The organism is Hymenobacter metallilatus, from assembly GCF_003944705.1.
Lineage (GTDB): Bacteria > Bacteroidota > Bacteroidia > Cytophagales > Hymenobacteraceae > Hymenobacter > Hymenobacter metallilatus.
In genome coordinates this window covers 115344-171880 of the sequence record NZ_RWIS01000002.1, presented here as the reverse complement: position 1 = coordinate 171880, position 56537 = coordinate 115344, and the positions used below count along the sequence as shown (strand labels likewise).

Annotated in this window: 55 protein-coding genes and 1 pseudogene (2 of these 56 cut by a window edge); 11 read left to right on the top strand and 45 right to left on the bottom strand. The window is 57.9% G+C overall.

Annotated features, from left to right (window positions below; genetic code table 11):
- A protein-coding gene (gene bshA, locus EI290_RS04120) for an N-acetyl-alpha-D-glucosaminyl L-malate synthase BshA (protein WP_125427055.1) crosses the window boundary here: on the top strand, window positions 1-321 show its 3' portion. 816 nt of this gene lie to the left of the window's left edge; only the last 321 of its 1137 coding nucleotides appear in the window; the start codon falls outside the window, past its left edge; its stop codon occupies window positions 319-321.
- Window positions 322-418: 97 nt separating this feature from the next.
- Here bshA and EI290_RS04115 read toward each other — a convergent pair whose 3' ends face one another.
- Window positions 419-958, bottom strand: coding sequence for a DUF7935 family protein (locus EI290_RS04115; RefSeq protein WP_125427053.1), 540 nt, complete (start codon window positions 956-958; stop codon window positions 419-421).
- Between the two features lie 205 nt (window positions 959-1163).
- Between EI290_RS04115 and EI290_RS04110 the strand changes: the two genes are divergently transcribed.
- Window positions 1164-1517, top strand: coding sequence for a HesB/IscA family protein (locus tag EI290_RS04110; protein WP_125427051.1), 354 nt, complete (start codon window positions 1164-1166; stop codon window positions 1515-1517).
- A gap of 76 nt (window positions 1518-1593) precedes the next feature.
- On the opposite strand, the gene EI290_RS04105 is transcribed toward EI290_RS04110, so the two are convergent.
- The 3 genes from EI290_RS04105 to EI290_RS04095 all read right to left on the bottom strand — a co-directional run bounded on the left by EI290_RS04105 (window position 1594) and on the right by EI290_RS04095 (window position 3569).
- Window positions 1594-1944: a hypothetical protein gene (locus tag EI290_RS04105; protein ID WP_125427049.1), complete on the bottom strand. Its 351-nt coding sequence runs from the start codon at window positions 1942-1944 to the stop codon at window positions 1594-1596.
- A 51-nt stretch (window positions 1945-1995) separates the two neighbouring features.
- A complete protein-coding gene (locus EI290_RS04100) occupies window positions 1996-2916 on the bottom strand; it encodes an MBL fold metallo-hydrolase (RefSeq protein ID WP_125427047.1) in 921 nt (306 codons plus the stop codon).
- A 197-nt stretch (window positions 2917-3113) separates the two neighbouring features.
- Entirely contained in the window at window positions 3114-3569 is a 456-nt protein-coding gene (locus EI290_RS04095) for a GNAT family N-acetyltransferase (protein WP_125427045.1), read from the bottom strand.
- Between the two features lie 79 nt (window positions 3570-3648).
- Between EI290_RS04095 and EI290_RS04090 the strand changes: the two genes are divergently transcribed.
- A complete protein-coding gene (locus tag EI290_RS04090) occupies window positions 3649-5271 on the top strand; it encodes a glycerol-3-phosphate dehydrogenase/oxidase (protein ID WP_125427043.1) in 1623 nt (540 codons plus the stop codon).
- 66 nt (window positions 5272-5337) lie between these two features.
- Window positions 5338-6834, top strand: coding sequence for a glycerol kinase GlpK (gene glpK / locus EI290_RS04085; RefSeq protein ID WP_125427041.1), 1497 nt, complete (start codon window positions 5338-5340; stop codon window positions 6832-6834).
- Here the strand turns inward: glpK and EI290_RS04080 are convergent.
- The gene (locus tag EI290_RS04080) at window positions 6831-7466 is read right to left on the bottom strand and encodes a hypothetical protein (protein WP_125427039.1); all 636 of its coding nucleotides are present in this window, start codon (window positions 7464-7466) and stop codon (window positions 6831-6833) included. The genes glpK and EI290_RS04080 overlap by 4 nt on opposite strands.
- Window positions 7467-7545: 79 nt before the next feature.
- The gene (locus tag EI290_RS04075; protein ID WP_125427038.1) at window positions 7546-8424 is read right to left on the bottom strand and encodes a ChaN family lipoprotein; all 879 of its coding nucleotides are present in this window, start codon (window positions 8422-8424) and stop codon (window positions 7546-7548) included.
- A gap of 112 nt (window positions 8425-8536) precedes the next feature.
- Between EI290_RS04075 and EI290_RS04070 the strand changes: the two genes are divergently transcribed.
- Together EI290_RS04070 and EI290_RS04065 are read left to right on the top strand one after the other, a co-directional pair.
- Entirely contained in the window at window positions 8537-9109 is a 573-nt protein-coding gene (locus EI290_RS04070; protein WP_125427036.1) for a Crp/Fnr family transcriptional regulator, read from the top strand.
- 86 nt (window positions 9110-9195) lie between these two features.
- Window positions 9196-9969, top strand: a complete 774-nt coding sequence (locus EI290_RS04065) for a sterol desaturase family protein (RefSeq protein WP_125427034.1) — start codon at window positions 9196-9198, stop codon at window positions 9967-9969.
- A gap of 12 nt (window positions 9970-9981) precedes the next feature.
- On the opposite strand, the gene EI290_RS04060 is transcribed toward EI290_RS04065, so the two are convergent.
- The 5 genes from EI290_RS04060 to EI290_RS04040 all read right to left on the bottom strand — a co-directional run bounded on the left by EI290_RS04060 (window position 9982) and on the right by EI290_RS04040 (window position 15251).
- The gene (locus EI290_RS04060; protein ID WP_125427032.1) at window positions 9982-10476 is read right to left on the bottom strand and encodes a hypothetical protein; all 495 of its coding nucleotides are present in this window, start codon (window positions 10474-10476) and stop codon (window positions 9982-9984) included.
- 251 nt (window positions 10477-10727) lie between these two features.
- The gene (locus tag EI290_RS04055; protein WP_125427030.1) at window positions 10728-12056 is read right to left on the bottom strand and encodes an ABC transporter permease; all 1329 of its coding nucleotides are present in this window, start codon (window positions 12054-12056) and stop codon (window positions 10728-10730) included.
- 132 nt (window positions 12057-12188) lie between these two features.
- Entirely contained in the window at window positions 12189-13151 is a 963-nt protein-coding gene (locus EI290_RS04050; protein WP_125427028.1) for an ABC transporter ATP-binding protein, read from the bottom strand.
- Window positions 13152-13440: 289 nt separating this feature from the next.
- A complete protein-coding gene (dnaJ, locus tag EI290_RS04045; RefSeq protein ID WP_125427026.1) occupies window positions 13441-14583 on the bottom strand; it encodes a molecular chaperone DnaJ in 1143 nt (380 codons plus the stop codon).
- 98 nt (window positions 14584-14681) lie between these two features.
- Window positions 14682-15251, bottom strand: a complete 570-nt coding sequence (locus EI290_RS04040) for a nucleotide exchange factor GrpE (protein ID WP_125427024.1) — start codon at window positions 15249-15251, stop codon at window positions 14682-14684.
- A gap of 188 nt (window positions 15252-15439) precedes the next feature.
- Here EI290_RS04040 and EI290_RS04035 point away from each other — a divergent pair, with 188 nt between their 5' ends.
- Window positions 15440-15742, top strand: a complete 303-nt coding sequence (locus EI290_RS04035) for a S1 RNA-binding domain-containing protein (RefSeq protein WP_125427022.1) — start codon at window positions 15440-15442, stop codon at window positions 15740-15742.
- Window positions 15743-15770: 28 nt separating this feature from the next.
- Here the strand turns inward: EI290_RS04035 and obgE are convergent, their stop codons facing one another.
- The 6 genes from obgE to EI290_RS04005 all read right to left on the bottom strand — a co-directional run bounded on the left by obgE (window position 15771) and on the right by EI290_RS04005 (window position 22911).
- On the bottom strand, window positions 15771-16769 hold the full coding sequence (obgE, locus tag EI290_RS04030; protein WP_125427020.1) for a GTPase ObgE: 999 nt from the start codon (window positions 16767-16769) through the stop codon (window positions 15771-15773).
- 224 nt (window positions 16770-16993) lie between these two features.
- Window positions 16994-17617 (bottom strand): adenylate kinase, encoded by a 624-nt coding sequence (locus EI290_RS04025; RefSeq protein ID WP_125427018.1) that lies wholly within the window; start codon window positions 17615-17617, stop codon window positions 16994-16996.
- Window positions 17618-17728: 111 nt separating this feature from the next.
- A complete protein-coding gene (hpt, locus tag EI290_RS04020) occupies window positions 17729-18220 on the bottom strand; it encodes a hypoxanthine phosphoribosyltransferase (RefSeq protein ID WP_317127457.1) in 492 nt (163 codons plus the stop codon).
- A gap of 188 nt (window positions 18221-18408) precedes the next feature.
- Window positions 18409-20646 (bottom strand): sodium-translocating pyrophosphatase, encoded by a 2238-nt coding sequence (locus EI290_RS04015; RefSeq protein ID WP_246008843.1) that lies wholly within the window; start codon window positions 20644-20646, stop codon window positions 18409-18411.
- A gap of 113 nt (window positions 20647-20759) precedes the next feature.
- Window positions 20760-21941: an acyltransferase family protein gene (locus tag EI290_RS04010; protein WP_262706390.1), complete on the bottom strand. Its 1182-nt coding sequence runs from the start codon at window positions 21939-21941 to the stop codon at window positions 20760-20762.
- Between the two features lie 55 nt (window positions 21942-21996).
- Window positions 21997-22911, bottom strand: a complete 915-nt coding sequence (locus EI290_RS04005; protein WP_125427012.1) for a M20/M25/M40 family metallo-hydrolase — start codon at window positions 22909-22911, stop codon at window positions 21997-21999.
- A 111-nt stretch (window positions 22912-23022) separates the two neighbouring features.
- Between EI290_RS04005 and EI290_RS04000 the strand changes: the two genes are divergently transcribed.
- Together EI290_RS04000 and EI290_RS03995 are read left to right on the top strand one after the other, a co-directional pair.
- Complete coding sequence (locus EI290_RS04000; protein WP_125427010.1) at window positions 23023-24285, top strand: YfgM family protein; 1263 nt, start codon at window positions 23023-23025, stop codon at window positions 24283-24285.
- 7 nt (window positions 24286-24292) lie between these two features.
- The gene (locus tag EI290_RS03995; protein WP_125427008.1) at window positions 24293-25675 is read left to right on the top strand and encodes a hypothetical protein; all 1383 of its coding nucleotides are present in this window, start codon (window positions 24293-24295) and stop codon (window positions 25673-25675) included.
- A gap of 80 nt (window positions 25676-25755) precedes the next feature.
- Here the strand turns inward: EI290_RS03995 and EI290_RS03990 are convergent, their stop codons facing one another.
- From EI290_RS03990 to EI290_RS03975, 4 genes are all read right to left on the bottom strand, one after another.
- Window positions 25756-26709, bottom strand: a complete 954-nt coding sequence (locus tag EI290_RS03990) for a GNAT family N-acetyltransferase (RefSeq protein WP_125427006.1) — start codon at window positions 26707-26709, stop codon at window positions 25756-25758.
- The gene (locus EI290_RS03985; RefSeq protein ID WP_125427004.1) at window positions 26696-27553 is read right to left on the bottom strand and encodes a carbohydrate deacetylase; all 858 of its coding nucleotides are present in this window, start codon (window positions 27551-27553) and stop codon (window positions 26696-26698) included. Before EI290_RS03985 ends, EI290_RS03990 begins: the two co-directional genes overlap by 14 nt.
- A 56-nt stretch (window positions 27554-27609) precedes the next feature.
- A complete protein-coding gene (locus EI290_RS03980; protein ID WP_125427002.1) occupies window positions 27610-28002 on the bottom strand; it encodes a MaoC family dehydratase in 393 nt (130 codons plus the stop codon).
- 79 nt (window positions 28003-28081) lie between these two features.
- Window positions 28082-29218, bottom strand: coding sequence for a glycosyltransferase family 4 protein (locus EI290_RS03975; RefSeq protein WP_125427000.1), 1137 nt, complete (start codon window positions 29216-29218; stop codon window positions 28082-28084).
- 183 nt (window positions 29219-29401) lie between these two features.
- On the opposite strand from EI290_RS03975, the gene EI290_RS03970 reads away from it, so the two are divergent.
- A complete protein-coding gene (locus tag EI290_RS03970; protein WP_125426998.1) occupies window positions 29402-30340 on the top strand; it encodes a glycosyltransferase family 2 protein in 939 nt (312 codons plus the stop codon).
- Window positions 30337-31512 (top strand): dTDP-4-amino-4,6-dideoxygalactose transaminase, encoded by a 1176-nt coding sequence (rffA, locus tag EI290_RS03965; protein ID WP_125426996.1) that lies wholly within the window; start codon window positions 30337-30339, stop codon window positions 31510-31512. The genes EI290_RS03970 and rffA overlap by 4 nt, the downstream gene beginning before the upstream one ends.
- On the opposite strand, the gene EI290_RS03960 is transcribed toward rffA, so the two are convergent.
- From EI290_RS03960 to EI290_RS03845, 24 genes and pseudogenes are all read right to left on the bottom strand, one after another.
- Window positions 31505-32641, bottom strand: a complete 1137-nt coding sequence (locus EI290_RS03960) for a glycosyltransferase family 4 protein (protein WP_125426994.1) — start codon at window positions 32639-32641, stop codon at window positions 31505-31507. The two genes, rffA and EI290_RS03960, sit on opposite strands and share 8 nt — an antisense overlap.
- The gene (locus EI290_RS03955) at window positions 32641-33906 is read right to left on the bottom strand and encodes a glycosyltransferase (RefSeq protein WP_125426992.1); all 1266 of its coding nucleotides are present in this window, start codon (window positions 33904-33906) and stop codon (window positions 32641-32643) included. The genes EI290_RS03960 and EI290_RS03955 overlap by 1 nt, the downstream gene beginning before the upstream one ends.
- Window positions 33903-35117: a glycosyltransferase family 4 protein gene (locus EI290_RS03950; RefSeq protein ID WP_125426990.1), complete on the bottom strand. Its 1215-nt coding sequence runs from the start codon at window positions 35115-35117 to the stop codon at window positions 33903-33905. Before EI290_RS03950 ends, EI290_RS03955 begins: the two co-directional genes overlap by 4 nt.
- Window positions 35118-35121: 4 nt before the next feature.
- Window positions 35122-36291: a glycosyltransferase family 61 protein gene (locus EI290_RS03945; RefSeq protein WP_125426988.1), complete on the bottom strand. Its 1170-nt coding sequence runs from the start codon at window positions 36289-36291 to the stop codon at window positions 35122-35124.
- Window positions 36292-36329: 38 nt separating this feature from the next.
- Entirely contained in the window at window positions 36330-37877 is a 1548-nt protein-coding gene (locus EI290_RS03940; protein WP_125426986.1) for a lipopolysaccharide biosynthesis protein, read from the bottom strand.
- Window positions 37878-37916: 39 nt separating this feature from the next.
- The gene (locus EI290_RS03935) at window positions 37917-38846 is read right to left on the bottom strand and encodes a glycosyltransferase (RefSeq protein ID WP_125426984.1); all 930 of its coding nucleotides are present in this window, start codon (window positions 38844-38846) and stop codon (window positions 37917-37919) included.
- Entirely contained in the window at window positions 38843-39442 is a 600-nt protein-coding gene (locus EI290_RS03930; RefSeq protein ID WP_125426982.1) for an acyltransferase, read from the bottom strand. The genes EI290_RS03935 and EI290_RS03930 overlap by 4 nt, the downstream gene beginning before the upstream one ends.
- Window positions 39429-39842, bottom strand: coding sequence for a sugar 3,4-ketoisomerase (locus tag EI290_RS03925; RefSeq protein ID WP_125426980.1), 414 nt, complete (start codon window positions 39840-39842; stop codon window positions 39429-39431). Before EI290_RS03925 ends, EI290_RS03930 begins: the two co-directional genes overlap by 14 nt.
- Before the next feature lie 7 nt (window positions 39843-39849).
- Window positions 39850-40953 (bottom strand): DegT/DnrJ/EryC1/StrS family aminotransferase, encoded by a 1104-nt coding sequence (locus EI290_RS03920; RefSeq protein WP_125426979.1) that lies wholly within the window; start codon window positions 40951-40953, stop codon window positions 39850-39852.
- Window positions 40954-40999: 46 nt separating this feature from the next.
- Window positions 41000-42211, bottom strand: a complete 1212-nt coding sequence (locus tag EI290_RS03915; protein WP_125426978.1) for a glycosyltransferase family 4 protein — start codon at window positions 42209-42211, stop codon at window positions 41000-41002.
- Window positions 42211-43206, bottom strand: a complete 996-nt coding sequence (locus tag EI290_RS03910) for an NAD-dependent epimerase/dehydratase family protein (RefSeq protein WP_125426976.1) — start codon at window positions 43204-43206, stop codon at window positions 42211-42213. Before EI290_RS03910 ends, EI290_RS03915 begins: the two co-directional genes overlap by 1 nt.
- A 59-nt stretch (window positions 43207-43265) precedes the next feature.
- Entirely contained in the window at window positions 43266-44255 is a 990-nt protein-coding gene (locus tag EI290_RS03905) for a glycosyltransferase family 2 protein (protein ID WP_125426974.1), read from the bottom strand.
- A 14-nt stretch (window positions 44256-44269) separates the two neighbouring features.
- Window positions 44270-45436: a glycosyltransferase family 4 protein gene (locus tag EI290_RS03900; protein WP_125426972.1), complete on the bottom strand. Its 1167-nt coding sequence runs from the start codon at window positions 45434-45436 to the stop codon at window positions 44270-44272.
- An 18-nt stretch (window positions 45437-45454) separates the two neighbouring features.
- The gene (locus EI290_RS03895) at window positions 45455-46243 is read right to left on the bottom strand and encodes a glycosyltransferase family 2 protein (protein WP_125426970.1); all 789 of its coding nucleotides are present in this window, start codon (window positions 46241-46243) and stop codon (window positions 45455-45457) included.
- 29 nt (window positions 46244-46272) lie between these two features.
- Window positions 46273-47427, bottom strand: a complete 1155-nt coding sequence (locus EI290_RS03890; RefSeq protein ID WP_125426968.1) for a glycosyltransferase family 4 protein — start codon at window positions 47425-47427, stop codon at window positions 46273-46275.
- Entirely contained in the window at window positions 47400-48308 is a 909-nt protein-coding gene (locus EI290_RS03885) for an NAD-dependent epimerase/dehydratase family protein (protein WP_125426966.1), read from the bottom strand. The genes EI290_RS03890 and EI290_RS03885 overlap by 28 nt, the downstream gene beginning before the upstream one ends.
- Window positions 48305-49168, bottom strand: a complete 864-nt coding sequence (locus tag EI290_RS03880; protein ID WP_125426964.1) for a class I SAM-dependent methyltransferase — start codon at window positions 49166-49168, stop codon at window positions 48305-48307. Before EI290_RS03880 ends, EI290_RS03885 begins: the two co-directional genes overlap by 4 nt.
- Window positions 49165-49320, bottom strand: a pseudogene (locus EI290_RS22965) (acyltransferase); the annotation flags it as partial. The pseudogene EI290_RS22965 and the gene EI290_RS03880, both read right to left, overlap by 4 nt.
- Window positions 49321-49778: 458 nt before the next feature.
- The gene (locus EI290_RS03870; protein ID WP_125426960.1) at window positions 49779-51035 is read right to left on the bottom strand and encodes an ABC transporter ATP-binding protein; all 1257 of its coding nucleotides are present in this window, start codon (window positions 51033-51035) and stop codon (window positions 49779-49781) included.
- 21 nt (window positions 51036-51056) lie between these two features.
- On the bottom strand, window positions 51057-51965 hold the full coding sequence (locus tag EI290_RS03865; RefSeq protein WP_246008842.1) for an ABC transporter permease: 909 nt from the start codon (window positions 51963-51965) through the stop codon (window positions 51057-51059).
- A 130-nt stretch (window positions 51966-52095) separates the two neighbouring features.
- Window positions 52096-53019, bottom strand: coding sequence for a GDP-L-fucose synthase family protein (locus EI290_RS03860; RefSeq protein ID WP_125426958.1), 924 nt, complete (start codon window positions 53017-53019; stop codon window positions 52096-52098).
- 80 nt (window positions 53020-53099) lie between these two features.
- Complete coding sequence (gene gmd, locus EI290_RS03855; RefSeq protein ID WP_125426956.1) at window positions 53100-54215, bottom strand: GDP-mannose 4,6-dehydratase; 1116 nt, start codon at window positions 54213-54215, stop codon at window positions 53100-53102.
- A gap of 84 nt (window positions 54216-54299) precedes the next feature.
- Window positions 54300-55250: a glycosyltransferase family 2 protein gene (locus tag EI290_RS03850; protein ID WP_185816836.1), complete on the bottom strand. Its 951-nt coding sequence runs from the start codon at window positions 55248-55250 to the stop codon at window positions 54300-54302.
- A gap of 97 nt (window positions 55251-55347) precedes the next feature.
- On the bottom strand, window positions 55348-56537 hold the 3' portion of the coding sequence (locus EI290_RS03845; RefSeq protein ID WP_125426952.1) for a hypothetical protein. It continues 358 nt past the right edge of the window; only the last 1190 of its 1548 coding nucleotides appear in the window; its start codon lies off the right edge, out of view; its stop codon occupies window positions 55348-55350.

The following is a 56537-nucleotide window of genomic DNA, read 5'->3' as shown; positions in this document are numbered from 1 at the left end:
GACCTGTTCCTGATGCCTTCCGAAAAGGAAAGCTTTGGCCTGGCAGCCCTGGAAGCCATGGCCTGCGAGGTACCCGTTATCAGCACCAACGCCGGCGGTATTCCCGAGCTGAATGAGCACGGCCTTACCGGCATGGTCAGCGAGATTGGCGACGTGCCTGACATGGTAAAAAACGCCCTCTACGTACTGGAGGCAGATAACCTGCCCCGCTTTAAAGCCGCCGCCCGCGCCCACGCCGAAACCTTCGCCGTGGAAATCATCGTGCCCCGCTACGAGGCCTGCTACCAGCGCGCCATCGATGCAGCCCTGGTGACGGTGTAAGGAAAGTCAAGGAGCGAAAAAGCCGGTCATCCTGAGCATGTGGTTTGAGGTGCCACATGCTCAGGATGACCGGCTTCTTGTTGTCCGACCCTTCTTTTTAAAACATGGCTACCGCCTCGCGCTTCACGGCCAGCAAAGCGGCTTCTACGGGGTCAGGCTGGTTGTCCTGCATCAGGGTTTCGAGGATGCGGCGGGCCAGCTCAGGGCCCCGGGCCTCCTGGGGGTTGGGCAGGCTGCGAAACTGGGTGCTGATGAGGTTCACAACGGATTCCTGAGCCTGTTTTACGGCGGCCCAGGTGTCGGGCTGCATGTAGAGCTGCTGGCTTAGGTTGTGCTCCACTTCGGCCCGAATTTCCTGCAGGAGCAGGCGGTGGTAGTCGGCGGCGGGCAGGCCGGCGCTACTCACGCGCACCAGCAGGTTGTGGGGGCTGATGCGTTCCAGTAGCAGCGTGACGCGCTCCAGGGCCTGCAGGCGTAGTGGCAGCGTGGTTTTACTGGCTTCCAGACGCATCTCGATGAGGCGGCGCTGCTGCTCCCGCTCCAGGAACTGCTGAAACAGGTAGTAAATAGCTCCCGCCACAATCAGGGCGGGCAGAATAATTTTGAGCAGATCGAAAACGTACGCTGTTGAATCCATGCGGGGGCAAATAACAGAAAAAGGCCGGGCAGCGCTGCCTGGCCCGAGCAAAGATAATCTGTGAACCGGAGGGCTCAAGCCATTGTTATACGACCAAACGCGGCAAACGACCGACGTAGTGTAGCTGCCCCAAGGCCAGTCGGCATTCGGAACTACTACTTGCTTCGTATCTTTGTCGCCTTACTTCTCTAAAGACGAACTCACTATGGCAACGGCCGTCTCCACGAAACTTGCTCCCATCAACCTCACTCCCCGCGCGCTGGAAGAGGTTCGGAATATTCTGATCGAGAAAAATGTGCCTGGCGAGTACGGCCTGCGCGTGGGCGTACAGGGGGGCGGCTGTTCCGGCATGAGCTATCTGCTGGGCTTCGATAAACCCAAGGACCAGGACGAAACCTTCGACCTGGATGGCGTAACGCTCATCATGGATAAAAAGCACGCCATGTATGTACTGGGCATGGAGGTTGACTTCCAGGATGGCCTCAACGCCCGGGGCTTTGTGTTCAACAACCCCCAGGCCAAGAGCACCTGCGGCTGCGGCTCCTCGTTCTCGGCGTAAGCAGCGAAATTTTCACGATAGACAAAAAGCCCCTGACCTTGCGGTTAGGGGCTTTTTTCGTTTTTCAACTGGTTTCTCAGGCTGGCCCGTTGAGCAGGACTACCACGGCAGCGGCATCCTCTACTTCAATGATTAACTGATCGTATTCGTCGTGTTGCAGGTCGATGATGACGGCCCGCTCGGCGCAGTGCACATCCCAGAAAATGCGCTTGTCCTCGTGAAGAAACGTGCCGGCGGCCAGCAGCCCCGGAATGTGGGTACCGGGCATACGCCAGCCTTTCCACCAGCCTTTCAGCACTTCGGGGTCCTGCCGGGCACCGGTAATATGATTTCTGGGAATCTGTAGCTGGCTTTTGAAGGCCCAGAGCTTGTGTAGCCCCTTGACCTGAAAATGCACGTCGTCACCCTGAATAGATACGTCGACCATAGAAAAGGAAAGTGCAGATCGGAAGATGAGTTACCGGCAAGAACACGCTTTTTAGAACTCCAGCCGTTGCCCCTGCTCCGGGAAAATCAGCCGGAGTTGCAGGGTGTTGGCTTCGGTCAGCTCCTGGCGGATGGCTTCCTCACTGCCGGGCGTGGGTTTGCGGTGAGTGACGACGACGGGCAGCCCGCGCATGGCCTCCGGGCCCGCAAGCTGGGCCAGTACACCCAACTCCTGCAGCAGCAAGGCCGGCGTAAGGTGGCCGAACAATTGCGCGGGGGGTTGAGAATTGGCGTAGGATGCTTCAATGAACACGGCCTTGAGCTGCCGGGCTTTTACCAGCGGCGCCACTGCCTGCCACAGCCGACGGAGGTTATCGGTTTGTTCCACGGCGTCGGCCCCGGTATCACCGAGGTAGAGCAGGTAGCTGCTGCCGCTGCGCACCAGAAACGCGGCGCTTTGGGTAGGCCGGCCGTGGCTGAGCACGAAGCTCCGCACGTGCAGCGGCGTGTTTTCCAGCAGTACCTCCCGGCCCGGCGGCAGTTCCCGCAGCTGGTACTTGCCCAAAGCCGGCGGGTTGCCGCCCGGCCCAAAGTTGGGCCAGGCCCGCCAGTTGAAATAGTCGTTCTGGATGGTGGCAAGGCAGCCCGGCAGGCCGTAGATGCTTTTCGGAGCATCGTCGGGGGCGTTCAGCAGCAGGCCGGCTACGTGGTCGAGGTGGGCGTGCGACACCAGGTAGCCTTTAATACGGGTGCGGATGGTTTCGGCGGCCGGGCCGGGCAACGCCTTCCGGGCCACAGCCCGCACCACGCCGCTGTACACGGTGCCGGCATCAAGGCACACGTACTCCGCCGAGCCGGCCGGGGCCACCAGATACGCCGAGAGGTTGCCCTCGGCCAGCCCACCTTTCACCCCGAGTGGAATGACGGTGAAAGAGGGCTGGGCAGCCGCTGAACACACTACCAGCCAACACATCAGCAAGAGGAGCAGCCAGCGTTGGCTACGGTGTACTACTTTATCTGACAACATACCTCCATTTTTATAGCGTGCCCGCTGACCCGGAGCGGGCACAGAAACCGTAGATCCGGCCCGTAGCGCGGGCAGTAGCCTGCAGCAGGGGTTGCCGCTGCGCTGACCAGCTGGTACGCTGTAGCTCCGGGCTGCTGCCCCCGCTACTCGGTGCCCAAAACCGTCAGGCGTTTCCATACCTCCTTGGTCATTTCAAAGCGCACTTCCCCGCTGCTGGTACGGCCCGTATCCTGCCAGCCCTGGCGGCGGTAGAACTCCTCGGCCCGTGTGCCGGGGCTGGTGCTGAGCCAGATGGGGTGGCTGGTGTGGGCGAAGTACCAGCTCAGCAGCAGATGATGCAAGGCCTTGCCGATTCCCCGCTGGTCGAAGTCGGGATGCACAAACAGCGCCCAGATGTTGTGGGCCTGCACATCGGCAATGGCAAAACCAACCACCCGGCCTGCATCTTCGGCCAGCCAGCCCTTACCGCGCCGCGTGAGATAATCCCGGTAATCGGCTTCCGTGACGAGGGTGCGGTTGCGCAGCACATTTTCGCGCACGGCGAAGCGCACTTCCGTCAGCGCGGGAATATCGGCCGGATGGGCGGGGCGGTAGAGCATGGGACGGTGGAAGTTGAGCCGGAAATTATCCATTTCCGGCCGAATCCGTTGAGAGCAGAAGTTTTCTATTCGTCTTTCGATGCAGCCTCTGCCCAGCCCCCTGCCCTTCCAACGTGCTACCCTGCTCCGGCAGCTTGATACTACCCCGGTCTGGGACCTGCTGGTGATTGGGGGCGGGGCTACCGGGCTGGGCGTGGCGCTGGATGGGCTGAGCCGGGGCTACAAAACACTACTGCTGGAGCGCACCGATTTTGCCAAGGGCACCAGCAGCCGCAGCACCAAACTGGTGCACGGCGGGGTGCGCTACCTGGCTCAGGGCGATGTTGGACTGGTGCGGGAAGCCTTGTACGAGCGGGGGCTGCTGCTGAAAAACGCCCCTCACCTCTGCAAAAACCAGTCATTTATTATCCCGAATTATGAGTGGTGGGGCGGAGCGTTCTATACCATTGGTCTAAAGCTCTACGACCTGCTGGCCGGCAAATTGAGTCTGGGCGCCGCAACGCACATTAGCCGGCAGCAAACCCTGCGGCGCCTTTCTAACATTCGGCCCCAGGGGTTACGGGGCGGGGTGGTATACCAGGATGGACAGTTTGACGACGCCCGCCTGGCCGTGAACCTGGCCCAGACGGGGATAGAGCTGGGAGGAACGTTACTTAACCACGTTGCCGTAACTGGTATGCTGAAGGACGAAAATGGCCAGGTGGTTGGCGTACGCGCCCTCGATGAAGAAACGGGCCAAACGTATGAGCTGCGCAGCAAGGTAGTCGTAAATGCCACGGGTGTTTTCGTGGATGAGATATTGCAGCTGGACCAACCCGGCAGGCCTAAGCTGGTGCGGCCCAGCCAGGGCGTGCATCTGGTACTTGAAGTGTCGTTTTTACCCGGCGACGATGCCCTCATGCTTCCGAAGACCGACGACGGCCGCGTGCTGTTTGCCGTACCATGGCACAACCGTGTGCTGGTGGGCACTACTGATACGCCCCTGGACGAATACGACGAGGAACCGCAGGCTTTGGAGGCGGAAATTGACTTTATCCTGCGCACAGCCGGCCGTTATCTGGCCCATCCACCCCAACGCGCCGATGTGCTGAGCGTTTTTGCCGGCCTCCGGCCTCTGGCGGCCCCACAGAACGGCTCGGCCGCCACCAAGGAAATTTCGCGCAGCCATAAATTGCTGGTATCGGCGGGCGGCCTGCTTACCATCACGGGCGGCAAATGGACTACCTACCGCCGCATGGGCCAGGACACCGTGGATAAGGCTATTGCGCTGGGCAGGCTCCCCAAGGCGGCCAGCCAAACCGCTACGCTGCGGATTCACGGCGCGCAGCCAACTACTGACTACAGCAACCACCTTTACGTGTATGGCTCCGACCAGCCCGCCCTGTTGGAGCTTGTTGTACAGCGGCCGGAGCTGGGCCGGAAGCTGGACCCGCAGCTGCCCTTTCTGGCCGCCGAAGTAGTATGGGCCGCCCGCTTCGAAATGGCCCGCACCGTGGAAGACGTGCTGGCCCGCCGCGTACGGATGTTGTTTCTGGATGCCAAAGCCGCCATCGGGGCTGCCCCGCAAGTAGCCGCACTACTGGCCCAGGAGCTAGGCCACGACCCGGCCTGGCAGCAACAGCAGGTGGCTGCATTTACGGCCCTGGCTCAGCGCTACCAGCCCCTCCAGCCGACTCCAACAGCTGACATACTAACCAGATAGCCGGGTTTGCTCACGTTCAAGCCGGCCTTGGCACCTTTGTTCCCGCTTGGTTCTTTGCTCGTTTCCATGCCCCAGTACATTCTCGCCCTCGACCAAGGTACCACCAGCTCCCGCGCTATTCTCTTCGACCGGAAAGGGCGTATTGTGGCGCAAGCACAGAAGGAGTTTACGCAGTTTTTCCCGAAGCCCGGCTGGGTAGAGCATGATCCGCAGGAAATCTGGTCGACGCAGGCGGGCGTGGCGGCGGAGGCCACCGTGAAGGCCGGACAAAATGGCCGGAGCATTGCGGCCCTTGGTATTACCAACCAGCGCGAAACCGTGGTGGTGTGGAACCGCAAAACCGGCAAGCCCGTGTACAATGCCATTGTGTGGCAGGACCGCCGCACAGCTGCATTCTGCGACCAGCTACGGACCGAGGGCCGGGAGGAAGGCATCCGGGAGAAAACCGGCCTGTTGCTGGATGCCTATTTTTCGGCCAGCAAGGTGCGCTGGATTCTCGACAATGTACGGGGTGCCCGTCGGAAAGCAGAGGCCGGCCAGTTGGCTTTCGGTACCATAGACAGCTGGCTTATCTGGAACTTCACCCAGGGAGAGCTGCACATTACGGACGTTTCCAATGCCTCGCGCACTATGCTCTTCAACATACATACCCTGCAATGGGATGATGAACTATTGGCCCTGTTTGACATTCCGCGCAGTATGCTACCGGAAGTGCGGTCCTCGAGCGAGGTATACGGCCATACCAAAACCACCGTGTTTGCCTCCAAAATTCCTCTCGCCGGTATTGCCGGCGACCAGCAAGCGGCTTTATTCGGGCAGCACTGCTCCGAGCCCGGCATGGTAAAGAGCACCTATGGTACCGGCTGCTTTCTGCTCATGAACACCGGAACTACTCCTGTACCCTCCCGCAACAAATTGCTTACCACCGTGGCCTGGCAACTAAATGGGCAGGTACACTACGCGCTGGAAGGTAGCATCTTTATGGCCGGCGCGGTAGTGCAATGGGTGCGCGACAACCTGGGCATTATCAAAACTGCGGCGGAAATAGAGGCGCTGGCCCGGCAGGTAAGTGGAACCGGTGGGGTCTATTTTGTACCGGCCTTTGCCGGGTTGGGCGCCCCGCACTGGGACCCTTACGCCCGGGGCACTCTGCTTGGAATGAGCCGGGCTACCACCGCGGCGCATATTGCCCGGGCTAGCCTGGAAGCCATTGCCTTCCAGACGATGGATGTGCTTGAGGCCATGAAAACCGACTCTGGCCTGCCCATTGCGGAGCTGCGGGTAGATGGGGGCGCCTCAGCCAATAACTTACTCATGCAATTTCAGGCCGATATACTGCATACCACGGTTATCCGCCCACGCATTCTGGAAAGCACTGCCCTAGGGGCAGCTTACCTAGCGGGCCTGGCCGTGGGCTACTGGGCAAGCCCGGATGACATTCAATCCACCGGACAGCTGGGCAAGGTTTTCAAGCCCAAAGCCGGGCTAACAGCTACTACTGAAGGCATTGACGGCTGGCACCGGGCAGTGCGGGCCGTACGGGCCTGGTCGCAGGATGGCTAATGCAGCTCGTGCGGGTAGCCGATTGCCTGCAGGTCGGCGGCTAGTTGAGCCCAGTCTTCCAGCTCATTGTTAAGCGCCAGGGCACGCGCCTTGGTAAGAAGCTCGTGGTGGTAGAGAGTGGCTACGGCTTCTGCTTCCAGCGGCTCCCGCTCGGTTTCGTCGAGGTAGTACTCATTCGCCCAGTCGGCGTAAGTGGCCGGGTTCTGATCGAAAATAGCTAGCAGCTCCTCCGAGCCGTCGTCCTCATGTTCTACCACGCCGGTTTGCCAGCCGTAGGCCGGCGTGTACCACACGCAAAACGTGGTACCAATGGAGGCAACCGGTTCGCCAAAGATGAATTCCTCGAAAGCATCGGGCAGGCCCCGCGTCACCTGGGCCTTATCGGGTTGGTCGTATTCGTGCAGAAAGCCGTTGATAACGCAGCCTTCGGGTCGGAACAGCACCAGCATCTGGTCTCCTTCCCCATCACTCATTTCGAACACAGCCTCTCCTTCATCCCACTGCGGGTTGTAGGTGTAGTAGCGGTATTCGGGCTCGGGCGAATTGATGGCATCCAGAGCCGCCAGCGAAATGCAGAGGCGCTGCAATGTGGCCGCGTCGGGCAGGGCAGTAGGGGTGTGGGTGGAAATCATACAGGGAAATGGATGTCAGCTGGCACTTGTTACGCACATTACGCCAGAAGGTGCCTTCGGCATGACACGCCCGTTGGGTTTAATAGGTTTTAGTCATATCCTCAGGCACCACTACCACAAAGTCGGCTTTCTGCTGGTGCTCCAGCTCCAGCTTGTCGAGGCCGGCCTGCGAGACAGTACTGATGGTAAGCACTTTCAGCTTCGGGTTGTACTGGCGCAGGTAGGCCAGGATGCCGTCGTGGTTATCGGAGTGGTAGGCGCCGTTAAGGTGAAGCAGCAGGTGGCCTTCGGGCCGGGCCTGCTGGAGAAAGTAGGCCATGGTGGCATCTTTGAGAGCCTGAGCCCGGATGATGTTCTGCACGCCGGCCCCGTGGGCCGCATCGGTACCGAACATCTTGGCCATGGTCTGGTAACCGGGCAAGTTGAAATCTACCAGCAGCGGCAACGGAGGCAGCCAGAGCTTTTCGGGGGCAGGCAGCGCATCGAGCACCGGCAGGCCGCCTTTCGCCACCTGGGAAGCGTAGCGGCGTGGCACGTTGGTGCCCACCACCCGGAACTTCTGCTGCCGCGCCAGTTGCAGCAGGGGCTTGTAGTCGGTGGCATAGTTAGGCCAGGGGCGGCTGTCGGCCTCAAAGGCCTTATCGTCCAGTTCGCCGGTGGTATACTGGTCCACGAGGGGCTGCACGTCGCGCTCAAACATTTCCAGGCCCAATACCAGCTGGCCCTGGCGCAGGCGCAGCAGGTCCTTGGCAAGCTGCAGCTCCAGCCAGTGCGCAATTGGGTCGTTGTGCTGCTCGCCAAAAAATACCACATCGGCAGCAGCCAGCTCCTTCAGCATCTGGCCGTAGGCGGTGGGCTTGCCAGCCGCCCTGAACAAGCGGTAAGCCGGCCGGTCCTGGGCAGGCAGGGGCCGCCCGGCGAGCAGCAGCAGGCTAAAAAGAAACAGAAAACGGAACATACAGAGAAAGTTGACGGCCCCGAAGGTTGGGACCACAAGTTGGTAAACCCGCCGTACTTTCCGTTAGTTTTCTGTCCGGCTACGCCGCCGGGCGTGGCCTTCTCCATCTACAATGCACACCCAGCTTCTCCGCATCATACAGCAAAAATTCCCGCTCGATGCTCCGGCCGTCGCCTTATGCCAGCAGTATTTCGAGCCAATTGTGCGCGGCAAAAACGAGGTACTGGAGGCCGCTGGCAAAGTACCCGGGTACTTATACTTCCTCAACCGCGGGTACACCCGGCTATTCTCTACCGATGAGAACGGCAGGACTTCTACCTCCTACATTGGCGTACCGGGCACCTTTTTCACTTCGTTCCTGAGCTTTGTGCAGCAGCAACCCGCCCCCGATACGGCCGTGTGCGCTACCGACTGTGAGCTGCTGCGCATCACCGGGCCGCATTTGCGGGCCCTGATTCAGGCAAGCGAGGCCTTTAAGCAATTCAGTCTGTTGATTTTTGAGCAGGCTATGGCCCTCACCGCGGCCCGGGCTCACGACCTGGCCACCCGCAGTGCCGAGCAGCGCTACCAGAAGCTGCTCAGCGAGCAGCCCGGTATTCTGCAGCACTTGGCCATGCAGGATATTGCCTCTTACCTGGGTATGCAGCCCGAAAGCCTGAGCCGCATCCGTCGGCAAATGTCCTGAGCAGCCACTTTACTAACAATTGTCAAGTAGCGCCGGCCGGTGGCGGGCCCACCTTTGCAGCAGATCTTTTTTTCTCATCTGCTGCTATGGATGCGCTACATACCATTCTTCGCGAATTGCCCTTAGGCTTTTTACAGGGCCTGTTGCTCAACGGCTCCGTTATTACGCTGGCCTACTTCATTTTTTGGAAGAAGTTCAAGGTGCGCTTTGCTGCCTGGCGGATCCAGCAGCGGCAGCGGGCCGATGGCCGGCAGATTCGCTCTGAGCTACGCCATGCCCTGGGCACACTGCTAGTGGGCGCGCTGTTTGCCAGCGTGGTGCTCTACCTGAGTAGCCTGGGTTATACCCGCATCTACACGCGCTTCGAGGAGCATCCGGTATGGAGCGTAGCCGGTTTTTTTGTGCTGCTGCTGCTCGATGATACCTGGTTTTACTGGATGCACCGCCTCTTGCACCGCCCCTGGCTTTACCGCTGGGTACACCGGGTGCACCACCAGAGCGTTGATGTAAACCCCTTCTCCTCGCTGTCCTTTCACTGGCTGGAGCCCGTGCTGCTGTCGGCCTGGATAGTGCCGGCCGCCTGCATTATCCCCATTTATGCGCCGGTGCTGGGGCTGGTGCAGCTCTGGGGCCTGCTCGACAACGTGAAGGCCCACCTCGGCTATGAGCTGTACCCGGCGGGCTTCAACCGGGGCTGGCTGCGCTTCTTTACCTCCAGCACCCACCACAACATGCATCACCGTAAAGTACGGGGCAACTACGGCGTGCACCTGCGCATCTGGGACCGGCTGCTGGGCACCGAGTTCGAGGACTATGAGGCCGAGTTCGACCGGATTCAGCAACAACGCCGGCAACACTAAGCCACGGGGCGGCTAGTCGTCCCAGTCGTCGCCACTGGCTCCGGGACCCATCAAAATCAGCCAGAAGGGCGTACACACGCTGGGCTGGGGGGCCGTACCGCCCAGGGTTTTGGTTTCATATACTTTGTCGTTCACCAGAATATCCAGGCGCAGGTAGCTGCCGGGGCCGGGTTTGGGCGTGGTGGTGCAACTAACTTTATTCATGCTGATAGTGGCTGCCAGGTCATCGTACAAGCTGTAGTTGCCGAGTTGGTAAGTGGTATCCACGGCTACCGGGTAAGTGTAGCGCACGGTGGGCTCGGTTGTAGGGTTGGTATTGGTGTTGCGGGTGGTAGTGTACTCCATTCCGGCCCCGAGGCCCTGCAGCTTTTCGCCCTTCACCCGCAGGGCCACCTTAAACTGCACGGTGTCATTGAGCTTTTCTACCTCATCCTGGCAGGCAGAGGTGGTCAGTAGTAAGCCAGCGGCTCCCAGCCACGCGGCACAATATTTCACTTGGGCTAACATGCTATAATGAGGAGAAAGGGTAGCGGCCGGCACTTCGGCCGGCGTTAGCCCCCAAGATACGTAACAGCCCGGCACCAAGCGGCTACCCGAGCCAGGACTGGTCATTCCAACCTGGGTGGAACCGTTGTCTGTTTTCACCCAGGTTTCTTGCCCTGCTCAGAATGACAGGGACCATACCCGGGCTAACACGAAGCTGCCCCAGCACCTTTCGGGGCCGGGGCAGCGGAAGCGCAATCTGAGGGGAACAAAACTTAGCCTTTGTAAAACAGCCACTTCGACAGCTCGCCGTAGGTCACTTTTTTGCCGTACATAAGAATACCCACGCGGTAGATGCGGGCAGCCAGCCAGATGGTGCCCACGAAGCCCGCAATCAGTAGCAGCATGGAGAGGCCCAGCTGCCACATGGGCACGCCCCCAAACGGCAGGCGCATCATCATGGCAATGGGCGAGGTAAACGGAATCATCGACATCCAGAACGCCACCTGCCCGTTGGGATTGGTCGTGAGCGTGGCCTGAGCCACCACGAAGGTGAGCACCAGCGGCATCGTCACTGGCATCATGAACTGCTGGGTATCGGTTTCGCTGTCCACGGCTGAACCAATGGCTCCGAACAAGGCTCCATAAAACAGGTAGCCGCCCAGGAAATAGAACAGGAAGCAGCCAGCAATCAGGGCTACATTGATGTCGGCGTTTCTCAGAGCCTGCACCATGGCGTTGCCCTCTTTCTTTGTGTCCTTCTTCATGACTGCCGTGGTGCCGGTAGCCTTATTCACCTGCTCCACCCGACTCTGGGCAATTTTCTCAGGACTGATTGAGCCCGTAACGGCCGTCGTGATGCCCAACGACAGCAGCACCCACAGCGCCAGCTGCGTAAAGCCCACGCCGGCAATGCCCAGCACCTTTCCCATCATTAGCTCAAAAGGCTTCACGGAGGAAATAACCACTTCCACAATGCGGTTGGTCTTTTCTTCCATCACCCCGCGCATAATCTGGATGCCGTAGATGAAGATGAACATGTAAATCAGGAAGCCGCAAACGTAGGCTACGCCGGTGCTCACGCCGGTGCTGGAACTCCGCTCCCCGTCGTCGCTGAGGCTGATGGTTTGCAAGTCTACGTCGGCCTTCATATTGTCGAGCACGGCCCGGTCAAGGCCGGCTTTGCTGAGCCGCTGGGTTTCTACGGCGTTTTCCACGGCCCGCTCAATATCGCGCTGCAACGACATGCCCAGGCCTTTGCGCGAAAACACCTGAAACCCCTCGGGGTTGGCCAGATCCAGCTTGGGCACATAGAGCAAGGCATCGTATTTGGCTTTTTTAAACTCCGCTTTCGCGGTGGCCAGATCCGCCGACACCCGCGTGAAGCTAATATCATCCTTGGCTTCGGGCAGTTTCTGGGCAAACAGCCCGCCGGCATCGGCTACGGCCACCACCTTACCGTTATCCGACATAGTAGCAATGAGCACGGGCACGGCAAAGATGGCCGCCGTAATCAACGGCCCCAGCAATGACATGATGATAAAGCTCTTTTTGCGCACCCGCGTCAGGTATTCACGCTGCGCAATCAGCCAGGTTTTCGACATGGGAAAGAAGGAGTTAGATGCTGGGAGTTAAGAAGAGAGTGAGGATGTGCAGCCGGTTCAGTCAGCTGTCATCCTGAGCATTCCATGAATTAAGCGGAATGCTCAGGATAACAGGGCTCAAAAGCGGGCCTATTAGCCTTTCACGGCCATTTCTTCCTCGGTGGGCACGTAGTCGGGGTGGGTTTCGCGCACCCGCCGGATAAAGATGTCGTTGATGCTCGGAATCATCTCCCGGAATGCATGTACCTCCACATTACCCGGCCCGATAAGGTAGCGCAGCAAATCGTTGGGCGTAGTACCAGCATGGAGCTTGATAATATCGTAGAAGTGCCCATTTTCCCGCTCCTGATGCTTCACCACCTCAAAATCGGGGTGCACAACCATCGGGCGGCCCTTACCTTCTACTTCGTAGGTTTGGGTACGGTAGGCGTCGCGCACCTGGCGCACGGGGCCATCTAGTACTTTGCGGCTGCGGTTAATGAGGGCAATATGGTCGCACATTTCCTCCACTGATTCCATGCGGTGCGTGGAAAAAATGATGCTGGCGCCCCGGTCGCGCATGGCCAGAATTTCGTCCTTGAGCAGGTTGGCATTGATGGGGTCGAAGCCGGAGAAAGGCTCATCCAGAATCACCAGCTCAGGCTCGTGCACCACGGTGGCAATAAACTGGATTTTCTGCTGCATACCCTTGCTCAAATCCTCGATATTCTTGTCCGCCCACGACTTAATATCGAAGCGTTCCAGCCAGTTCTTGATTTTCTGGCGGGCTTCATCCTTGTGAATACCCTTGAGCTGGGCCAGATACATCAGCTGCTCCCCCACTTTCATTTTCTTGTACAGGCCCCGCTCTTCGGGCAGGTAGCCAATACGGCCAATATGAGTTGGGTTCAGTGGCTCACCCCGAAACAATACCTGTCCCGCATCGGCCCCGGTAATCTGGGTGATAATGCGAATAAGGGACGTTTTGCCGGCTCCATTGGGGCCTAGCAGCCCGAAGATGGAACCATCGGGTACCGAGAGGCTTACGCCGTCGAGGGCCGTATGCGCGGCGTACTGCTTGCGCACGTCGCGGACTTCGAGGATAGGTGGTTTCACAGCAGAAAGGCAGAATGGTTGTTGCTGTAATATTACAGGAACCCCATAAAGGCCACACCGAAATTCCAACCAACCGGCATTTGCGGGGCCTGAACTGTCGGAAAGCCCACCTGAACGGGCATTACATCATGCGGGCAAACTGCTGCCACCACCCATTGGGCCCAGTGCTGAGCATTGCAACCTGCCTCCAGCTGATAAGGCATTTCACCAAAAACGCCCGCTCTCCTGATCAGGAAAGCGGGCGTTTTCGGCACCGGAACGAATCCGTGCAGTCCGTCAATAACCGTGACTACTGGAAGTACTCCTTCACTTTCTCGAAGAAGCCCTTCTCGTTTTTGCCAGGATTGGGCGTGAAGTTGCGGGCGTCGCGGAGCTTTTCCAGCAGCTCCCGCTCCTCATTGGTTACGTTTTTGGGTGTCCACACGCTCAGGTGAATCAACTGGTCGCCGCGGCCGTAGCCGTTGAGGTCTTTAATGCCCTTGCCGCGCAGACGCAGGATTTTGCCCGGTTGGGTACCTGGGTCCACCTTTATTTTCACTTTACCCTCAATGGTGGGCACCTCAATGCTGGCTCCCAGCGCAGCATCCACGAACGAGATGTACTGCTCGAACATAATGTTGTTGCCGTCGCGTTTGAGCAGCTCGTGGGGTTCTTCCTCAATCTGGATGAGCAAGTCGCCGGCAATACCGCCCCGCTCGGGGTAGTTGCCTTTACCGTTCATACTCAACTGCATACCCTCGGCCACACCGGCCGGAATGTTGATGGGAATAACCTCCTCGTGTAGCTGCCGGCCTTCGCCATGGCAGGTGTCGCACTTGCTGGTTACCACCTTGCCTTCGCCTTCGCAGGTGGGGCAGGTGCTGGCGCTTACCATCTGGCCAAGCATGGTTTGTACTACGCGCTTCACCTGGCCCTGCCCTTGGCAGGTGCCACAGGTTTTGAGGTCGGTGCCGTTTTTGGCACCGGTGCCCGCGCAGGTGTTACAGGCCACGTAGCGCTTCACCTTAATCTTCTTCTCAACTCCGTTTGCAACCTCTTCCAGATCCAGCTTCAGCTTGATGCGCAGGTTAGAGCCCTTCCGCACCCGCCGACCCTGCCCGCGGCCACCGCCCCCGAAGAAGCTCTCAAAGCCGCCCCCGCCGCCACCAAAGATGTCGCCGAAGTGGCTGAAGATGTCCTCCATGCTGGGACCCTGTCCGCCGCCGCCCACGCCCTGGTGGCCAAACCGGTCGTAGCGGGCCCGCTTGTCCTGGTCGCTGAGCACCTCGTAGGCTTCGGCGGCTTCCTTAAACTTGTCCTCCGCCGATGGGTCATCGGGGTTTTTGTCGGGGTGGTACTTAATAGCCAGCTTCCGGTACGCCGACTTAAGCTCGTCGCCGGAGGCTGTTTTGGCTACGCCCAACACCTCGTAGTAATCTCGCTTCGTTGCCATGGTTCTCAGTACAGAGTATTATGTAGTGAGTATTGAGACAAATACTGCGCAGCCTGACACGCTTACGTGTCTTACTACCCAGTACCCACTACTCAATACTAATTGCCCAGCACCACCTTGGCGTGGCGGATTACTTTGTCGCCGAGGTAATAGCCTTTTTCAACCTCATCCACAACCTTGCCTTTCAACTCTTCCGTAGGAGCCGGAATCTGGGTAATGGCCTCGTGCAGCTCGGGGTCGAAGGCACCACCTTTGGTTTCCATGGTAGTAAGGCCCTTCTGCGTGAGGGTTTTGTTGAGCTTGTTGTAGATAATATCCACACTCTCGCGCACGGCAGTGGCGTCGTCCGTGTCTTTGGTATGATGACGGGCCCGGTCAAAGTCGTCGAGCACCGGCAGCAACGACACCATTAGCTCCTGGTTGGCGGTTTTAAACAAATCGGCGCGTTCCTTAGTGGTGCGACGCTTGTAGTTTTCAAACTCGGCGGCCAGACGCAGGTATTTATCCTTCAGGTCGGCTAGTTCATTGTCGGTCCTGGAAGCCTCGGCTTTGGGCTCACCTTCCACGGGAGCAGCTTCGCCGGGGCCAGCTGTTTCTTCGGTCATTTCGCCGGCCACCTGGTCGGCAGACAGGTTGTCGTCCTGCGGCAGTTGTTGTTCGTCAGCCATTTTCGAAAAATATCGTCGGAAAGGGTTTTTCACTTAGTTTGCCATTGGGCCACCTCAAGGGCGCAAGGAGCGCGCCAAAGCCCACGCGGCTGTCAGTTTGACACGGAAACTGTTGGGCTGTGGGGTTTAGTTCAGCCGTGTTGACGGGCTGATGGCAGCCTAGTTGGTGATTCAGTAATTTGACTTAGATGAAGCACACATTTACCCAGGCCCAGTGGAATAGTCTTGTGCAACAATTCCCTTTTGGTACCCGTGTACATGGCACAATTGTGCATGTGGCGCAGTTCGGGGTTTTCGTGCAGCTTGATGAATTTCCTGATGTAGATGCGTTACTGGAGGTAATACAGATGCCGCGTGTTGAGCTACAGCCATTCCAGCGCATCATTTATCCGGATGATTACCCAGCAATAGGCACCCGTAATGAGGCATTTATTTTAGGGTGGCCCGAAAAACTAGGTCAGATTAGGCTGACTCAGCTGGCCTGCAACTGATTTTGTGCCAGAGGTTTATGAATTTGCACTACTCCTGCGTGTGCAGTGCCTCCCAAATCATATCCTTTAGCTTCTGGATATTCTTATTAGTGAGGCTGGAAATGAACACCGTGGGCAGGTCCGTGGGCAGCGACGCCCGGATTTCGGCTTCCAGCTCCTCGTCCAGCAAATCGGATTTGGTAATGGCCAGCAGACGACGTTTTTCCAGCAGTTCGGGGTTGAATTGTTCCAGCTCGCTGAGCAGCACCTCGTACTCGGCATTGATATCGGGCGAGTCGCAGCTGATCATAAACAGCAGAATAGAGTTCCGCTCGATGTGGCGCAGGAAGCGGTGACCCAACCCTTTACCTTCGGCCGCCCCCTCGATGATGCCCGGAATATCGGCCATTACAAACGACTTGTAGTCGCGGTAGGCCACTACCCCCAGATTGGGCGTGAGGGTGGTAAAGGCATAGTCGGCAATTTTGGGCTTGGCGGCCGATACTACCGAGAGTAAGGTGCTTTTGCCGGCATTGGGGAAGCCCACCAGGCCCACGTCGGCTAGTAGCTTGAGCTCCAGAATCACCCATTCATCAATGCCCGGCTCGCCGGGCTGAGCGTATTGGGGGGCCTGATTGGTAGCCGATTTAAAATGGTCGTTGCCAAGGCCCCCCCGGCCGCCGGGCGTCAAAATCAGGCGCTGTCCGTCCTCGGTGATTTCCAGCTTTTTCTCGCCGGTTTCGGCGTCGCGGGCCACCGTTCCCAGCGGCACCTGAATGATGATGTCTTCGCCTTGTTTGCCGGAGCGCAGGTTTTCGCCGCCGTTTTCGCCGGCCTGGGCAATCAGGTGCTTCTGGTACTGGAGGTGCAGCAGCGTCCAGAGCTGGGAGCTACCCTCCAGAATAATATGGCCACCCCGGCCCCCGTCGCCACCATCGGGGCCACCGTTGGGCAGCCCCTTGGCCCGGAAAAAGTGGTGCGAGCCCGCCCCGCCCTTACCCGAGCGACAGTTGATTTTGACGTAGTCGATGAAATTGTTGGAAGCCACTTTTGGAAATGGAATTAAGAATTAAGAATTAAGAATTGTTACGCTCTTAATTTCTTGATTCTATGGGTGTACGTAAAACAACTGTCATCCTGAGCGCAGCGAAGGACCTTATGCCGGTTGAACGATAATCGTGGTAACGACTCGCCCAGACGTGATAAGATCCTTTGCTGCGCTCAGGATGACAGATGGTTCTGCCACTACCCAGGCGGGTAGCGGCCGCAAAGTTACGCTTTTACTTCGTCGGTTGCTTGACGGCTGCCTTCGGTAGTGGCGGGCTGGTGCTCATCGAGGATGGCACAAATCTGCCCGAAGATATCCTCAATGGCGCCAATACCGTTCAGAGCATGAAATTTCTGCTGGTTGGCGTAGTAACCGGCCACCTGAGCCGTTTCGGTGTTGTACACCGTCACGCGCTTCCGGATTTTAGATTCGTCCTGGTCGTCGGGGCGGCCGGAGGTTTTGCCCCGTTCCAGCAGGCGTTTTACCAGTTCCTCCTCGGCTACTTCCAAGGCTACCATGCACGATACCTTGGTTTCATGCTCGGCCAGCAGCCGGTCGAGGCTCTCGGCCTGGGGCACGGTGCGCGGGAAACCGTCGAAGATAAAGCCGGATGCCTGCTGGTTGTCTTTCAACGCCGAGCCAATCATGCCAATGACTACTTCATCGGGCACCAACAGGCCTTCATCCATGAGTTTTTTGGCACGCAGGCCCAGCTCAGTACCTTGCGCAATCTGGGCACGCAGCAGGTCGCCGGTAGAAAGATGCACCAGGTTGTAGCGGGCAATAAGCTTCTGGCTTTGCGTTCCTTTGCCGGCACCGGGCGGGCCGAAGAGCACTAGATTCAGCATGAGTAGCGGGGAGTTACGCGGGAAGGGGGGAAAACGGGTGGGTTTGGGAAAGATAAGCAAGGAATGGGAAAGCCTTTACGCAAGCCAACGAATTATAGCTGGCGGCCGGGGCTACACTGCCTTGTACACATCGGGGTAGTTACGGCCCAGCCCGTCAAAATCGAGGCCGTAGCCTACAATGAAATCATTGGGAATCCGCAGGCCCACGTAGCGCAACTGCACTTCCTGCTGCAGGCACTCCGGTTTTAGAAACAACGTAGCCACCTCCAGGGAGGCCGGCTGCTGGGCACCGAGCGTATCGAGCAGCATACGCATGGTGTGGCCAGTGTCCACGATATCTTCCAGGATAACTACGTGGCGCCCTTGCAGGTCTTCGGTGAGGCCTAACACTTGCTTTACCTCACCGGTGCTGCTGGTACCCTGGTAGGATGCCACCCGGATAAAGCAGACCTCACAGGGCAGGTTTACTTCCTTCAGCAAATCGGCGGCAAACATGAACGAGCCGTTCAGCACCACCACAAACAATACCGGCTGCCCGGCATAATCCTGGTTGAGTTGCGTGGCTACCTGCTTAATGGCAACCCGAAGTTCCGTGGCTGACAAATAAGGCTCAAACTGCTTGTTATGCAGTGAAATATGGTCCGGGTTCATCCGTTTGGGGTTGGGCCGTGGGCGAGCGGGCGGGCAAAGGTAGCAGAAAAAAGCCGCCCCCAGGGTAGGAAGCGGCTTCTGCACATGCTGGTTGCTGGCTGTTAGAAGAAGCTGACAACTGACAACCAGCAACCAGCAACTCATTTACCCAGCAGTACCTGTACAGCCTGTGTGGCCCGCTCGGTTACATCGGCGTACTTCACTTTGGGCCGTACTGCTTCTTCTGTTTTGCGCTGCCACTGGGGCTCCTGGTGCTGGGCCACGCCCCGCTCGGGGGCAGCAATGTGAGGCGCAATAACCAGCGACACGATGCTCATGAGCTTGATCAGGATGTTCATGCTGGGGCCGGATGTATCCTTGAACGGGTCGCCTACAGTATCGCCGGTAACGGACGCCTTATGGGCTTCCGAGCCTTTGTAATGCATCTGCCCATCAATCATTACGCCTTTCTCAAAGCTTTTTTTGGCGTTGTCCCAGGCCCCGCCGGCGTTGCTCTGGAACATGGCCATCAGCACCCCCGATACCGTAACGCCGGCCAGGGTACCACCCAGCACCTCCGGCCCAAAGGTAAAGCCCACAATAACCGGTACAATAAGGGCAATAGCACCGGGCAACAGCATTTCCCGGATGGCAGCCTGGGTAGAAATAGCCACGCATTTCTCGTATTCGGGCCGGCCAGTACCCTCCATAATACCCGGAATTTCGCGGAACTGCCGCCGCACTTCCTGCACCATAGCCATGGCCGCCCGCCCTACGGCCGCAATAGCCAGGGCCGAGAAGATGAACGGAATCATGGCCCCTACGAACAACCCACCCAGCACGCGGGCATTGCTGATGTCAATGGCGTTGATGTTGGCCGTACCCATGAAGGCGGCAAACAACGCCAGGGACGTGAGGGCCGCTGAGGCAATGGCAAAGCCCTTGCCGGTGGCAGCCGTGGTGTTGCCCACGGCATCGAGGATATCGGTTCGCTCGCGCACTTCCTTGGGCAGCTCGCTCATTTCGGCAATACCGCCGGCGTTGTCGGCAATGGGCCCGAAGGCATCAATAGCCAGCTGCATGGCGGTAGTGGCCATCATACCGGCAGCGGCAATAGCCACACCGTAGAGACCGGCACACTCGTAGCTGAGAATGATGCCAGCCGCCAGTACCAGAATGGGTAGCACGGTGCTTTCCATACCCACGGCCAGGCCCCCGATAACGGTGGTAGCGTGCCCCGTGCTGCTCTGGCGAACAATGCTAAGCACCGGCCGCTTGCCCATAGCCGTGTAGTACTCCGTAATAATGCTCATGAGGGTACCCACCACCAGGCCTACCAGCACAGCATAGAATACATTCATGGCGTTGAAGGTGATGCCCCGGATGGTCAGATCCTCGGCGGGCAGCATCCAGCGGATGATAAAGAACGAGGCCGCCGCCGACACCAGCACCGACACGTAGTTGCCCAGGTTGAGAGCATTTTGCACGTTACCGCCCTCCTTTACCCGCACGCACAGGATGCCAATGAGCGAGGCGACAATTCCCATTCCGGCAATGGCCATGGGCAGCAGGATGGGCGACAGACCCTGAAACTGGTCGCCACGGGCTACTACTTCGCGCCCCAGCACCATAGTGGCCAGAATGGTAGCCACGTAGGAGCCAAACAAATCGGCACCCATGCCGGCTACGTCGCCCACGTTGTCGCCTACGTTATCGGCAATAGTGGCGGGGTTGCGGGGGTCATCTTCGGGAATACCAGCTTCCACTTTGCCTACCAAGTCGGCGCCCACATCGGCGGCTTTGGTGTAGATGCCCCCACCTACGCGGGCAAACAGGGCAATGCTTTCGGCTCCCAGCGAAAAACCGGTGAGTACTTCCAGGGCCGTTTCCATCTCAATGCCATTGGCCGAGCCGTTCTGGCTAACTACAAACAGTTGGTAGAATACCAGAAACAAAGACCCCAGGCCCAATACGGCCAGGCCTGCTACGCCCATGCCCATTACCGAGCCTCCGGAAAACGATACGTTCAGGGCTTGGCTTAGCGAAGTACGGGCAGCCTGGGCCGTGCGCACATTGGCCTTGGTGGCAATTTTCATCCCAACAAAACCTGCCAGCGCCGAGAATACTGCCCCGATCAGGAAGGCAATGACAATGACCGGGCTTGATTTCTCGCCGGTGCTGCCCAGGTAGAACAGAAATGCACTGGCAACGAGGCCAAACAGCGCCAGTACTTTGTATTCGGCCCGCAAAAAAGCAATGGCCCCGTCGGCAATGTAGCCGGCAATTGTGCGCATCCGCTCGTCACCGGCGTCCTGCCGGCTTACCCAGCCGGCACGCAGCCACGTGAACAGCAACGCCAGCACACCCAGAGCCGGCACTACGTAAAGAAAATCCATCATAAACGGTGGGAACAGGGAGTTAAGGTTGGGAGAGAAAGGAACGATTTGGCGAGTAAAATAGAGGTTTTACCAGCAACTCCAACTCTCTGAGGCAGAACTCTCTGCCCACACGCTTATACTTTTCGGAAATAAGCCACGGAAACCCGCTCGGTTAGCCAGTATAGCATATACGCTACGCCTGTTACCAAAGGCAGAGCCAACCAGTAGTAACGGGCATAGAATACAGTTTCTCCCGTTAGCAATACCAGGGCGCTGTAACAGAGTAACAGCAGTGGAAAATGGTAGAGGTAGAGGGAAAAGCTGAATACCCCTGTTGTGTGCAGCAGGCGCATCAGCAGGTTTTGTCCGGAAACTTTTCCGGCCAGCAGCGTCGACATGCTCAGTATTGCTAGCAGGGCCGATACTAGTCCGGACAGTGGCTTGAGCTTCAGCACTGCCAAGAGTAGCAATCCGCCAAACAGTCCCGCCAGCAATACATACAGTACCCAGCCAGGCACCCGCCGCGTCCACGTCAGCCAAGGTGTGCGTACCACCACATCGTAGAACATGGCCCCCACTGCAAAGTAAAAATTGAAGGTTAGCAGGTAGTCGGTGAAGGGGTTTAAAGGGCCGTGCTGGGTCCAGAGCAAGCCCACTACGTGCAACACTACGGATACGCCATAATACGCCCAGATGCGCCAGAAGGCCAAGGGAACTACCAAGTAGAAAATAGCCTCCGGCAGCAACGACCAGTACACATCATTGTACCCGATATACACATTACCAACCTGCATAAACCCGAGCGTACGCGCTACCCCGCCCACTCCCAGGGTACGGAGCTCCTGCCAGGCCTGAGCCAGAGTAGCATTCAGTTCGCGGCCGTTGTCGGTGGCCAATGCTGCCGGAACCCCCTGCGCAATGCACCATACCCCTACCGCCGCCAGTACTGAGGCAAAGAGAAAAGGCGGATAGATGCGTACAATTCGGTTTTTATAAAAGGCTATTGGTTTACGATGCTTGCGCAACTGCGCATACCGTATAAAAAACCCCGACAGCACGAAAAAGAAAATTACCATCTCATAGCCAGCCGAGCTCAGCATATCCGCCCCAAAAGCCAGATAATCCAGTATACCCCAGGTTGTGCGTGGATGCACCTGCAGGTACTGCCTTCCGCCCGACCACAAAATAAATTTGGCATGAAAAATCACTACGTAAAAGGCGCAGAAGCCACGTAGTGTGTGCAAAATATCTAGCTCCTGATAGGTGAGATGTTGCAGGGGGGGGCTTTGGGCCAGTGGTTTCGTAGAAAGACTCACGCTTGGTACTTGGCGGTTGATACGCGGCAAAGGTCTGGGTTTATCCCGTACGTAACTACAGTTCCTGCATCAGCACCTGGTACAGCGCCAGCATACTCGCAATGTCCCGCTTGTCCACGATTTCGTGGGGCGTGTGCACGTTATCCTCGGGTGCGCCGATAAAGCACCAGTCCCAGGGTTGGGCCCCGTGCTGCAGTTCTTTGGCATCAGAGCCCCCACTACCTTCCACCTCCAGCTGGTGAGGTACACCCGCCGCCTCCGCCATGCGCCGGATGCGCTCCACGTAGCTGCGGCGCGGAATCAGGGAGTCGCGTAGAGATATAACCACACCCTGGCCCGGCTGCACGCCTTCTGTTACCCAGGTAATATCCGAAATCAGGGCCTGGCGTACGCCGTATTTCTCGTAGATATAACGGGCAAGGTAGGCCACCGAGCCGCCACCATGCTCTTCCCAGCAGCTGAATGCTACGATGCCGTGTTCCAAGGTCTCGCACAACCGTAGTGCGTTCCAAACGCCCAGGCGGTTGTCCAGGTAGCAGCTTTGCACAGTGGTGGCGGTTTCCCGGAAGTCACAGAAGAAGGTGAGTTCGGTACCCCGGTCAATATTCCGGTGGTAATTATAGCTCAAGGCCCCGGTTTCATCATCTACAACCAACGTACATTCTATTACCCCCTGCGAGTCGTGACCAACCAACCGGTACCCACTCTCGGCAGCTGGCCCTCCAATCCGTACCAGTTCTCGGCCGTAGCGCACCGTAAAGCCAATACTGTCGAGGTGAGCAAACACTGCTGTGCGGGGCTGGCCAAATACTAGAATAATGCAATCCTGGAACTCTCCGCCGGCCAGCACAGTTGGCTGAGTGCGCCAGCTTGCCTGGGAGCGGTGTATGTAGTGGAGCAAGTATTCTGTTAGGTTGGCTTCGTTACCGGAAGGTGCCGGAATCTGACAAAGGGCGTGTAAAAGCTGCATACAACGTATTTTATTTGTCCAAAACTAGGACAAATGTTCTACTTTAGCCCTTTGGAATAGCGGCGTAGGGCATAGCTTGTTAGTGTGTGAAACCGCAACTGAAGTGTACATATGCTCCCACGATTTTACTATGTTCTGTTGTTATTGCTATTCCTGCCGCTGGCGGGCTGGGCACAGCAACCGGACACGCCCCGCTCCTCGGCTTCTCCGGATACAGTGAAGCAGGTACGGCTGGAAAACGTGGATGTAGCCCCGGCCGCCATTGATACCAAAGGCTGGCTGCTGCTGGATAAGGACATTCAGACGGAGTTGGAGGGGGCCGTATACAACCTTTACAACTTCAAGTACGACAAGGCTGAGCGGCAGTTCCGGAGCCTGCGCCGTCGGTACCCCAACCACCCCATGCCCTATTTCTTACTGGGCCTGAGTACGTGGTGGAAAATTATGCCCTCCGGCATTCAGACGACGCTCTACGATAAGCAGTTCTTCGCCTACATGGACACCACCATTGCCAAGGGGGAAGCCATGTATAAGGCCGATACAAAGAACTACGAAGCCTGTTTTTTTCTGGCCGCCGGCTATGGCTTTGATGGGCGCCTGCACGCCGAGCGACACAACTGGCGCAAGGCAACCGTTAGCGCCAAACGGGCCCTCGATTACCTGGATAAGAGTAAAGAGGCCAATGGCCTTAGCCCGGAATTTTTGTTTGGGCAAGCGCTATTCAACTATTACGCCGTTTGGATTCCGGATAATTACCCGCTGCTTAAACCGGTATTGCTGTTTTTTCCCAAAGGCAACAAGCAACTAGGGCTGCAGCAGCTGCGCAACGTAGCCGACAACGGCTTTTACGTGGGCCCTGAGGCCCGGGTATTTCTGATGCGTATCCTTCTGAATGAAGAGGATAAGCCCGAGCAAGCCATGCCGGTTTCGCGCTACTTAGCTACCACCTACCCCGATAATGGCTATTTCCAGCGGATATACGCCAATATTTGCTTTCGTCAGGGGGAGTTGCGGGAGTGTGAGCGGGTTAGTCGGGATATTCTGGATAAGCTGAACCGAGGCCTGCCGGGCTACGAAGCCAATAGTGGCCGGTACGCCACGTTCTTTATGGGATACTTAATGCAGAACCGCTATAAGGACAACACCAAGGCCAAAGAATATTACCAGCGCAGCATCGTGTTTGCTGAGCAGAACGGTGAAACCAACTATGGTTTTTATGTGTTTTCTAACCTTGCATTGGCTCGAATAGCCGATAAAGCCAAAGACACCCAGGCAGCACGCCGGTACTACACCGTGGTGCTGGATAAATCTGACAAAAAATCGGAGCAGTACCAGGAAGCCAAAGCCTACCTGAAGGCTAAGCCTAAGAAGTAACCTTGCAATGGAACTGAAGGACTTATTTCTGACGCCTCTTTACCTCGGCCTGTTCTATGGGTTGGCCTTTGCCCTGCGGAAACGTTTTACCAACCCCCTGACCAAAAGATATTTTATTCCGGCCCTGTCAGTCAAGTTTCTGGGCGCTATTTCGCTGGGCCTTATCTACCAGTTCTATTACGGGGGCGGCGACACGTTCAACTACTTCAACGAGAGTAAAACTATCCACGAGGCATTCTTCGATTCGCCGACCGTGGGCATCAAGCTCATGCTAGCCAGCAACAACGAGTTTGATGCCTCTATGGCGAAATATGTTGCCCAGATGCACTGGTTTCACTCCGAAACGGAATATTTCGTAGTGAAAGTGTGCGGTTTTTTTGGGCTATTCTGCTTTCACACGTACTCCGTCATTGCGCTGATGTTTGCATTCGTCAGCTTTAGTGGCGTGTGGGCGCTGTACAATACCTTTTTGCGGCTGTATCCGCGCCTGTATAAGCAGTTGGCCATTGCCGTGTTCTTTGTGCCTTCTGTATTTTTCTGGGGGTCGGGGGTTTCCAAGGATGCTTTGTGCATAGGCGCACTAGGCTGGATGTTCTTCTCCTTCTATAACTTACTGGTAGCACGCACGCAGGTTCTGCAGGCCGCCGCCGCCATTCTCATTGCCGGGTTTGTGCTGAAATCCGTCAAGATTTACATTCTTATCAGCTTTATCCCCCCGGTTATGCTGTGGGTTACCACGCAGTACAGCGCCCGTATCAAATCCGGAATAGTGCGTGCCTTGGCTATGCCTATTATGATTGTACTCGGGGGTGCTATAGGTTTTGCCGTTAGCCAGTCAGTAGCCTCCGGCAACCAGAACTACGACTTCGACAAGATTGAGGATAGGGCTACTGTGGCTTCTACTTACCACAACAGCATTAGCCATGCAGAGGCTAACAAAGGCCGGGGAATGGGCAACTCCGGCTATTCGATGGAAGATTTTACCGGTCCGCAGGATATTCCGAAGCTAGCCCCTAAGGCTATTATTATCGGGTTGTTCCGCCCTTTCATGTGGGAAGTGAATAACCCGGTTATGTTGCTCTCAGGCCTGGAAATCCTCTGGATTACTTACCTAACTATTCAGGTATTCCGCAAAACGGGTTTTTTCCGAACACTGGGCCGCATTGGCAGTACTCCTCTGGTTCTGTTTTGCATTGTATTCTCCGTGCTGTTTGCCATCGGCACAGCCATTACCTCCGGCAACTTCGGCAACCTGGTGCGCTACCGCATTCCGATGTGGCCTTTCTACGTAACGGCCCTGTTCATCTTGCAGGATGCCATTCCGGTGAAGAAAAAGGCGCGTCGCCGCATCATTGCCCAGCCCGCTACCCGGCAGCTGGCCGGAGCCTAGCGCACTGCCCAGCCCTTATAACAGCGCGGCCCTCTCAGTAGCTGAGAGGGCCGCGCTGTTATGTTGAGAAGCTGTGTCGGCTATACAAAATCCAGGTCGCCGAAGAAGAAGTTGAACGTGACTTTCGCCAGCTCGTCGGTTTCCGCCTGGTTCTTGCCTTTCACCAGGAAATCGAACTGGTTGCGCCACACTTTGCGGGCCACGCCTTTGGTAGCCGCGTCAATCAGCGGGTTGCCCATGTACAGCAGGCCCACCGACAGTTGCTTGGCCGCGTATATGCGGGCCTGCTTAATGATGTGCGCCAGATCGGCCTGTTGATGGAAAGCCACGTCCATCAGCACGAATACCGGCAGGCCTTTCTTCTGAATCTTCTTTAGAAAAGCATAGCCCACCAGCTTACCGGCCTGCTTCACGGCCAGGGCCACGTATTTGTAGTGCTCCGATTTGAAGGTGAGGTAACGCCAGTTCAGGAACTTCTCGTCCTTCTTCATGGCGTTTTCAAACTGGAAGGTTGGCTGCCGGAAGAAGGTAGAATCCAGCTGAGTTACCACCTCGTGCTGACTACCGGCCGCCAGGTGCAGCGGGTTAGTGAACAGCAGCGTCAGGTCGGGGTAGATGCCGTGGCTGTAGCTGTACTTAGCCAGGTAGATGGGCTTGGCTACGGCGTTGGGGAAAGCCAGGAAACAGTCGCCGCCCCGCTCCAGAAAGTCGGTATCGGTCTTCACGTAGAGCTTGCCGAACAAACCTTTGCCCCTCACCTCATTGCTGGTGAGCACCTTCTGAATGAAGCCCGCCTTCCAGGGGCGCCCATTAATAACAAACTGGGCATCGTTGGAAGAGCACATGCCGCAGGCCCTCCCCCCAATGCGCGAGAGGAAGAAGCTGAAGGAGTTAAACGGGTTGTTGAAGTACCACCAGTCGAGGTAGCCGGTGGTCATTCGGTCGTCGTCGTTTTCAACGCGGTTGAGCTCCACCACGTCGGCCAGGTCGGCGGCCGTAGCGCGGTGCAGCGTAATTTCGTCAGAGTTGGCCATAGGTAGTCAGGGTTACAGTCGGGTCGTTGGCAAACAGGGGCTTGCCCGTCAGGATGCGGTGTTCCGCGTAGCACTTCTCAAAAAATGGCTGGCGTTGAGCCAGGTCCTTGGGATAAAGCTGGTTCAGCTCCGGCCCCGGAATATAGGGGTGTACCATCAGCTCCACCACTTCGGCCGCGGCCGGAGCCTCGTGCACCAGCGCCCGGAGGGTGTCGGCAGTGTACTCGGTGGGGGGCGTGCTCAAATCGTGCACCGATACCAGTAAATCGTCGGTGCGGGTGCTGATCTGGCGGCGGAACCGTTGGCTGGCTTTGTAGAGCACGCTTTGCTTGAGGAATTTCGGCGGGCGCGTGAGCAGCAGCTTCAGGTCGGGCTTCACCGGAATAGCCAGCCGCACCGGTAGCCGATGCTTTTTCAGCAGCGGCAGCATGGCCCCGAACACCACCGGATTCATGTGGGTGTGCTGGTGCGAGTCGGTGTGGGTGGGCCGGATGCCCAGCTTCACCAGTGCGTTGTACTGGGCCTCAAACTCAGCGGCCACCTCGGCCTGCTGCACCCGGCCCAGCAGCAGCTTTTTCATCAGGGCCCCGCGCTCCAGAAAGTTGCCGTCGGCATCTACCAGCGAAGCCGCTTTGGTGAGCGGCCGGCCTTCGGTAAGGCAAAAATGCAGCCCGATGGCTAGCCCGGGGTTTTCGGCGGCCAGCTGAGCGCCTTCCCGCGTGCCGGGCATGGCCACCATCATGGTGGTGCTGGTGAGGTTGCCCGCCCGGTAGCTTTCCACGATGGCGCGGTTCACCGGGGCACACAGCCCGAAGTCGTCGGCGTTGAGTATGACTTTGCGCATAAGGCAAGCAACGGCCGGCTTCTTGGATGGAGCCGGCCACGGTTAAAGCAGGTAAATCAGGCGTATTTCATGGTGGCCTCGCCCGTCAGCACGAGCTTGCCGTCCTGGTTTACGCAGGTGGTTTGCAGGGTGGCAATGTGCTTTTCCTCGTTGAGCGTCAGCACTTCCACCTGGGCCGTAATAGTGTCGTTCAGGAAAACCGGCTTCAGAAACTTAAACGTCTGCCCCATGTAGATGGCCCCCGGCCCCGGCAGCTGCGTGCCCAGCACCGCGCTGATGAGCGAGCCATACAGCATACCGTGGCTGATGCGCTGCCCGAACAGGCTCTGCTGCGCGTACTCCTCATCCAGATGCACTGGGTTGGTATCCAGGGAAAGTTGCGCGAAGGCACGCACGTCGGCGTCGGTAATGGTTTTGGAGAGCTGGGCTTTCTGGCCGATTTCTAACATAGCACAGGAAAAAGATGAAGTGGCAAGGTACGGCCCCCGCCGCAGAAGCTACCATCCGGCAGCCGGCCCGCTTACGCAACTACTGGTGGGCAGTTGCCGGCACAGCGGCCGAGTTGGTGGCTACCTGGGGCAAACCGGCATCAGCGGCCGAAAACAGCCGGATAAAATTCTCGGTATTCGAGAGCACCGAGTACCGCTCCCGCACCGTGCGCTGGGCGTTGGCCCCCAGGCGGCGGCGCAGCTCGGCGTCCTCAATCAGCCGGGCCAGGGCCTGGTACCAGTCGTCCTCGGTTTCGCAGAGGAAACCATCCACGTTATTAGTCACGATTTTGGTGTTCACGCCCACCGGCGAGGCCACCGCCGGAATACCCAACGACATGTACTGCAAGGCCTTGAACCCGCATTTACCCAACGACAACGGGCTGATTTTCTCTTCCAGCGGCATCACCCCGGCGTTGAACTGCACCAGGTCGGCAATTTCGGTGGCCTTCTGCCAGGGCACGTAGTCGAAGCTCTTAAGGTCGAGCTGCGGGTCCTGGTTGGAGATGACGCGGAAGGTGAAGTCGTATTTTTCCTCCAGCCGGCGCAGCACGGGCAGCAGAGAGGCCAGGTACACCATGTTGGAGTGGGTGCCCGTCCAGCCCAGCACCACCTTTTCGCTGGTTTGCGGGTTGGTGCGGTTGTGCAGGTTCACCGTGTCGATGGTGGTGGGGTTGAGCACCACGCGGGGGTTGAACTGCCGGGCGTAGTCGCAGAGGAAGTCGTTGCCGCAGCTCACCTTGTAGCTCCAACGGCAGATGGAGGCCACCTTGCTGTGCCACTTCACCACGGCCGCCATTTGGTTATGCTTCGAGGTAAGAGCCATCCAGATGGCGTCGTCGAAGTCGTAGATGATCTTCTTACCCAGCAGCTTCGCCACTACCCACTCAAAAATGGGCGGACCGATGGGCGTTATTTCGCGGTGAATGAATACGTAGTCGTGGCCGGGCACTTCCAGCATGTGCTTCACGCGCCGCCCGAACCCCTTCACGATACCCCATATTTTGGCGGCCTGATGGCCGGGCTTGTACAGAATCCGCCAGGTAGCCAGGTCGAGGAAGGAACGCTCGGTGTAGGCAATGCCCCGTTCCTGCAGGGCCGGAAAGTACTGCTCAAACCGGAAACGTTGCGACGGGGCTTCCCCGGCTGGATACGGGGTCAGAAAGAGAATCTTCATTCGAAAAGTATAGCGAACAATGGCCCGCAGACCGGAGTAGCCAGCTCACACTCAGCCGGTACAACTGGCGCCACTCATACGGTAAGGCGCCGCAAAAGTACGAAACTATTCCGGCGCCTTACCGGGCAGCCAGCCACTCAGCTACTGCCAAGTGGCTATATTTGACGGTATCTCCCCTTGCACATGCCTGCACCCGCCCCGCTGCTCTCCGTTGTGATTCCTGTGTATCAGGCTGGTCCGGTACTGGCTACGCTGCTGCAACGCCTGCAACAGACGCTGGAACCCCTGGCAGCACCCTACGAGTTTGTGCTGGTAGACGACGCCAGCCCCGACCCTACGGATTGGCCTACCATCCAACAGCACGCGGCACACGATGCACGTACGCGGGGCCTGCGCTTGTCGCGCAACTTTGGGCAGCATCATGCCCTCACGGCCGGTCTGGAAGCCAGCCGGGGCGAATGGATAGTGGTAATGGACTGCGACCTGCAGGATCAGCCGGAGGAAATTCCGCGGTTGCTGGCCAAAGCCCGGGAGGGCTACGAAGCTGTAGTGGGTCGCCGGGGTACCCGCACCGACGGGGCCGCCGTACGGGGCAGCTCCCGGCTATTTTATACGGTGCTGGGCTACCTTACCGGCGAACCACAGGATCCGGAAGTAGGCAATTTCGGCATCTATCATCGGCAGTTGATTGATACGGTGCTGCGCCTGCGCGAGAGCACACGCTACTTTCCTACCATGGTGCGTTGGGCCGGCTACCGGCAAACTGCACTGCCGGTAGCGCACGGAGCAGCTACCCGGCCCTCCTCCTATTCGCTAACCCGTCGCCTGCAGCTGGCCCTCGATATTCTGCTCACGTACTCCGATAAGCCTCTGCGGCTGGCGGTGTATTTCGGGCTGCTGCTGTCAGGTGGGGCCTTTCTGCTGGGGTTGGTAATGCTGAGCCGTTACCTGCTGGGCCAGATTACGGTGCCCGGCTATGCCAGCCTCATTATAAGCATCAGCCTGTTCTCTGGTATCATAATTTCGGTGCTGGGCGTTGTGGGCCTGTACGTAGGCAAAACGTTTGAAGGAGTGCGCAACCGGCCCCTGTACGTAGTAGCCGAAACCACTGCGGCGGCATGATTCCTTCTTCTCTCCCACCCGATTTTATTCCCTTCAACCGGCCTCACCTGGCAGGACCCGAGTTGGAATACATCCGGCAGGCCGTAGCGGCGGGCAAGCTGTCCGGCAACGGCTGGTTTACCCAGCGCTGCCAGCAGTTTTTTGAGCAGCAGTATGGCATGGTGAAGGCCCTGCTGACCACCAGTGGCACCGATGCGCTGGAAATGGCCGCCCTGCTGCTCAATATTCAGCCTGGCGACGAGGTAATTGTGCCCAGTTATACCTTTACCTCCACGGCCAACGCCTTCGTGCTACGCGGGGCCCGCATTGTGTTTGCCGACAGCCGCCCCGACCATCCGAACCTGGACCTGGCGCAGGTAGAAGCTCTCATCACGCCCCGCACCCGCGCTATCGTGCCGGTACACTACGGTGGTACCGCCTGCGACATGGCGGGTATTATGGCGCTGGCAGAACGGTATACCTTATGGGTGGTGGAAGACGCGGCCCAGGCCATAGAAGCCACGTACCAAGGGCGGCCGTTGGGTACGCTAGGCCACCTCGGGGCCTTCTCCTTCCACGAAACCAAAAATCTGAGTGCCGGGGAAGGTGGGATGCTGGCTATAAATGACCCCATTCTGGCTGCCCGGGCCGAAATTCTCTGGGAGAAAGGCACCAACCGCGCCGCGTTTGCCCGGGGCGAAGCTGCCCGCTACGAGTGGGTGGATGTGGGCTCCTCTTTCCTGCCTTCGGAGCTGAACGCGGCCTATCTGTGGGCGCAGTTGGAACACCGGCAGGCTATTCAGCAGCGGCGACGGCAACTCTGGGAAGCCTACGCAGCAGCGTTGGTTCCGCTGGCCGCTGCCGGTTGTTTTCAGTTACTCCCGGTTTCTGCTGAAGGCCAGCAGAACTGGCACCTGTTTGCGTTACTCTGCCACACCGAGGCTGAACGGGACGCTTTATTGGCGCATTTGCGGACCCGGAATATCCTGGCGGTTTTTCATTACCTGCCGCTTCACAGCAGCCCCTACTATACCGCCCGGCACGACGGACGTGCCCTCCCCCACGCCACCCGTTTCGGACAGACGCTCGTGCGCCTGCCCCTCTACCATGATCTGCAACCGGAGCAACAGCAACGGGTAACAGAAGCTGTTGAGTCATTCTACAGGTATCCCGGCCGCTTGCCCTCTAGTTGAGTACTCCGGCGTATAGCTGGCCGAGTTGCTCGTAGCTGGATTCCGGGCGGAACTTGTGGCGCACAAACTCCCGGCCGGCCGCCGCGAACCGCTGGCGCAGCCCGGCATCGGCGGCCAGCTCCAGCAGAGCCTGTGTCATGGCGGGCACGTCGCGGTTGGGCACCAGCAGCCCGGAGCGACCCGATTCGAACAGCTCGGCGGGGCCGCCGCAGTCGGTGGCAATCAGGGGCGTACCGAAGTACAGCGCATCAAGACAGGTGAGCGAAAACGACTCCGACTCGGAGAAGTTCAGCACAATGTCGGCCTGCTTGATGGCGGCTTCCACGTCCTCCACAAAGCTGCCAAATGTCACGACTTGCTGTAAGCCAGCCGCGGCTACGGCCGCTTCCAGCTGCTGCCGGTACGCACGGTTTTTCTCCAGGCCCATGTCGCCACCGGCGAAGTGCAGGCGCAGGTCAGGCTGCTGTGGATAAGCGGCTTTGAAGGCTTCCACGGCGAAATTCTGGCCTTTACCGGGAATATAATTGCCCAGAAACAGCACCCGCACGCTACCATCGGGCCGGGGTGCGAGGTCAGTGGGCGGGTACTTCTCCCCTTCCGGCACCGGATCGAAAATGACGCTGATATGCGGCAGCGGCTGAAAATACGAGTACACCGCCCGCGACACGCATATTACCCGCTGGGCCAGGTGCTCGGCCACCCAGCGCCAGGTGCGGGCCAGGGGCTGCATCTGGGTGTGGGGCAGAAACCGAACGTGCGTTACCAAAGGCAGGCCGGTAAGCAGGCGGGCCACTACGCCGGTGAGGTTGTAGAAGTCGTTCATGTGCACCGCCGCCGCCCGCTCCCGGCGCAGCAGCGCGGCCAGTCGCCACCCATTTAGCAGCAGCATCGGCACATACAGCAGCAGGTTGCGCACCCGCTTACTGATTTCCACAAACGGCAACTCGTGCACCCGGTAGCCCGCTGCCTCCAGCACGGCGCGGCCCCGGCTCCCGGTGGGCAGCACGTACACAAACTCGTACCGGTCGCGCAGGCGGTCGGTGGCGTTGCGGATGGCCATGAGGGCTCCGGTCACGGCCGTGGAGTTGTCGGCAATGAGGATAACGGGCTTGGTCGTCGGCTGGGGCATTAGTGTGCGAGTACGTCTTCGAGTACGGCCACCCACTGGCGGAAAATCTTTTCCCGGGTGAAATCCTGCATACGCTGGCTGGCCAACCGGCCCAGCCGCTCCCGCTCGGCCTCGTCGCCGAGCAGCTGGTAGAGCGTTTCGGTCCACACGCGCTGGTCGGCGGCCAGGGTGGTGGGTTGGTTGAGCATGGGCATCAGTACTCCAAACTCGGCCTTTTCGGCGTCCCGGATGGCGGGGCGGGGCGTGCCAGTGCTGGGGGCCAGGATTTCGCGGGGGCCGGTGGGACAGTCAGTGGTTACGGCCGGCACGCCGCAAATCATTGCCTCCCCGAGGGCCATCGGGAACCCTTCCCAGGCCGAGGGAAATACAAACAGCGAAGCCGGCCGGATGTACTTGAACGGGTTCTGCTGGAGGCCCAGAAAATATACGTCGTAGTCGGGCGTGAGGGTAGTGGCCGGGTCCCAGGCTTCGTACACGCGCAGGCCCAGCCGGCGGGCGTGGCCGGTAAGGTCGTCGCGCAACTCCCCGTCACCCACGAACACCAGCTTGGCTGGCCGCCGCTTGATGAGGGCCGCAAATGAGTCGAGCAGCGGGGCCTGGTTTTTCTGGATAGTGAGGCGGCCCGAGGTGACGAGCACCGGCGCGGCGTCGTACACGGCCTGTTCCTGGGCCGTCAGCGGCTCCCGGGCCTTGGCCTCAATCTGGGCTACCTCGAAGAAATTGTTGATGGTGACCAGCTTCTCGGGCTTCACTCCAAAACCCTCAATCAGCTCTGGATTAATATCACGGCTCACCGTCACGATTTTATCGGCGCGGTTGTAAAGGCCGGGCATCAGCACCTTCTTGCGCAGCCAGCCTACCAGGCCGGTAATATTGCCGTCGTGCAGCTTGGAGCCGTGGATGCAGAGCACCACTTTTTCGGAGCCTTTGCTGAGCAGATTCACGTAGTCGGCCCCTTCCAGATGACTCACGCACACATCGGCCCGCAGCCGACGCTTGAGGGCCCGCAGCCGCCCGATGCGGCGGCCAAAGTTGCGGATTTTGTCGGCCGGGCTGCCGCCACCATCGACCTCCAGGCTCAGCATCTCGTTGCCGCTGGGGTACATGTTGCCGCCTTCCATGTTGAACACGGCTTCCGTGACGTGGTAGTGTTTGGCCAGCTCCACGCTATGGTCGTGAAACACGCGCTGCGCCCCGCCCAGGCCCAGGTTCGGAATCAGGAGAAGCAGGTTACGGAGCGGGTGGCCGGGGGCAGGTGTACTCATGCAGATTGGGGGTGGGCGGCGCGGGCCTGCCGGAAAAGATCTTCGTAAGCGGCCAGGCAATAGTTCATGCGGAATTTCTCGAACGCCAGCGGGGCGCGGCGCTGATGCTCGGCCAGCAGCGTCGGCTGCGTCAGGTAGGCCCGCATGGCCTCCGTAAGCTGGTTGGGGTCGGTGAGCTGCCAGTTGGCCTGGTCCAGCACTACCCCGGCCAGGCCGGCCTCGGAGTCCAGCATGGCCGGCACCTCGCCGATGCGGCTGGCAATGACGGGCTTACCGCAGGAAAGGTACTCAGCAATAGAGTTTGGCAGACTCTCGGCGTGGAAGTAGCTGGGCAGCAGCCCCACATCGAACAGGTCAACCCAATCAATGGGATTACGCGAGAAGCCGGTGAAGTGAATCCGCTCGTGCGGGTGCTCTGCGCGCAGCTGGTTGAGGTAATCACTCTCCCCTACCAGCACCAGATGCAGCTCGGGGTGGGCGGCTTCCAGAGCCAGAAACGAGTTGACGGCGTGGGCCCAGCCTTTTTCCGGAATACCCCGCGCCACCATCCCAAACACTTTGGCTTCGGCCGGAATACCCAGTGCGGCCCGGGTATGTTGCGGCTTTTCGGCCGAAAACTGCCCGTCGAAACCGTTGTAGATTTTGCGGTTCAGCAGCTTGTTCAGTGGGCGCACTCCCTGCTGCTCGAATATCTCCAGGTTTTTGGCCGTGAGGTACACGACGGCCGCCGCCTGCTGCAGCGCGAAATTGCCCTTGGGCGTAACTTCCGGTGCATCAGCCTTGTGCAGAAACAGCTCGTAGCAGCCGTGCATAGTGATGACCAGCGGAACGCCCAGCCCTTCGGCCGCCTTGGCCGCCACGTAATCGGCCTTGATGGTGTGGCTGTTTATCACGTCGGGCTGCAGGTGCTGAATCGTCTGGCGCAGGTGGCGGATAACCTGCTCCTCCCGCAGCCAGTCGGGGCGGCCAAGGCGGCGGCCCAGCCCGGCGGCTTTGCGCAGCACCGCATCCAGCCCCGGCGACGCAGCCCCGTAGGAAATCACCGGCACATCGGGGGCCAACTGCCGCACCAGATTCTGGTTGACCAGATGCGCGTACTGATCATACAAGTGCACCTGATGGCCGGCCACGTGCAGGGCCTGGGCCAGGCGCAGGGCGAAAGTCTGGGCCCCGCCGGTACGCAGGTCCTCCAGAACGATGAGGATTTTCATAGCCTTAGGAAACAGCTGAAACTGCCGGGAGTTCCGTGAGGCCGTACACCCGCCCGGGGTGCTGGTTGCCGAGCATCCGCTCCACAGCCGCTTCCACAGCTGCCACGTCTACGGGGTATTCTTTTCCGTCACGCATGTCACCGCCCACAATTACGTCGTAATACTTCAGGCCCATGGTATAAGCCTGCCAGTAATAAAGCGGCTGCAGGTAGTTGCGGGGCATGATTTCGATGACGTGGCTGTGGGCGTAGTTCATGAAGAACTGCTGAATCATGCCGGCTCCGTGCAGGGCCACCAGGTATTCGGTTTCCTGGAACAGCTGGGCCTGCTGCTCAATAGTGAGGTTTTCGGCAAACATTTCCTCGAAGCCATGGCGCTTGAGCATATCCACCACTTCCTGCTCGTTATCCAAGTAGCGGCCGTAGCGGTTCCGGTCCCGGTTCAGGAACACCTTACGCCAGGGCTTCACGTCGGGCATGGCGTACAGCTCGCGCATGGTGCGCCAGGCGGCCGGACTGTAGGGCGCGGTTTGCAGCTTGTAGAGCTTTTTCACCTGCACCCATTCCTGGTCGCCCACCACGTACCAGTTTAGCTGCCGCAGTTGGGCGCTGCGCTGGTACAGATACTGGAAGTACACCGTGTCATACATCTTCTTGGTGATGAGCACGGGCGTATCCAGCGGCAGTTTGCTGCGCTCCAGCTGTTGCAGGCTGATGAGAGCATCCACCAGATGATGGAAATAGTTGCGGGTCGCCGAGCCATCGTACCAGATGGCGGTGGCCAGCTTAGTGGTGTTGGCCGGCCGCAGCAGGTAGGGCAGAATGTAGGGGTACTGCCGGTCGTGCTTGTACACTACAGTCTGTTCCACCACTTCCCGCCCCGCCCGGATACCCAGCAGCCGCTCCGGCTCCAGCAACACGTCATCCACTTCCACCACAAAGCTTTCCTGCATGGTCCAGCGCTTATTGTCCTCGGCAATAAACTTGGTGAACACCGGATCCGCGAACTGCGTGGGCACGTCGGCAAACACGTCGGTGGTTTCGCGGTAAAGGTAGCGGAAGCCCGCACCTTCGGCCCGGTTGGTCCAGTAGCGGGCCGCCGCTTTGCGGCCCAGGCCGGTGCGCCAGAGTACGGTGCGGGTGGCTTTGGAGAGGAAGCTGGAAATGGAGGTCATAGCAGGCGAGAAAACGGCCGCGTGCGCGGCCGTTGGGGTTAAGATTGAACCAGCAGGTAGCGGCGGAAGCGGAGCGGCACGTATTCGCCCAGCGGCTTGCGCAGGTACACCAGCCACACGAAGATGCCCATCAGCAGCGAGACTACCGCCCCGATGGGCAGGAACCACAGCCAGTTATTGAAGAACGGTACCGCATCCAGCGCCCTGACCAGGAAGTAGATGGCTATGCCGGCCGCACTCACGCCCAGCGTAGGCCCCAGAATGGGGCGCACCAGAGAGTCCATCAGCGAAATTTCGAGGTGTTTGCGCAGCAGAAACGGAATGTACCATACCGATGTGAGCAGCGCGGCCAGAATAGTACCAAGCAAAATACCACTCATGCCCAGCATCTGTCCCAACGTGATGGAGAGGGCCAAATTCAGAGCAGCCTCCACCATAGCGGCAAAGCTAATGGGCCGGGCAATGCCTTTGGCATTCAGGAAAAATACCCCGGTGCGGGTAATGGTCTGCTGCACCATAATAATCAGAGCCAGCACCAGCACCTGCTGGCCAGCAAAGAAATCAGGCCCTACCCAGAGGCGGATAAACCACTCATCCAACGCCAGCATCAGCCAGAACGCCGCCAGACTCATTACCACAATCAGCAGCATCATGCGGTGGAAATACACCCGGGCCCGGGCAGGACCTTCGTGCACCACTATTTCAGCCACAGCGGGCAGGGCATTTTCCGTCACGCGGCCCAGCAGGTTCATGCCCACCTCGGGAATGCGCACCGTAAGCGAGAATACCGCCACCAACGCCAACGACAAGACCTTGCCGATTACCAGCCGGTCGGTGTACAGGATAACCTGCGTGGCCAACCCATGCAGAAACATGAAGAACCCGTAACCCAGCATAGAGTGCGTCAGGGCCTTATCGTAAAATCTGGGGCGAATCTGCACGTTGGGATAATACCGGCGCAACAGCCAGACCTGTACCACCCCATTGCCGAACAACTGAAACAGGTTGGCATACACAAACGTCCAGAGACCCACCCCGCGCCAGAGTAGCAGCAGCGTCAGGCCAGTGGTGAGCAGGTTGACGGCAAAGATGGGCGTGGCAATGAGGGCCTGCCGGTGATGCGCAAAAAAGATACCGCCCAAACCGCGCTGAATGAACTGCCCGCCCACCAGCAAACTCAGGGTAATGACGATGGGCACCGCCGGGGCTGCCAGTTCGGGCCGCAGGTCGTATGCTTTGGGCAGCAGCGGAGCCAGACTGATGCCCAGCACGGCCACCAGCAGCCCGAACCCGGCCGCCACCAGCACCCCCGTCGACATAATGCGGTTTACCATCAGGCGGTTGTGCTCGTCGTCGCCCCGGTGCAGGGCCAGGTTGCGGATGACGGCCGAGGAAAGCCCGAAATCGAACAGGGCCAGGTAGTTGACTATCTGAAAGAAGATGATAGACAACCCGTAGGCATCTTTATCCAGGTATTTCACCATCAGAGGTGTGCTGACGATGGACACCACCATCGAAATGACGGTGAAGGCCTGCGTCGAGACAGTACCCCAGAAGGCAGATTTGGTACGGGAAATTTCAGCCATGAAAAACTACTGGTAACAATCGGAAGCCCTCTACGGACTTCAGCGGCCCGTGGCGCGGCGCAGAGCCGAATATTTTACGCCAAGCCGCGCCATCAGCCAGAATAAGGCTATTTTGGGCAGGCGGGTTTCCTGAAAGGCAAACCACAACCGCGCTGGCGCTTCCGGCCCCCCACTGGCGTAGTAGTGTTCGGCATGATCGGCCAGGCTATAGCGGGCAGCGGCCCACTCCTCAGGTCCTTCGAAGTAGCCCTTCCGGTAGATGCGGAAATAGGTTTCGTTGAGGGCCAGCTTGTTAGTATGGATGGCGGAGGCATTATGGACCCGATAGGAGCCCAGGCTGGCGGGCAGATATGCAAATCGGGATACCCGAGAGAGCCTAAGCCACATATCCAGATCTTCCGAAAACAGCGTCTCATCGTAAGGTCCGGCCTGGTCCATAGCAGAGCGACGGACAGTAGTCGTTAGGGCTGGCAGATAAAACCCTGTTAGCAGCGGAACAATCAAATTGCCTTCGGGAGGGTGTAGTGCAAATTTGGGGTCAAAGAACTCCAAAAAACTGGCAGCCAACTCTTTACCCTGCGAATCAATTACCCGGCAGTCTGAGTAGATAGCGCCGCAGGATGCCCCCTGTCGCTCAAATTCCGCTACCGTCAATTCAATCATTTGAGGATCCAGCACATCGTCTGAACCTACTAAAGAGATGTACTTACCCGTGGAGAGGCGGCGGCAGTCACTAAAGGTCCGGGTAATGCCTTGATTCTTCTCGTGACACAGCAACTTTACCGGGTAGCCGGTGCGCTGAGCCCAGGATTGAATTACCTCCACCGAATTATCAGGCGAGCAATCATCGACAACGATAAGCTCAATTGCCGTATGGGTCTGACAGCGTATGCTCTCCAATAACTCCTCCACATACAGTGCATTGTTGTAAGAGGCAATACCGATGCTTACTAACGGCAGTTCATTCATACAGCAGACAACGGGACCAAACCAGCCGCAGTTTCTTGGTATCGACTCCCTGTTTCAGGAGATATCCAGATGCCTTCCTCAGCAGCCGATAACTTATGACCATTCTCATCTACCCAACCGTGCTGCCGGGCTGGATTACCGTATACCAATGCATAGTCCCTTACGTTCCGGGTGATAACTGAACCTATTCCGGAAAGGGCGTAACGCCCTACCGTCACACCAGCCAGCACGGTGGAATTTGCCCCAATTGAAGCACCCTGTTGAATAAGAGTAGAAGCTAGAACGAAATTGGTATTCTTGCTTCGCGGATGCAAATCATTTGTAAAGACCACATTAGGCCCGAGAAACACATTATCCTCAAGAGTAACACCTTTCCAGAGGTAAATACCGCATTTCAGCGTCACATTGCTCCCAATGACCACCCCATTTTCCACAAAGCAATGGTCACAAATGGTACTGTTCGTACCAATGCTGACGCCGTCCAGTACGTGTACAAATGCCCAGATCAATGTTCCAGCCCCGATGTCGGTAGTTTCTACCAACGACGCGGGATGTACATAGTAGGAAGGCGGAGTACCGGCGTTAGGAATAGGCATGTTGTAGCTTTTTGAACTCTGAATATTCCCGGATATAATCGTCTTCGGTGTATTCCTCTGACGCCAAGCACATTAACACGGCTTGATCAGAGAAGGTAATATCACGCCAATAAAGACGCGGAACATACAAACCCTGATCAGGCTGGGAAAGCATAAACTCGTGCTTGTCACCCTTTACGCCTTCCAAGGACAAACCTATTTGTCCGTTAACAGCAAAAATTAACTGTTCCAAGTCATGGTGGGCATGCCCACCCCGAATTGTATCTGGTGGCACTTGATAGGTCCAGTATACCCGCTGAATTGCAAAGGGTAAGCCGGAGCGCTGTGCTACCGTCAGATACCCAATGGCATCCGAGCCCATACGGGCAAAGTCCAGCAGGCACGGAACCGTTGAAAACATAAACAGTCTAGTTGAAAAACGAGCGGACGGCATCGGCTACGGCAGCTACGTGCTCTTCCGTCATGCCGGGCCACATGGGCAGGCTGAGGCTGGTAGCGGCCAGCTCTTCAGCAATGGGGAACCGTCCGGCCGGCAGCTGCAAATGCGCGTACGCCTGCTGCATGTGCGGTGGTACCGGGTAGTGAATGAGCGTGCCAATGCCCTGAGCCGCTAAATGCTGCTGCAAAGCGTCGCGCTGGTTTGTGCGCACCACGTAGAGGTGATATACGTGGGTGCTGCCGGCCGCCACTACGGGCAGTTGCAGTCCCTCAATACCGGCCAACAAGTCATTATATCGGGCGGCCACCTGCTGGCGCTGCCGGGTCCAGTCCGGTAGGTACGGCAGCTTCACCGACAGCACGGCGGCCTGCATCTCATCGAGCCGGGAGTTGTAGCCGATTACCTCGTTGTAATATTTCTTCTGGGAGCCGTAGTTGCGCAGGCTGCGCAGGCGCTGGGCTATTTCCGCGTCGTTGGTAGTAATGGCTCCGCCGTCGCCGAGAGCTCCCAGGTTTTTGCCCGGGTAGAAGCTCGTGCCGTTGGCATTACCAAAGCTACCGGTGAGGCCTCCATCGGCGGTGGCGCCCTGCGCCTGGGCATTATCTTCAACGACCACCAGATTGTGGCGACGCGCAACGGCCATAATGGCTGTCATCTCGCAGGCCTGCCCGTACAGATGTACCGGCATAATAGCCTTCGTGCGGGGTGTAATGGCGGCCTCAATCAGGGCTGGATCAAGGTTATAGGTAGTCGCGCTGGGCTCTACTGGCACCGGCGTGGCTCCTACGAACGATACTGCCAGCCAGGTAGCAATGTAGGTGTTGGAAGGTACGATTACCTCGTCGCCGGGGCCGATGTTAAGGGCAATCAGCGACAGGTGCAACGCATCCAGCCCGTTGGCCACTCCCACGCAATGTTCTACCTGATTGAATGCCGCGTAGGCCGCTTCAAAATCGGTTACGGCCTGGCCCAATACGTACCACTGGCTGTCGTACACCCGGGCAATGGCCGCCAGCACCTCCTCCCGGATAGGGTGATGCTGGGGCGAGAAAGAAAGGAATGGAATCTGCATGAGCGGTAAAAATCGGAGGGCAAAGGTACGGGATTGTCCGGCTACATCAGGAATGTGCCAACGGTACCTTCGTATTAACAGGCGGCCAGAGCTTACGATTGATCAACTCCTGCCGAAGCTGTGTAGCCCACCGGTCCCAGTTTAAAACAGTTTCGTAGCGCTGCCGGGCAGCGGCCCGCATTTGCTGGTAAGCGGCTTCGTTCTGGAACAAGGCCAGAATAGCCGCCGCAAAATCGGGGCCAGTAGCACTAAGCGGTAGCATCAGTCCGGTCTTGCCCTGCTCCACGAAGCTGGCAATTCCGCCGACGTCGGTCGTTACGACAGGAAGTCCGAAAGAGTTGGCATCGGCGAAGGCAATAGCGGCGCACTCAGCCCGGGAGGGCAGAATAAAGAAATCAGCCGTTCGGAACAGGCTGTCTAGGCGAGCTAGGTCGGCCGGCTCGCCCATGTTCAGGTAAGGAATGGTAGTGAAGCCGGGGTGCTGGTAACGGGCCGCCTCGTGGGCCGGGGGTGCACAGCCCACCACTGTGAGCGTGGCGGGCACGCCCATTTCGTTGAGGGCCACCATAGCGTCGTAGGCAATGGCCCCGCCCTTGCGGCCCCACTCGCCGCCCAGCAGAAATAGCCGGCACTCGGCCCCGCGCTCCTTGCCGGCTACCTCCGCCCGCTCCGGCGGCGACGGATAGTTAGCTCCGAACGGAATGACAACCACTTTGGCCGGATCGGCCCCGTAATCCTGAATGGCCGATTGCGCAGCCCACTCCGAAGAGTAGCACACCAGCGCCGCCGCGTCGAGGGCCCGCTTTTCAATGTGGTTCAGTTCCTGCTTCGACACGCTCAGCAGGCCCATCAGGCCGGGGTAAAAATCGATGAGCTGCCGCAGCGTGGAATCCTCGATATAAACAATCGGGGCTTTCGTGTTCAGGTAGGCAATTTCCGTGAAGGAGGCCGGGGCCAGCAGCAAATCGAAGGGCTGGGTCTGGAGCTGGCGGGCAAACCGGCGGGCATACATCCGCGACAACAGCACACTCCAGGCGTGGTGGTAGCGTTTGCCGGTAAGAGGCGTAATCAGGTGCTGGTTGAGCTTGTTGCCGATACGGATGGGCCAGGTCATGGGCACGGGGCCCAGTGCCGTTACCGGCCCCAGCACCCGCTCGGCCGCCCGGAAAATGGAGTAGTGCACCCCCGACCAGGAACGACGATTCAGGGGGTCGGTGCTCGTAAGAAACCCAATGCGGGGCAAGGAAGAACCACTCATTACCCCGCCTTTTGATCTTGGAAGGAAGCATGCGCAGCACGGGAGGCCGCAAACCAGTCCCAGGTCCGTGCCAGGCCGGCCGTAATGCTCAACTGGGGCTGCCAGCCAGTAGTAGCGCTTAGCTTGCTGCAGTCCAGAATATTGGCCGGCACGTCGAAGGGGCGGGCAGGCTGGCGGAGCAGGTGCACGGACCGGCCAGTTGCCGCCGCCAGCGGAGCCAGCAAATCCAGAATCTGTCGATTGGTGAGTCCCTGGCCGCTGCCCAAATTGTACACCTCGCCGGGCAGGCCGCCGTCCAAGGCTGCCACAATGCCGGTTGCCATATCTGCTACGTGCAGGTAGTCGCGCACGGTGCCCTGCTCTCCAAACAATGTCAGCGGCTTACCATCGAGAATGGAGGCAATGGCCGTAGCCACGAAGCCCTGCCCCCCGTAGGGCCGCTGTCCTTCGCCGTAGGCATTGGCAGGCCGCACACACACGATGGGCAGCTGCCGGGTTTCAAAGTACATGTGCGCGTACTTTTCCAGGGCCAGCTTGGTGATGCCGTAAGGGGAAAGCGGCAGCGTGGGGTGGTTTTCGGTGATGGGTACGGCCGGGGTGCGGCCGTACACGGTGCCGCCCGAGGAAATCCAGACGAACTTGCGCAGGTGGGTCATGGACGCGGCCAGCTCGAACAGCCGGACGGTTTCGGGCACGTTCACCAGAATATCGTTGACCGGGTCCTGGAAGCTGGTGCCGGGACTGGTAGCGTAGGCCAGATCTATTACTTCGGTGGCGGCTTCCAGGGCTTCACGCACTACGGTAGTGCCGGCTTCGGGCGCGTTTTCCAGGTAGCGGACTCCGGCCGGCAGCGCCGTTCCCGCATCACCCCGCCCTACTACAATTACCTGGCGGCCCCGGGCCAGCAACTCAGCTACCACAGCGCGCCCAATAAAGCCCGCGCCACCAATTACGCAGGTAACTGGACTGGCAACGGTAGTAGAATCTCCTATCATGGACGCTTATTCTGGATAATGAAGCTTCCGGGCGGGCCGGAAGCTGAAAGTCAATGTGTCTACCCTAGCAGCTTGTCGGCCACGAGCATTTTCAGGCCACTGAACCGGTTTTGCGCAAGCCGGCCCAGTACCAGACCCGCAAAGATACGGGGAAAGCCGGGTTCCGTCCGCTGCATTTCATGCATGAAAGCTTGGTGCCCGCGCCAGGTGAGTGGGGAATAAATGAAGGTATGAAACCACCGCTCTACCAGCATGCGCAGCGCCTGCCGATATACGGCTGGCGCCAGTTCCACCTGAGCCCGCACGTAGCCCAGCACCCGGGCCATTTCCACCAGGTTCCGGCCCTCGGCCAGGGTGTGGGAGCGTACGTTCTGGCCGTGGGAGCGGAAATAGTTGAGGGGCGCGGCCAGGTAGCAAACGTTGGTCTGGAGCATAAACCGGATCCAGTAGAGCCAGTCGCCAGCCAGGCGCATGTCCTCCGGGGCCGGCCCTACGGCCGCCGCGGTGCTGCGGCGCAGCAGCACGGCGCTGGCATTCGGAACGATGTTGGTGATGGGCATGTACTGGCGCACCAACTCGGGGCCGGGGCGGTGGTAGTCGGTGCCACCCAGACCGTCCTCGAACAGCAAGGCCACGCCGGCCCGTTTGCTGTCAGCATCGATGTAGCAGGACTGACAATAGGCCAGGCCGGCATCGGGGTGCGCTTCCAGTTGGCCCACCAACTGCTCCACCAACGTCAGCTCAGCGGCATCGTCGCTTTCTGCAATCCACACGTACTCACCCGTGACCAGCCCTAGTCCCTTGTTCCACTGCCGGAAAGTGCTGCCGCTGTTCTGCTCGTTGAACACCAGCCGGACGCGGGCATCCCGCCGGGCATAGTCCTCCAGAATCGGGCGGCTCTCATCCGTGGAGCAGTCGTCCATCAGAATGATTTCCAGCTGGCGGTAGGTCTGGTTCAGCACGCTGTCCAGCCGCTCGGGCAGGTAGCGGGCGTGGTTGTAGTTGGGAATGATGACAGAAACCGTGGGCTGCTGAGCAGTCATAGGCATACAGGGGTATCTATCTAACCTGCAGAAGAGGTGGACAGAGTGGATTCGATGAGATGAAGAATAGCAGGCCCAACAGCCTCGATGGTATGTTCATCGAGCACACGCTGTCGGGCGGTGCGCCCCAACTGCAGCCGGCGGCGTTCATCCTGCAACAAAGCTATTGTGTTAGCTGCCATAGCCGCCGTATCCAGATAGGGCACTACCACACCGGCGTCGTCGCGCACAAACTCAGGCATTCCCCCCGAGTTGGCAAAGCACAGCACGGGCGTTTCGTACAGGGCCGCTTCCAGGCACACCAGCGGAAACGGGTCTTCGCGGGAGGTGAGCAGAAACACGTCGAAGGCGGCGTAGTAGCTGGCAATATCTGCCTGATTGCCGGCCAGTGTTACACGGTCCTGCAGCCCCAGCAAACGCACATCACGCTGCAACTCCTGGTAAGTGGCCGATTTGGGGTCCCCCCCTACCCAGATGAAATGCACGTTGGGTAGTTGTTGGGCGACTTGCTGCGCTACGGTTAAGAATAGCTCCGGCCCCTTGCGCCAAATCAGCGTGGCCATTCCTCCCACCAGCAACGTACCTGGCTCCAGGCCGTAGCGGGCCCGGATGTCCTGTGCCGGTGGTGTTAGCTGGGCTGGCACAGGACCCGTAAAGTCATAAATAAGGTGCGTACGAGCGGGCTCTACCTCAAACTGCTGAATATAGTACTGCTGTACGGCTTCCGAGCCCATCATGAAGGCATCTACCTGTTCGGCGGCGCGGCGGAATTCCGTAGCCGAGCAGTAATAGAAGGTAATTTCCAGCTCATGCAGACTGCTAATCAGCGGTAGCCGCAACTGTTGTTTCAAGGTGGCGGCGTAACTGAGTGCTACGGCCGTATTGGCAAAAATCAGGTCGGCTTGGAAAGCGCGGGCTATAGCAAGGGCGCGGTCTTCGTGGGAGCGGTAGAACTGGCCCAACCGGTTCCAAGCCCGGATTTGCAGGCTTTGCCCTGGCACGTAAGGCGGGTGAACCACATGTACCTGGGCCACTTCCGCAAACTCCGGCTCCAGGGCTCCACCTTTGAGCAGCAGAATGAGCATTTTGTGCTGGGTATGCTGTTTCAGCCAGCGCATCAGGTGCAGCTGCGTAAAAGGTGCCCCAGTACGGGAAGCTTCGTGCAGAACGAAAAGAAGTCGGGCCATAAACCAGAGTGTAAAAAGTTAGCGCAACTTTCTGAGTAGCGTGAGCAGGCCCGTTTTCTTCAAAAAGGAATATATACTAGAACCTATTTGAAATTCACGTGAGCGTAAAATATCCTGTTTCTCTCGTTCAAGATTATTTGCCCGTTTAATATGGAAGGCTGGTACTAACTGATAGAATGGGTCGTTCTGGGAGGTGCTGCTAATACCTGTCACATCATTGTATAGCACTATATCCCGCTGCATATACTGGGTAAGTAGCGTAGTATCCCGGAAGCAACGGATATTAAAATCCCAATCAGCCACAATCGGGTAGCTAAGATTATAGTTTCCTATCAGGCTGAATATCCGCTGCCGATAGAATATGGTTTGATGGCATAGGTTACCATACGTCAGAAGTCTGTTCAGATCAAAAGGGCCGCCATGTCTGCCATGATTACTTGCCACTATAGCATCCCCGTACACGATGTCGGCGGTAGTTTCTTGCAGCACAGCGGCCACGTCGGCCAGCACCTGCTCGTCGTGCAAGTAATCGTCGGAGCCCAGAAAGTACACCCACTCGCCGGCAGTGCGGGCCAGGGCGCGGTTCATGGCATCATAAATACCCTTGTCCTTTTCTGAAACCCACCGGATGATGCCGGGAGCCTGCTCGGCCGCTGCCTGCACAATGGCCGCGGTACCATCAGTGGAGCCCCCGTCCTGAATCAGGATTTCCACGTCGCGGCAGGTTTGCCCCAGTACACTGTCCAGGCAGCCCCGCAGCGTCGCGGCCGAGTTGAAGGTTGGGATGATGATGCTGAACAACGGCATAAGCGGCAATGAGCAAAAAGTAAAACGACTTATGCCGTAATCTGGTGAACGATACGCATAAATTCCTGCCCGAACCGGGCCACATCCTGCCTATAGGTATAGGGCTTGGCAGGTAGTTTTCCGGCCAAGGCACAGTGCATTGCTTCCGCCAGTTCTTCGGGCTGGGCCGGGTTGAAAAAGCCGGCGGCAGCGTACGTCTGCAACTGCTCCCGATGCACGGCCAAGTCGGATACCAGCAATGGCACTTGCATGGATTTGGCATCCTCCACCACCGTGCTCCAGCCCTCAAACAGGGAAGGCTGAATAACAGCCAGGGCAGAGGCCATCAGCACCTGCTGGTCGTCGCGGGGGATAAAGCCCAGGAACCGTGTTTGCGCTTCTACACCCAACGATTCGCGCAGGACCATCAGCTCGGCGAAGTAGCTGGGGTTGCGGTAATCGTGCTCCTTACCCGTAAATACAACCTGCACCTGCGGATGCGTATCGCGCAGTTTTGCTACGGCCTGCAACACTACAGGATGGTTTTTGTGCTTCCAGAACTGGTTGCTGCAGATGAAATAAGGTCCTGTCAGTTGGTAACGGGCCAGGCACTCAGTTGCGGCGGGCGCATCAGCGCGGTGGCTGACGGCAAAGGGTAAGATGTGCTGCGTCAGGTTGCTGCCGGGGTAAATGGCGTTGAAATCGTGCTGGGCCGCGCGGCTACTGAACACGATGTGCCGAGCCAACTCCAGCACCAGCCGCTGGTCGGCTTTGCGAGCCTGGATTTCCTCGGCCTGAAAAAAGGCGGGCAGGTAGTGCTCCTGAAAATCAGGAATCCAGTACAGATGGTGCGGAATGCGGCTAAAGTAGTGCCGCCAGCCGGTAGGCAGCGGAAAAATCAGCTCCGCATCGTGGTAGAGGCTGCTGATGGGACGCTTGCCCGTGAGCAGGTGAGCCGCTTTATTGATGATGCGCTCCGGCAGTGAGAGGCGCCGCTCAAACTGCCGGAACGACCAGTGCGCGTATTGTACGGCCTGGCGCAGGCGGTCCGCATCAGCGGGCTCCCGGCAGAAAATCAACAGCTCCGGCTGCTCCGAATCGCGCAGCGTAGCCAGAGCCGCAATCAGGTTTTCAATGTAATAGGTACCCCCAATCCAGTTCTCGTTGTACGCATAAATCAGCGCAACCCGCTTTCGTGTAGCCATTCTACGTAGTGTTGAACGCCCTCCTGCACTGATACTGCCGGCACGAAGCCCAGCGCGGTCAGGCGGCTGATATCAGCCCGCCAGTTGACGGGGTCACCGGAACGGCCGGCACCGGAAAAATGGAGCTGCCCGGTAAAGCCCAGAGCCCGCAGCAGGCTGGTGGCTACTTCGGCCACGGTAGTTTCTACCCCGCTGGCTAGGTTGTAGGCTCCGCCATCAAAGGTTCCGGCCGCCAGCACCCGCTCAATGGCCCGAATAATATCGGTAACGTACACAAAGTCGCGCGACTCCTGCCCGGTACCAAACAGGGTAAGCGCCGTAGTGTCGCGGCTTTTCTGGGCAATATCCCACAGCAGCTGCTTCTGCAGACCAGGCCCATAAGCCGAAAAAATGCGCAGTACGCAACTACCCACCCCAAAAAACTGCTGGTACTGCTGGCATAGCTGCTCCGCCATGAGCTTGTGCTGGCCATAAGGCGAAACCGGCACGGTGGCAGTCGTTTCGGGAATGGGCAGCACCGAGGGGTTGCCGTATACGGCCGCGCTGGACAGGTTAATGAACCGACAGGCGGGTGCGTGCCGTCGAATGGCTTCCAGCAGCTTGGCTACATTGTAGGTATTGAGCGAAAAGTCGCGCAACGGATGCTTTAACGAATCGGGGACGCTGGCCGCGCCAGAGCAGTTCACGCAGAAGTCAAACAGTTCAGCCTCGAACAGCTCATTAAAATCCGCGGTAGTGCTGTCAATTACCACATAGCGCGGGTCGTTGTACTCCGCCACCACGTCGCAGCCCCAGCACTCGTAGCCGTACTGCTGCTGAAGCAACCGGTACGCATACTGACCGATAAAACCCTTGGAGCCAACTACCAGAACTTTCTTCATGGCTTAATGCAAATGTAAGAATACATGCGTCCGGGAACAGCACGTTCATTCAACAAAGAGCCATCTACACTATTTTTAGCTTTATACCACCGTTGCAATAGCGGAATGCGTCCTAATAGGCCCAGCTTGCGTTGGAGTTCCTTGGCCAAATGCAGCTCCTGCCCAGCCTGCCGCTGCGCAATTTCTGCCTCACTGGTGGGAAAGTAGTTGATAACAGAATCGTAGAACTTCAATTCTCTTTCGATCTGTAGTCCCGCCGCCTGCATGGCTTGTCTGTATTCTGCCGGGCTAAACGCATTTTCGCCACCGTAGAAGCGGTGTAATGGATGCATTTCCAAAAACCATTGCTTATCCGCAGCATCGAACACCACATGGTCGCGGATAGTGAGTAATATTCCACCTGGTTTTAGCACCCGACCACATTCCGCCAAAAACTCAGTGAGATTATATGCATGATGAACCGCCTGACGTACATACACAACGTCAAAGCTGTTATCTGCAAACCCAATATTTTCGGCAAACTGCTCAAATACATTCATATCTGTAAGCTCTAGCTGGGCTTGAAGCTTACGGATAGCATTAGCGCCTACACTGTCGCTGGGGTCCGGCTCTACGGCCGTAACGGTATAGCCGCGCAGTGCAAAATTCACGGCACTTATGCCATTTCCAGAGCCAATATCCAGAATTGTTTTAGCATCTGGAGAGTATTTCTGAAGTATCTCCAGTGTTTTGATGAATTCCGCACTTTTACCAAAGCGCTCAACGTTCAGCTGTAAGTCTGCATCAAAATATGCCTGTTCTACCAATTCGGCATACTTTGGATCTTTTCTGATCTGCGCAATGGTTTCGTGCCAATTCATGAAGTGTATTTTAGAATTTTAGCTGGATTCCCTCCTACTATTGCGTAATCGGGAACATCTTTAGTTACAACACTACCAGAAGCAACTATTGCACCTTCACCAATTGTTATGCCCTTCATAATTATTGTATTAAATCCAATCCATGCTTTATCCTTAACAACAATTTCGGATTTTTTCACAACACTCCAATCCTTGTATATTCCAATTTTATTCTCATCAAGCCCTTTTTTCCAATCAATAACATCATTCTTTCTTTCCTCCCAGATTAAAGAATGAGAATTACTATCAATTATAGTGCATCCCCAGGAGAACATGACGTCATTTCCAATAGTGATTTTATCAACACAAATAAATTTTGTGCCACCACCCAAAAATGTTCTGTCCCCTATTTCAATAATACCTTCTTTTATTTCAAATATAAAATCAGACTCTATTACACAATCATTACCAATCTTTATAAATGGCCTAACAATGTTTTTATTTCGTATAAAAAGATTCGCGTTTGGATTAAACCTAGTTCTCTCACCAACAGTGTAAAACCCTTTGTTTACATCTTGAGGAGATGATTCAGAAATTTTAAGAATTTTTTTTGCAATTCTCTTTAACATCATCATATCAAAGACCATTTACAGTCCACGAATACACATCCGTAATCATTACCAGCGTATTGAAAAAAATCTGTTCCGGTTTCCTCAATTTCGAAAGAAACCGAATCTTCCAGATACGCAGCAACTTCTACATTTGGAATATGTAGCGCCAATATAGGAGTGTATCGATTTGGCACCAACGTGCTATGGGGTATTACTGCTTGTACTGTGTACGTACCGGCCTGATCAGTTATATCCTGTATAGCTATCTGGCTGGTAAATACGTTGCGCTCCGTCTGATCTTTAATCCGAAAGCCTAGCACATAATTCTTCTCCGGGTCGCTGATGACCACTTCAACTTGCAGGATAATATCCTCATTAAAGTAAAAATTGGTCTGGGACTCCAAGGCTGGACTCAGCAGGTCCACCCGCAAAATATCGTTGGGCTTAGGGTCCTCATTGCGGTAAGAGCCCGCCGTAGCGCTATTGCCTTGGCGCAGGTAATAATCAACGCCCTGCTGCACTCCTCCATCAAATACTACCTGGCCATTGCCCATCACCAGCGCCTTATTGCACAGAGAAGTTACCGCGCCCATATTGTGGCTCACAAACAGCACAGTGCGGCCGTCGTTCACGCTTACGTCCTTCATACGGCCAAGGCACTTCTTCTGAAACTCGGCGTCGCCTACGGCCAGCACCTCATCCACAATCAGGATTTCGGGTTCCAGAAAGGCGGCTACGGCGAAGGCAAGACGCACGTACATGCCGCTGCTGTAACGCTTTACGGGCGTGTCGATGTAGCGCTCCACACCCGAAAAATCCACAATCTCATCGAATTTGCTGCGGATTTCGGCTTTGGTCATGCCCAGGATGGCGCCGTTGAGGAAGATATTCTCGCGGCCCGTCAGCTCCGGGTGAAAACCGGTACCCACCTCCAGCAGAGAGGCAATGCGGCCCTTTACCTTCACGCGGCCGGCGGTGGGGGCCGTCACCTTCGAGAGCACCTTCAGCAGCGTGGATTTGCCAGCCCCATTGCGCCCGATGATACCCAGCACCTCACCCTGCTTCACCTCAAAGCTGACGTCCTTCAACGACCACACGAAATCACTACTGCCCTTGGTAGTCCGGTCGTTGGTTTCCCCGATTTTGGCAAAGGGATCCTCCTTACCGCGCAGGCGAGCCCAGGCGCGGTTGAGGTCGTGGCTCAGCGTACCCGTTCCAATTTCGCCCAGCCGGTACAGCTTGCCCAGGTTTTCTACCCGAATGGCTACGTCGCTCATAGTGTGTGCTACAGGAATACCCTACACCGTATCGGTGAAGCTCTTTTCTACTTTATTGAAGACAATGGTACCCACCAGCAGAATACCAATGGTGGCAGCAGTGCTGTAACCCAGGTACATCCAGTTGAAGGTACCCTCGCCCAGAAAGCCGTAGCGGAAGGTTTCCACGATGGACGTCAGCGGATTGGCCAGAATCAGCCACTTCTTCCAGCCATCGGCCTCGCCCGTGATGTTGGCCAGCGGATAAATAACCGGAGTGGCGTACATCAGCAGCTGCACCCCAAAGGTGAGCAGCATGGCCAGGTCGCGGTACTTGGTGGTTAGGGCGCTGAAAATCATACCCAGCCCCAGGGCCAGCAGCCCCATCAGCACCACCAGTGCCGGCATCAGCAGCAGGTAGGCGTTGGGGTGCACTTTATCGGTAGTGAACAGGTAAAAGAGCCACACCACCAGAAAAAGCGCCAGCTGAATGCCAAAGCGCACCAGATTGGACAGCACGATGGACAGCGGCATAGTCAGGCGCGGAAAGTACACCTTGCCAAAAATGGCCGCGTTGGCCGTGAATACCGTGGAGGTAGAGGTAAGTGCCTGCGCGAAGTAGTTCCAAATGGTGATGCCAGCCAGGTAAAACACCAGAGGCGGCGCATCGCCAATCGGAATTTTGGCAATGCCATTGAACACCACCATAAACATGATGGTAGTGAGCAGAGGCTGAATAAAAAACCAAATGGGGCCCAGTACGGTTTGCTTATACGTGGACACAAAGTCGCGCCGTACAAACAGCATCACCAGGTCGCGGTAGTTCCACACCTGGCGCAGTCCTAGGTCGAGCAGACGGGTACGGGGCTGAATTACTTCCGTCCAGTGGTCCTCAGAGGCCGCCGTTGGGGAAGCAACAGGAGGGGTTTGCGGAACGTGTAGTGTTTGCACAGAAAAGGGTATTAGGCGAACAGGCAGCGCACTGCAGCCTGTGTGTAACTACCAGCATTGCTACCATAACCAAAGAAGGTGTAGCAAAACAAAGGTAGCCAACTATTTCCGGCGGCTACGGCCGCCAGTCTCAGTTGGCAAAGGCCTCCTGGTACACTTTCTTCACACCTTCGCGCAACGGAATGGTATAGCGCCACCCCAGCCCGGCTAGCTTTTCCACATCAAGCAGCTTGCGCGGAGTACCGTCGGGCTTGTCGGTATTGAAGCGAATGGAGCCGGTGTAGCCGGTTATATTGCGTACGAGGTCGGCTAGGTCGGCAATGGTAATATCCTCGCCGGTACCAATGTTCACGGGCTCGGCCTCGTTGTAGTGCAGCAGCAGGTGCAGGCAGGCATCGGCCAGGTCATCCACGTGCAGAAACTCGCGGCGCGGCGTGCCCGTACCCCAGATTTCCACTTCCGGCTTCTTCTGCTCCCGGGCCTCATGGAACTTGCGCAGCAAGGCCGGCAGCACATGCGAGTTTTGCAGGTCGTAGTTGTCGCCGGGGCCGTAGAGGTTAGTGGGCATGGCCGAAATAAAGTTGCACCCGTACTGGCTGCGGTAAGCCTCACAGAGCTTGAGGCCGGCTATTTTGGCAATGGCGTAGGGCTCATTGGTGGGCTCCAGCGGCCCGGTGAGCAGGTACTCCTCCCGGATGGGCTGCGGGGCCAGCTTGGGGTAGATGCAGGAGGAACCCAGAAACAGCAGTTTGCGCACCCCATGCTGCTGGCTCTGGCTGATGATGTTGTTCTGTATCATCAGGTTGTCGTAGAGGAAATCGGCCCGGTAGGTGTTGTTGGCCACAATGCCGCCTACTTTGGCGGCGGCCAGCAGAACATACTCCGGGTTTTCCAGGGCGAAAAAAGATGCCACGGCAGCCTGGTCGCGCAGGTCCAGCTCCTGGGAGGTGCGGGTTACCAGATTATGGTAACCCGCTTGTTTCAAGCGGCGCAGCAGGGCCGAGCCCACCATGCCCCGGTGGCCGGCCACGTAAATCTTGGCGTTAGACTCCATTATTGGGAAAGCACCGCAGGTTACTCCCTGCGTAGTGAAATGGAAAGAAGTAAAGTGCCGTAAAGCCGCTGCTGCAAGGCCTATTCAGAATAAGCACCGGGTACCGGGTGCCCACCAGCGCGCAGATACGCGTCGCGGCGGAACAGGTCGAGGTCGGCCTGCATCATTTCACTTACCAGGGCGGGCAGGTCGTACTGGGGCTCCCAGCCCAGTTGGGCTTTCGCTTTGGCCGGGTCGCCAATCAGCAGTTCCACCTCCGTGGGTCGGAAGTACCGCTCATCAATTTGTACTATAACTGCCCCGATAGGCAGTTGGTAATCAGGATTCAGACAGGCCGCTACCACACCTTTTTCCTCTACTCCTTCGCCCTCGAAAGCTACTTCCACACCTACTTCGGCAAAGGCCAGGCGTACAAACTCGCGCACGGTGGTGGTTACGCCGGTGGCAATTACATAGTCTTCGGCTTTTTCCTGCTGGAGCATACGCCACATAGCTTCCACGTAGTCTTTGGCGTGGCCCCAGTCGCGCTGGGCGTCCAGGTTGCCCAGATACAGCTTGTCCTGCAGGCCCAGGGCAATGCGGGCAGCGGCGCGGGTAATCTTGCGCGTCACGAAGGTTTCGCCCCGCTGCGGGCTCTCGTGGTTGAACAGGATGCCGTTGCAGGCGTACATGCCGTAGGCCTCGCGGTAGTTGACCGTAATCCAGAAGCCGTAGAGCTTGGCCACGGCGTAGGGCGAGCGGGGGTAGAAGGGCGTGGTTTCGCGCTGGGGCACTTCCTGCACCAGCCCGTAGAGCTCCGAGGTGCTGGCCTGGTAGATGCGCGTCTTGTGCGTGAGGCCCAGAATGCGCACCGCTTCCAGCAGCCGCAGCGTGCCCACCCCGTCCACGTCGGCCGTGTACTCGGGCGTGTCGAAGCTCACCTTCACGTGCGACATGGCCCCCAGGTTGTACACCTCATCGGGCTGCACTTCCTGCATAATCCGGATCAGGTTGGTGGAGTCGGTCAGGTCGCCGTAGTGCAGCTTGAAGCGCACGTGCTCCTCGTGGGGGTCCTGGTAGAGGTGGTCGACCCGCTCGGTATTAATGGAGGAAGAGCGGCGCTTGATACCGTGTACTTCGTAGCCCTTGCTCAAAAGAAGCTCGGCCAGATAAGAGCCGTCCTGGCCCGTGATGCCCGTAATAAGTGCGCGCTTCATGCAGTATGGTTGAGTGTAACGCTCCAACAGCCGGCGCGGATGCATCCGAAACCGGCTGTTGAGCAGCAAAGATAAGGTAAAAAGCTAGGAGCCTCCGCGAACTACGGCCGGCCGCTGTTCCTCCACCACGTACATGGGGCGGCGGCGGGCGGCGTCGAGGCCGCGCCACACGTATTCGCCGATGACGCCCAAGGCTATCATCTGGAAAGCAGAAACGAACAGTACCACTAGCATGAGGGTGGTCCAACCTTCGGGCTCAGGCGCCCCGGAAAGGCGCAGAATCAGTAGAAAAACGCCATATAAGGTGGCTATTCCACCTAGTAGCAAGCCCAGCACTGAAATGGCCCGGACCGGAAAGAAAGAAAAGGAGAGCAGGGAGTCCACGAATAGCTTAACCTTTTTGCTCAGCGTCCAGCGTGACTGCCCCACTTGGCGGCGGCGGCGGCGGTACGGAATACTCACGTAGGGGTAGCCGAGCCACACCAGCAGGTAGAACACGTTGCCATTGCGTTCCTGCATACGCACAACCTCGTCGCGCAGCTGCCGGTCGAAGAATACCATATCGAAGCCACCGGAGGGAATGCCGGGCAGGGCAATACGGCGCATGAGCCAGTGAAAAGTATTGGCTACCAGCTGTTGCCCAAAACCCTCCTCCCGGTCGGCGCGGTTGGCTAGTACCAGCTTCAGACCCTGCTGCCAGTAGGTGTACATCTGGACCAGGAGTTCGGGTGGGTCCTGCAAATCGGCCGTAATAACGGCCATGCACTCCCCCGTAGCGGCGGCCATACCGGCCACAATGGCATTGTAGGAACCCACATTTCCGGCCAGCTTCACCAGCGTCACCCGCTCGGGATGTGCCTGCTGAAAAGTCTGTAGGGCGGCCCAGGTCCCGTCGCGGGAGCCATCATCAACCAGCACATACTCGAAGGTAACTTCCGGAGGAAAGTTCTGCTCGTTGGCAATCAGCTCGGGCCCGGTAATCGGGATGTTCAGCTCATTGTAGTAGCACGGAACAATAACAGAAAGCTTGGGCATAAGACGAGAAACAGCAGAAGTCGATACGGCTCCGCATACCGGGCCAGCGCGTAAAGATGCGGAATCAAACCTGACCTGACGAGGTAGCGTCAAGGGCTTACGTAGCAGAAGTGTTGACTTTCCGCAGCCGGACAGGTCCATACAGCCAGCGTATTGCTGCCAGCATAGCGAGTAAGACCACTGCCTGGATCAGCAGAAACTGGTTACTAGTCCAGGGACCAACATTCATCCAGTACGCCTGAAAGGGAGAGTTCCAGACATACTCAGAGCCAGGTCCATTGCCCAGCGGAAACTGGTCCTGGGGCTGCCCGAAGGTGGGGTCGAAGGCGTTGATACGCAGCCAGACCTTCGATTGTACCAAGTATAGTCCGGTAGTAACTGCCACCGCCCACGGACGCGGCTTCAGCTGTTGCACCGCCATGGCTACCCCTACCACCAGCACCGGCAGCAGATTAGCCAGCTGCCGGGTCTCGCAATTCACCGATAGTAAAAGCAGCAGCACCAGCAGGCCCCCTACTGCCAGCCCTAGCTGGCGCACGGCCAGCAGCACACGGCGCCAGTACAGCAGCCCCAACACCACCGGAAGACCGTAGTAGTTGCTATGGGCCACGAGGCTTTGCAGAGGCCGCGTTACGGCGCCATATACCATGTTTGTGAGAAAGGTAGCCACGTTCAGATGCTCGGTACCCTGTCGGCCCAGGCCGCGCGTAAGCCCCAGAAAAGCGGCTACCAATACCAGCACGGCCACCCAGGCGCGGGGTTGCCGCAGCACCTGCTCCCCCAGCTTCAGCAGATTGGCAGGGGAAGCCCCCAGTACCCGGGCCACCTCATACTGCGTAAAGGCCACATATAGCGTAATCAGTCCGATGCTGAGTGGCAGCACCGTGTATTCCATGGGAGCCACTATCAGGCCCAGCTCAATACGCTTAATATAAAGCGTCAGTACACACAGCCCAGCCAGCGCCAGGCTGCTTCCGGCCGCCCATAGCACGCTCAGCGGCTTATTACCTCTGCGCGGCAGCCGCAGAAACGGGGGCAACACCAATAGCACAATATTGCAGTACAGTGCCGTAGGCCATACCAGCAAGGAGGCCAAGGCCGTCAGCAGTAACCGCCCCGGGTGCCGGGCCAGGTGATAATACAGGCTCATAAGCCCCACCAGCAGGGCCGTACGGTCGTATGTGAACGGCACGTAGGTATCGTATTTCAGGGTAGCAAAGCTGACCAGCAAGCTCAGATACCCAATCCACACCGCTGCCGGGCCCAGCCGTAACAGGCGGGCCAGCT

Excerpts from the sequence above, each read along its gene's own strand:
- EI290_RS04115 (WP_125427053.1), bottom strand. The coding sequence starts at position 958 with ATGGATTCAACAGCGTACGTTTTCGATCTGCTCAAAATTATTCTGCCC.
- EI290_RS04110 (WP_125427051.1), top strand. The coding sequence starts at position 1,164 with ATGGCAACGGCCGTCTCCACGAAACTTGCTCCCATCAACCTCACTCCC.
- EI290_RS04105 (WP_125427049.1), bottom strand. The coding sequence starts at position 1,944 with ATGGTCGACGTATCTATTCAGGGTGACGACGTGCATTTTCAGGTCAAG.
- EI290_RS04100 (WP_125427047.1), bottom strand. The coding sequence starts at position 2,916 with ATGTGTTGGCTGGTAGTGTGTTCAGCGGCTGCCCAGCCCTCTTTCACC.
- EI290_RS04095 (WP_125427045.1), bottom strand. The coding sequence starts at position 3,569 with ATGCTCTACCGCCCCGCCCATCCGGCCGATATTCCCGCGCTGACGGAA.
- EI290_RS04090 (WP_125427043.1), top strand. The coding sequence starts at position 3,649 with ATGCAGCCTCTGCCCAGCCCCCTGCCCTTCCAACGTGCTACCCTGCTC.
- glpK (WP_125427041.1), top strand. The coding sequence starts at position 5,338 with ATGCCCCAGTACATTCTCGCCCTCGACCAAGGTACCACCAGCTCCCGC.
- EI290_RS04080 (WP_125427039.1), bottom strand. The coding sequence starts at position 7,466 with ATGATTTCCACCCACACCCCTACTGCCCTGCCCGACGCGGCCACATTG.
- EI290_RS04075 (WP_125427038.1), bottom strand. The coding sequence starts at position 8,424 with ATGTTCCGTTTTCTGTTTCTTTTTAGCCTGCTGCTGCTCGCCGGGCGG.
- EI290_RS04070 (WP_125427036.1), top strand. The coding sequence starts at position 8,537 with ATGCACACCCAGCTTCTCCGCATCATACAGCAAAAATTCCCGCTCGAT.
- EI290_RS04065 (WP_125427034.1), top strand. The coding sequence starts at position 9,196 with ATGGATGCGCTACATACCATTCTTCGCGAATTGCCCTTAGGCTTTTTA.
- EI290_RS04060 (WP_125427032.1), bottom strand. The coding sequence starts at position 10,476 with ATGTTAGCCCAAGTGAAATATTGTGCCGCGTGGCTGGGAGCCGCTGGC.
- EI290_RS04055 (WP_125427030.1), bottom strand. The coding sequence starts at position 12,056 with ATGTCGAAAACCTGGCTGATTGCGCAGCGTGAATACCTGACGCGGGTG.
- dnaJ (WP_125427026.1), bottom strand. The coding sequence starts at position 14,583 with ATGGCAACGAAGCGAGATTACTACGAGGTGTTGGGCGTAGCCAAAACA.
- EI290_RS04040 (WP_125427024.1), bottom strand. The coding sequence starts at position 15,251 with ATGGCTGACGAACAACAACTGCCGCAGGACGACAACCTGTCTGCCGAC.
- EI290_RS04035 (WP_125427022.1), top strand. The coding sequence starts at position 15,440 with ATGAAGCACACATTTACCCAGGCCCAGTGGAATAGTCTTGTGCAACAA.
- EI290_RS04025 (WP_125427018.1), bottom strand. The coding sequence starts at position 17,617 with ATGCTGAATCTAGTGCTCTTCGGCCCGCCCGGTGCCGGCAAAGGAACG.
- EI290_RS04015 (WP_246008843.1), bottom strand. The coding sequence starts at position 20,646 with ATGATGGATTTTCTTTACGTAGTGCCGGCTCTGGGTGTGCTGGCGTTG.
- EI290_RS04005 (WP_125427012.1), bottom strand. The coding sequence starts at position 22,911 with ATGCAGCTTTTACACGCCCTTTGTCAGATTCCGGCACCTTCCGGTAAC.
- EI290_RS04000 (WP_125427010.1), top strand. The coding sequence starts at position 23,023 with ATGCTCCCACGATTTTACTATGTTCTGTTGTTATTGCTATTCCTGCCG.
- EI290_RS03995 (WP_125427008.1), top strand. The coding sequence starts at position 24,293 with ATGGAACTGAAGGACTTATTTCTGACGCCTCTTTACCTCGGCCTGTTC.
- EI290_RS03990 (WP_125427006.1), bottom strand. The coding sequence starts at position 26,709 with ATGGCCAACTCTGACGAAATTACGCTGCACCGCGCTACGGCCGCCGAC.
- EI290_RS03985 (WP_125427004.1), bottom strand. The coding sequence starts at position 27,553 with ATGCGCAAAGTCATACTCAACGCCGACGACTTCGGGCTGTGTGCCCCG.
- EI290_RS03980 (WP_125427002.1), bottom strand. The coding sequence starts at position 28,002 with ATGTTAGAAATCGGCCAGAAAGCCCAGCTCTCCAAAACCATTACCGAC.
- EI290_RS03975 (WP_125427000.1), bottom strand. The coding sequence starts at position 29,218 with ATGAAGATTCTCTTTCTGACCCCGTATCCAGCCGGGGAAGCCCCGTCG.
- EI290_RS03970 (WP_125426998.1), top strand. The coding sequence starts at position 29,402 with ATGCCTGCACCCGCCCCGCTGCTCTCCGTTGTGATTCCTGTGTATCAG.
- rffA (WP_125426996.1), top strand. The coding sequence starts at position 30,337 with ATGATTCCTTCTTCTCTCCCACCCGATTTTATTCCCTTCAACCGGCCT.
- EI290_RS03960 (WP_125426994.1), bottom strand. The coding sequence starts at position 32,641 with ATGCCCCAGCCGACGACCAAGCCCGTTATCCTCATTGCCGACAACTCC.
- EI290_RS03955 (WP_125426992.1), bottom strand. The coding sequence starts at position 33,906 with ATGAGTACACCTGCCCCCGGCCACCCGCTCCGTAACCTGCTTCTCCTG.
- EI290_RS03950 (WP_125426990.1), bottom strand. The coding sequence starts at position 35,117 with ATGAAAATCCTCATCGTTCTGGAGGACCTGCGTACCGGCGGGGCCCAG.
- EI290_RS03945 (WP_125426988.1), bottom strand. The coding sequence starts at position 36,291 with ATGACCTCCATTTCCAGCTTCCTCTCCAAAGCCACCCGCACCGTACTC.
- EI290_RS03940 (WP_125426986.1), bottom strand. The coding sequence starts at position 37,877 with ATGGCTGAAATTTCCCGTACCAAATCTGCCTTCTGGGGTACTGTCTCG.
- EI290_RS03935 (WP_125426984.1), bottom strand. The coding sequence starts at position 38,846 with ATGAATGAACTGCCGTTAGTAAGCATCGGTATTGCCTCTTACAACAAT.
- EI290_RS03930 (WP_125426982.1), bottom strand. The coding sequence starts at position 39,442 with ATGCCTATTCCTAACGCCGGTACTCCGCCTTCCTACTATGTACATCCC.
- EI290_RS03925 (WP_125426980.1), bottom strand. The coding sequence starts at position 39,842 with ATGTTTTCAACGGTTCCGTGCCTGCTGGACTTTGCCCGTATGGGCTCG.
- EI290_RS03920 (WP_125426979.1), bottom strand. The coding sequence starts at position 40,953 with ATGCAGATTCCATTCCTTTCTTTCTCGCCCCAGCATCACCCTATCCGG.
- EI290_RS03915 (WP_125426978.1), bottom strand. The coding sequence starts at position 42,211 with ATGAGTGGTTCTTCCTTGCCCCGCATTGGGTTTCTTACGAGCACCGAC.
- EI290_RS03910 (WP_125426976.1), bottom strand. The coding sequence starts at position 43,206 with ATGATAGGAGATTCTACTACCGTTGCCAGTCCAGTTACCTGCGTAATT.
- EI290_RS03905 (WP_125426974.1), bottom strand. The coding sequence starts at position 44,255 with ATGCCTATGACTGCTCAGCAGCCCACGGTTTCTGTCATCATTCCCAAC.
- EI290_RS03900 (WP_125426972.1), bottom strand. The coding sequence starts at position 45,436 with ATGGCCCGACTTCTTTTCGTTCTGCACGAAGCTTCCCGTACTGGGGCA.
- EI290_RS03895 (WP_125426970.1), bottom strand. The coding sequence starts at position 46,243 with ATGCCGTTGTTCAGCATCATCATCCCAACCTTCAACTCGGCCGCGACG.
- EI290_RS03890 (WP_125426968.1), bottom strand. The coding sequence starts at position 47,427 with ATGGCTACACGAAAGCGGGTTGCGCTGATTTATGCGTACAACGAGAAC.
- EI290_RS03885 (WP_125426966.1), bottom strand. The coding sequence starts at position 48,308 with ATGAAGAAAGTTCTGGTAGTTGGCTCCAAGGGTTTTATCGGTCAGTAT.
- EI290_RS03880 (WP_125426964.1), bottom strand. The coding sequence starts at position 49,168 with ATGAATTGGCACGAAACCATTGCGCAGATCAGAAAAGATCCAAAGTAT.
- EI290_RS03870 (WP_125426960.1), bottom strand. The coding sequence starts at position 51,035 with ATGAGCGACGTAGCCATTCGGGTAGAAAACCTGGGCAAGCTGTACCGG.
- EI290_RS03860 (WP_125426958.1), bottom strand. The coding sequence starts at position 53,019 with ATGGAGTCTAACGCCAAGATTTACGTGGCCGGCCACCGGGGCATGGTG.
- gmd (WP_125426956.1), bottom strand. The coding sequence starts at position 54,215 with ATGAAGCGCGCACTTATTACGGGCATCACGGGCCAGGACGGCTCTTAT.
- EI290_RS03850 (WP_185816836.1), bottom strand. The coding sequence starts at position 55,250 with ATGCCCAAGCTTTCTGTTATTGTTCCGTGCTACTACAATGAGCTGAAC.